Annotated in this window: 53 protein-coding genes (1 of these 53 running past the window's edge); 33 read left to right on the top strand and 20 right to left on the bottom strand. The window is 71.8% G+C overall.

Annotation, left to right across the window (positions count from 1 at the left end; translation table 11 throughout):
* Window positions 1-94: 94 nt before the first annotated feature.
* Window positions 95-1420, bottom strand: a complete 1326-nt coding sequence (locus ACWC0C_RS36340; protein ID WP_450868531.1) for a DUF2252 domain-containing protein — start codon at window positions 1418-1420, stop codon at window positions 95-97.
* Between the two features lie 201 nt (window positions 1421-1621).
* Here ACWC0C_RS36340 and dnaE point away from each other — a divergent pair, with 201 nt between their 5' ends.
* On the top strand, window positions 1622-5161 hold the full coding sequence (dnaE, locus tag ACWC0C_RS36335; RefSeq protein WP_449196046.1) for a DNA polymerase III subunit alpha: 3540 nt from the start codon (window positions 1622-1624) through the stop codon (window positions 5159-5161).
* 71 nt (window positions 5162-5232) lie between these two features.
* Here dnaE and ACWC0C_RS36330 read toward each other — a convergent pair whose 3' ends face one another.
* Window positions 5233-5409: a hypothetical protein gene (locus tag ACWC0C_RS36330; RefSeq protein WP_450868529.1), complete on the bottom strand. Its 177-nt coding sequence runs from the start codon at window positions 5407-5409 to the stop codon at window positions 5233-5235.
* Window positions 5410-5634: 225 nt separating this feature from the next.
* On the opposite strand from ACWC0C_RS36330, the gene ACWC0C_RS36325 reads away from it, so the two are divergent.
* From ACWC0C_RS36325 to ACWC0C_RS36310, 4 genes are all read left to right on the top strand, one after another.
* Window positions 5635-6849, top strand: a complete 1215-nt coding sequence (locus ACWC0C_RS36325) for an NYN domain-containing protein (protein WP_450868527.1) — start codon at window positions 5635-5637, stop codon at window positions 6847-6849.
* 88 nt (window positions 6850-6937) lie between these two features.
* A complete protein-coding gene (locus ACWC0C_RS36320; RefSeq protein ID WP_450868526.1) occupies window positions 6938-7951 on the top strand; it encodes an ABC transporter ATP-binding protein in 1014 nt (337 codons plus the stop codon).
* Window positions 7952-8015: 64 nt separating this feature from the next.
* The gene (locus ACWC0C_RS36315; RefSeq protein WP_449196042.1) at window positions 8016-8837 is read left to right on the top strand and encodes an ABC transporter permease; all 822 of its coding nucleotides are present in this window, start codon (window positions 8016-8018) and stop codon (window positions 8835-8837) included.
* Window positions 8838-8871: 34 nt separating this feature from the next.
* Window positions 8872-9510, top strand: coding sequence for an AAA family ATPase (locus ACWC0C_RS36310; RefSeq protein WP_449196041.1), 639 nt, complete (start codon window positions 8872-8874; stop codon window positions 9508-9510).
* Window positions 9511-9562: 52 nt separating this feature from the next.
* On the opposite strand, the gene ybaK is transcribed toward ACWC0C_RS36310, so the two are convergent.
* The 4 genes from ybaK to ACWC0C_RS36290 all read right to left on the bottom strand — a co-directional run bounded on the left by ybaK (window position 9563) and on the right by ACWC0C_RS36290 (window position 13715).
* Window positions 9563-10066 carry a Cys-tRNA(Pro) deacylase gene (ybaK, locus tag ACWC0C_RS36305; protein ID WP_449196040.1) on the bottom strand — a complete coding sequence of 168 codons (504 nt, stop codon included), beginning with the start codon at window positions 10064-10066 and terminating at the stop codon, window positions 9563-9565.
* Between the two features lie 74 nt (window positions 10067-10140).
* Entirely contained in the window at window positions 10141-10881 is a 741-nt protein-coding gene (locus tag ACWC0C_RS36300) for an LON peptidase substrate-binding domain-containing protein (protein ID WP_449196039.1), read from the bottom strand.
* 11 nt (window positions 10882-10892) lie between these two features.
* On the bottom strand, window positions 10893-11978 hold the full coding sequence (locus ACWC0C_RS36295; RefSeq protein WP_450868524.1) for a hypothetical protein: 1086 nt from the start codon (window positions 11976-11978) through the stop codon (window positions 10893-10895).
* Window positions 11979-12137: 159 nt separating this feature from the next.
* A complete protein-coding gene (locus ACWC0C_RS36290) occupies window positions 12138-13715 on the bottom strand; it encodes an oxidoreductase (protein ID WP_449196037.1) in 1578 nt (525 codons plus the stop codon).
* 173 nt (window positions 13716-13888) lie between these two features.
* On the opposite strand from ACWC0C_RS36290, the gene hisD reads away from it, so the two are divergent.
* From hisD to ACWC0C_RS36240, 10 genes are all read left to right on the top strand, one after another.
* Entirely contained in the window at window positions 13889-15214 is a 1326-nt protein-coding gene (hisD, locus tag ACWC0C_RS36285) for a histidinol dehydrogenase (protein WP_449196036.1), read from the top strand.
* Window positions 15211-16323: a histidinol-phosphate transaminase gene (locus ACWC0C_RS36280; protein WP_450868522.1), complete on the top strand. Its 1113-nt coding sequence runs from the start codon at window positions 15211-15213 to the stop codon at window positions 16321-16323. Before hisD ends, ACWC0C_RS36280 begins: the two co-directional genes overlap by 4 nt.
* Window positions 16320-16913, top strand: a complete 594-nt coding sequence (gene hisB / locus ACWC0C_RS36275) for an imidazoleglycerol-phosphate dehydratase HisB (RefSeq protein ID WP_031166423.1) — start codon at window positions 16320-16322, stop codon at window positions 16911-16913. The genes ACWC0C_RS36280 and hisB overlap by 4 nt, the downstream gene beginning before the upstream one ends.
* A 3-nt stretch (window positions 16914-16916) precedes the next feature.
* Entirely contained in the window at window positions 16917-17081 is a 165-nt protein-coding gene (locus tag ACWC0C_RS36270; protein ID WP_030605407.1) for a hypothetical protein, read from the top strand.
* Window positions 17072-17731: an imidazole glycerol phosphate synthase subunit HisH gene (gene hisH / locus ACWC0C_RS36265; protein ID WP_449196034.1), complete on the top strand. Its 660-nt coding sequence runs from the start codon at window positions 17072-17074 to the stop codon at window positions 17729-17731. Before ACWC0C_RS36270 ends, hisH begins: the two co-directional genes overlap by 10 nt.
* Before the next feature lie 3 nt (window positions 17732-17734).
* Window positions 17735-18460, top strand: coding sequence for a bifunctional 1-(5-phosphoribosyl)-5-((5-phosphoribosylamino)methylideneamino)imidazole-4-carboxamide isomerase/phosphoribosylanthranilate isomerase PriA (priA, locus tag ACWC0C_RS36260; protein ID WP_450868521.1), 726 nt, complete (start codon window positions 17735-17737; stop codon window positions 18458-18460).
* A complete protein-coding gene (locus tag ACWC0C_RS36255; RefSeq protein WP_449196032.1) occupies window positions 18457-18849 on the top strand; it encodes a RidA family protein in 393 nt (130 codons plus the stop codon). Before priA ends, ACWC0C_RS36255 begins: the two co-directional genes overlap by 4 nt.
* A 6-nt stretch (window positions 18850-18855) precedes the next feature.
* The gene (hisF, locus tag ACWC0C_RS36250) at window positions 18856-19611 is read left to right on the top strand and encodes an imidazole glycerol phosphate synthase subunit HisF (protein ID WP_450868519.1); all 756 of its coding nucleotides are present in this window, start codon (window positions 18856-18858) and stop codon (window positions 19609-19611) included.
* 92 nt (window positions 19612-19703) lie between these two features.
* The gene (locus tag ACWC0C_RS36245) at window positions 19704-20294 is read left to right on the top strand and encodes an ArsR/SmtB family transcription factor (RefSeq protein ID WP_450868518.1); all 591 of its coding nucleotides are present in this window, start codon (window positions 19704-19706) and stop codon (window positions 20292-20294) included.
* 15 nt (window positions 20295-20309) lie between these two features.
* On the top strand, window positions 20310-21548 hold the full coding sequence (locus ACWC0C_RS36240) for an MFS transporter (RefSeq protein ID WP_450868516.1): 1239 nt from the start codon (window positions 20310-20312) through the stop codon (window positions 21546-21548).
* Window positions 21549-21550: 2 nt separating this feature from the next.
* On the opposite strand, the gene ACWC0C_RS36235 is transcribed toward ACWC0C_RS36240, so the two are convergent.
* Together ACWC0C_RS36235 and ACWC0C_RS36230 are read right to left on the bottom strand one after the other, a co-directional pair.
* Window positions 21551-21949 (bottom strand): VOC family protein, encoded by a 399-nt coding sequence (locus ACWC0C_RS36235; protein ID WP_449196029.1) that lies wholly within the window; start codon window positions 21947-21949, stop codon window positions 21551-21553.
* Between the two features lie 14 nt (window positions 21950-21963).
* The gene (locus tag ACWC0C_RS36230; protein ID WP_450868514.1) at window positions 21964-22599 is read right to left on the bottom strand and encodes a TIGR03085 family metal-binding protein; all 636 of its coding nucleotides are present in this window, start codon (window positions 22597-22599) and stop codon (window positions 21964-21966) included.
* Between the two features lie 83 nt (window positions 22600-22682).
* On the opposite strand from ACWC0C_RS36230, the gene hisI reads away from it, so the two are divergent.
* The 11 genes from hisI to lgt all read left to right on the top strand — a co-directional run bounded on the left by hisI (window position 22683) and on the right by lgt (window position 31573).
* Entirely contained in the window at window positions 22683-23084 is a 402-nt protein-coding gene (gene hisI, locus ACWC0C_RS36225) for a phosphoribosyl-AMP cyclohydrolase (RefSeq protein WP_450868513.1), read from the top strand.
* A 7-nt stretch (window positions 23085-23091) separates the two neighbouring features.
* A complete protein-coding gene (locus ACWC0C_RS36220) occupies window positions 23092-24570 on the top strand; it encodes an anthranilate synthase component I (RefSeq protein ID WP_450868511.1) in 1479 nt (492 codons plus the stop codon).
* A gap of 71 nt (window positions 24571-24641) precedes the next feature.
* Complete coding sequence (locus ACWC0C_RS36215; RefSeq protein ID WP_449196025.1) at window positions 24642-25280, top strand: TIGR02234 family membrane protein; 639 nt, start codon at window positions 24642-24644, stop codon at window positions 25278-25280.
* Window positions 25281-25458: 178 nt separating this feature from the next.
* Window positions 25459-25719, top strand: coding sequence for an HGxxPAAW family protein (locus ACWC0C_RS36210; protein WP_449196024.1), 261 nt, complete (start codon window positions 25459-25461; stop codon window positions 25717-25719).
* Between the two features lie 134 nt (window positions 25720-25853).
* Window positions 25854-26297 (top strand): DUF2752 domain-containing protein, encoded by a 444-nt coding sequence (locus ACWC0C_RS36205; RefSeq protein ID WP_450868509.1) that lies wholly within the window; start codon window positions 25854-25856, stop codon window positions 26295-26297.
* Between the two features lie 134 nt (window positions 26298-26431).
* On the top strand, window positions 26432-27241 hold the full coding sequence (gene trpC / locus ACWC0C_RS36200; RefSeq protein ID WP_449196022.1) for an indole-3-glycerol phosphate synthase TrpC: 810 nt from the start codon (window positions 26432-26434) through the stop codon (window positions 27239-27241).
* A gap of 21 nt (window positions 27242-27262) precedes the next feature.
* A complete protein-coding gene (gene trpM, locus ACWC0C_RS36195; protein WP_372478048.1) occupies window positions 27263-27469 on the top strand; it encodes a tryptophan biosynthesis modulator TrpM in 207 nt (68 codons plus the stop codon).
* A 68-nt stretch (window positions 27470-27537) separates the two neighbouring features.
* Window positions 27538-28821 (top strand): tryptophan synthase subunit beta, encoded by a 1284-nt coding sequence (gene trpB, locus ACWC0C_RS36190; protein WP_450868507.1) that lies wholly within the window; start codon window positions 27538-27540, stop codon window positions 28819-28821.
* A complete protein-coding gene (gene trpA / locus ACWC0C_RS36185) occupies window positions 28818-29636 on the top strand; it encodes a tryptophan synthase subunit alpha (protein ID WP_449196019.1) in 819 nt (272 codons plus the stop codon). Before trpB ends, trpA begins: the two co-directional genes overlap by 4 nt.
* Window positions 29637-29725: 89 nt before the next feature.
* Window positions 29726-30499, top strand: a complete 774-nt coding sequence (locus ACWC0C_RS36180) for a DsbA family protein (RefSeq protein ID WP_450868505.1) — start codon at window positions 29726-29728, stop codon at window positions 30497-30499.
* Between the two features lie 102 nt (window positions 30500-30601).
* Window positions 30602-31573, top strand: a complete 972-nt coding sequence (lgt, locus tag ACWC0C_RS36175) for a prolipoprotein diacylglyceryl transferase (protein ID WP_450868504.1) — start codon at window positions 30602-30604, stop codon at window positions 31571-31573.
* A 62-nt stretch (window positions 31574-31635) separates the two neighbouring features.
* Here the strand turns inward: lgt and ACWC0C_RS36170 are convergent, their stop codons facing one another.
* The 7 genes from ACWC0C_RS36170 to ACWC0C_RS36140 are packed head-to-tail and all read right to left on the bottom strand — an operon-like array spanning window position 31636 to window position 39625.
* A complete protein-coding gene (locus tag ACWC0C_RS36170) occupies window positions 31636-32448 on the bottom strand; it encodes an HpcH/HpaI aldolase/citrate lyase family protein (protein WP_450868502.1) in 813 nt (270 codons plus the stop codon).
* Window positions 32445-33644: a CaiB/BaiF CoA transferase family protein gene (locus ACWC0C_RS36165; RefSeq protein WP_450868501.1), complete on the bottom strand. Its 1200-nt coding sequence runs from the start codon at window positions 33642-33644 to the stop codon at window positions 32445-32447. The genes ACWC0C_RS36170 and ACWC0C_RS36165 overlap by 4 nt, the downstream gene beginning before the upstream one ends.
* 24 nt (window positions 33645-33668) lie before the next feature.
* A complete protein-coding gene (gene rbsK, locus ACWC0C_RS36160) occupies window positions 33669-34562 on the bottom strand; it encodes a ribokinase (protein WP_450868499.1) in 894 nt (297 codons plus the stop codon).
* Entirely contained in the window at window positions 34559-36136 is a 1578-nt protein-coding gene (locus tag ACWC0C_RS36155; RefSeq protein WP_450868498.1) for an ADP-ribosylglycohydrolase family protein, read from the bottom strand. Before ACWC0C_RS36155 ends, rbsK begins: the two co-directional genes overlap by 4 nt.
* The gene (locus ACWC0C_RS36150; RefSeq protein ID WP_450868496.1) at window positions 36124-37350 is read right to left on the bottom strand and encodes an ADP-ribosylglycohydrolase family protein; all 1227 of its coding nucleotides are present in this window, start codon (window positions 37348-37350) and stop codon (window positions 36124-36126) included. Before ACWC0C_RS36150 ends, ACWC0C_RS36155 begins: the two co-directional genes overlap by 13 nt.
* An 8-nt stretch (window positions 37351-37358) precedes the next feature.
* Window positions 37359-38477 carry an ADP-ribosylglycohydrolase family protein gene (locus tag ACWC0C_RS36145; protein ID WP_449196011.1) on the bottom strand — a complete coding sequence of 373 codons (1119 nt, stop codon included), beginning with the start codon at window positions 38475-38477 and terminating at the stop codon, window positions 37359-37361.
* A complete protein-coding gene (locus ACWC0C_RS36140) occupies window positions 38474-39625 on the bottom strand; it encodes an ADP-ribosylglycohydrolase family protein (RefSeq protein WP_450868494.1) in 1152 nt (383 codons plus the stop codon). The genes ACWC0C_RS36145 and ACWC0C_RS36140 overlap by 4 nt, the downstream gene beginning before the upstream one ends.
* A 261-nt stretch (window positions 39626-39886) precedes the next feature.
* Between ACWC0C_RS36140 and ACWC0C_RS36135 the strand changes: the two genes are divergently transcribed.
* The 3 genes from ACWC0C_RS36135 to ACWC0C_RS36125 all read left to right on the top strand — a co-directional run bounded on the left by ACWC0C_RS36135 (window position 39887) and on the right by ACWC0C_RS36125 (window position 47170).
* Complete coding sequence (locus ACWC0C_RS36135; protein WP_449196009.1) at window positions 39887-40618, top strand: VIT1/CCC1 transporter family protein; 732 nt, start codon at window positions 39887-39889, stop codon at window positions 40616-40618.
* A 479-nt stretch (window positions 40619-41097) separates the two neighbouring features.
* Window positions 41098-45714 carry a glutamate synthase large subunit gene (gene gltB, locus ACWC0C_RS36130; RefSeq protein ID WP_450868493.1) on the top strand — a complete coding sequence of 1539 codons (4617 nt, stop codon included), beginning with the start codon at window positions 41098-41100 and terminating at the stop codon, window positions 45712-45714.
* On the top strand, window positions 45707-47170 hold the full coding sequence (locus ACWC0C_RS36125) for a glutamate synthase subunit beta (protein ID WP_449196007.1): 1464 nt from the start codon (window positions 45707-45709) through the stop codon (window positions 47168-47170). Before gltB ends, ACWC0C_RS36125 begins: the two co-directional genes overlap by 8 nt.
* A gap of 165 nt (window positions 47171-47335) precedes the next feature.
* On the opposite strand, the gene ACWC0C_RS36120 is transcribed toward ACWC0C_RS36125, so the two are convergent.
* Together ACWC0C_RS36120 and ACWC0C_RS36115 are read right to left on the bottom strand one after the other, a co-directional pair.
* Window positions 47336-47509, bottom strand: a complete 174-nt coding sequence (locus tag ACWC0C_RS36120) for a hypothetical protein (protein ID WP_450868491.1) — start codon at window positions 47507-47509, stop codon at window positions 47336-47338.
* A gap of 56 nt (window positions 47510-47565) precedes the next feature.
* Complete coding sequence (locus tag ACWC0C_RS36115; protein ID WP_450868490.1) at window positions 47566-48432, bottom strand: rhomboid family intramembrane serine protease; 867 nt, start codon at window positions 48430-48432, stop codon at window positions 47566-47568.
* 142 nt (window positions 48433-48574) lie between these two features.
* On the opposite strand from ACWC0C_RS36115, the gene ACWC0C_RS36110 reads away from it, so the two are divergent.
* Complete coding sequence (locus ACWC0C_RS36110; RefSeq protein WP_450868488.1) at window positions 48575-49300, top strand: VWA domain-containing protein; 726 nt, start codon at window positions 48575-48577, stop codon at window positions 49298-49300.
* Window positions 49301-49367: 67 nt separating this feature from the next.
* Here ACWC0C_RS36110 and ACWC0C_RS36105 read toward each other — a convergent pair whose 3' ends face one another.
* Both ACWC0C_RS36105 and ACWC0C_RS36100 read right to left on the bottom strand, forming a co-directional pair.
* Window positions 49368-50504, bottom strand: a complete 1137-nt coding sequence (locus tag ACWC0C_RS36105; RefSeq protein ID WP_450868487.1) for an acyl-CoA dehydrogenase family protein — start codon at window positions 50502-50504, stop codon at window positions 49368-49370.
* Window positions 50504-51643, bottom strand: coding sequence for an acyl-CoA dehydrogenase family protein (locus ACWC0C_RS36100; RefSeq protein ID WP_450868486.1), 1140 nt, complete (start codon window positions 51641-51643; stop codon window positions 50504-50506). Before ACWC0C_RS36100 ends, ACWC0C_RS36105 begins: the two co-directional genes overlap by 1 nt.
* A gap of 73 nt (window positions 51644-51716) precedes the next feature.
* On the opposite strand from ACWC0C_RS36100, the gene ACWC0C_RS36095 reads away from it, so the two are divergent.
* Genes ACWC0C_RS36095 through ACWC0C_RS36085 form a run of 3 tightly spaced genes read left to right on the top strand, consistent with a single transcriptional unit; the run spans window position 51717 to window position 54336 of the window.
* Window positions 51717-52502, top strand: a complete 786-nt coding sequence (locus ACWC0C_RS36095; protein WP_450868485.1) for an SDR family oxidoreductase — start codon at window positions 51717-51719, stop codon at window positions 52500-52502.
* Between the two features lie 24 nt (window positions 52503-52526).
* A complete protein-coding gene (locus ACWC0C_RS36090) occupies window positions 52527-53138 on the top strand; it encodes a TetR/AcrR family transcriptional regulator (RefSeq protein WP_450868483.1) in 612 nt (203 codons plus the stop codon).
* Window positions 53139-53178: 40 nt separating this feature from the next.
* Window positions 53179-54336 (top strand): acetyl-CoA C-acetyltransferase, encoded by a 1158-nt coding sequence (locus ACWC0C_RS36085; RefSeq protein ID WP_450868482.1) that lies wholly within the window; start codon window positions 53179-53181, stop codon window positions 54334-54336.
* On the opposite strand, the gene ACWC0C_RS36080 is transcribed toward ACWC0C_RS36085, so the two are convergent.
* Window positions 54320-54861, bottom strand: partial view of an NAD(P)H-dependent flavin oxidoreductase gene (locus ACWC0C_RS36080; RefSeq protein ID WP_450868481.1) — the 3' portion only. 520 nt of this gene lie beyond the right edge of the window; only the last 542 of its 1062 coding nucleotides appear in the window; the start codon falls outside the window, past its right edge — the gene reads right to left on this strand; the stop codon is at window positions 54320-54322. The two genes, ACWC0C_RS36085 and ACWC0C_RS36080, sit on opposite strands and share 17 nt — an antisense overlap.

Genomic DNA, 54861 nt, shown 5'->3' with positions numbered 1-54861 from the left:
TCCGCCACGATCAACTCGCGTGCCCCAACCCCCATCATGCCCAGTTCAACGAGTAACCCGGGCGCCGAGCCACGGCCAACCGTGCACGAGGTCGTTACAGCCCCGGAATCCGGCCGTTGCGGAACAGGTCGACGAAGATCTGGTGGTCGGCACGCGCGCGTGCGCCGTAGCTGTGCGCGAAGTCCACCAGGAGGGGCGCGAAGCCCTCCTCGTCGGCCGCGATGGCCGCGTCGATGGCCCGCTCGGTGGAGAACGGCACCAGGGACTCGCCCGAGGTGTCGTCCGCCGCCGAGTGCATCGAGGCCGTGGCCCGGCCCAGGTCGGCGACGACCTGCGCGATCTCCTCCGGGTCGTCGATGTCGCCCCAGTCCAGGTCGACGGCGTACGGCGAGACCTCGGCCACCAGCTGGCCCGCGCCGTCCAGCTCGGTCCAGCCCAGCCACGGGTCGGCGTGCGCCTGCAGGGCGCGCTGGGAGATCACCGTGCGGTGACCCTCGTGCTGGAAGTAGCCGGCGATGGCCGGATCCGTGATGTGCCGGGAGACGGCCGGGGTCTGGGCCTGCTTGATGTAGATCACGACGTCGTTCTCCAGGGCGTCGCTGTGCCCCTCCAGGAGGATGTTGTACGACGGCAGGCCGGCCGAGCCGATGCCGATGCCGCGGCGGCCGACGACGTCCTTCACGCGGTAGGAGTCCGGGCGGGCCAGCGAGGAGTCCGGCAGCGTCTCCAGATAGCCGTCGAAGGCCGCCAGCACCTTGTAGCGGGTGGCCGCGTCCAGCTCGATGGAGCCGCCGCCCGGCGCGAAGCGGCGCTCGAAGTCGCGGATCTCGGTCATCGAGTCCAGCAGCTCGAAGCGGGTCAGCGAACGGGCGGCCCGCAGGGCGCCCAGCAGGGGGCCCTCGGCGGTGTCCAGGGTGAACGGCGGCACCTCGTCGCTCTTCGCGCCCGTGGCCAGGGCGTGGATGCGCTCGCGGTACGCGCCCGCGTAGACGCGCACCAGCTCGGTGATCTGCTCGTCACTGAACGCCTTCGCGTACCCGATGAGGGCGATCGACGCCGAGAAGCGCTTCAGGTCCCAGGTGAAGGGGCCGACGTAGGCCTCGTCGAAGTCGTTGACGTTGAAGACCAGGCGGCCGTTGGAGTCCATGTACGTGCCGAAGTTCTCCGCGTGCAGATCGCCGTGGATCCACACGCGCGAGGTGCGGTCGTCCAGGAATGGACCACCGCGCCTCTCCGCGTCGAGGTCGTGGTAGAAGAGGCACGCCGTGCCCCGGTAGAACGCGAAGGCCGAGGCCGCCATCTTCCGGAACTTCACCCGGAACGCGGCCGGGTCGGCGGCCAGGAGCCGGCCGAAGGCGGTGTCGAAGACGGCGAGGATGTCCTCGCCGCGCTGCTCGTCGCTGAGCTGGGGTGCCGACATCGCTGGGTGCCTCCTGGTGCATTACCTGTACGACAGCGTTTCTGCCGTCTCCAACGGGCGACGCCACGCGGGAGTGCCCGGTTCCCGCATGAAGGTACGCGGGGATCCCCCGCGAGTGTCAGTGCCGGGGCATAGACTTCGACGCTGACCCCCAGAACCGTCCCCCGCCCGCCGCCCAGTGTTTCCGTTGGAGGCCATACCGTGTCAAAGCCGCCCTTCACGCACCTGCACGTCCACACCCAGTACTCGCTGCTGGACGGTGCCGCGCGGCTCAAGGACATGTTCAACGCCTGCAACGAGATGGGCATGACGCACATCGCCATGTCCGACCACGGCAACCTGCACGGGGCGTACGACTTCTTCCACTCCGCGAAGAAAGCCGGAGTCACCCCGATCATCGGGATCGAGGCATATGTCGCCCCGGAGTCCCGGCGCAACAAGCGCAAGATCCTCTGGGGCCAGCCGCACCAGAAGCGGGACGACATCTCCGGTTCGGGTGGTTACACCCACAAAACGATGTGGGCGGTGAACAAGACCGGCCTGCACAACCTCTTCCGCCTCTCCTCCGACGCCTACGCCGAGGGCTGGCTGCAGAAGTGGCCCCGGATGGACAAGGAGACCATCGCCCAGTGGTCCGAGGGCATCGTCGCCTCCACCGGCTGCCCCTCGGGCGAGGTGCAGACCCGGCTGCGCCTCGGCCACTTCGACGAGGCCCTGAAGGCCGCCGCCGACTACCAGGACATCTTCGGCAAGGACCGGTACTTCCTGGAGCTGATGGACCACGGCATCGAGATCGAGCGCCGGGTCCGTGACGGCCTGCTGGAGATCGGCAAGAAGCTCGGCATCCCCCCGCTGGTCACCAACGACTCGCACTACACGTACGCGCACGAGGCCGGCGCCCACGACGCCCTGCTGTGCATCCAGACCGGCAAGAACCTCTCCGACCCGGACCGCTTCAAGTTCGACGGCACCGGCTACTACCTGAAGTCCACGGACGAGATGTACGCCATCGACTCCTCGGACGCCTGGCAGGAGGGCTGCGCCAACACGCTCCTCGTCGCCGAGATGGTCGACACCGACGGCATGTTCGAGAAGCGCGACCTCATGCCGAAGTTCGACATCCCCGAGGGCTACACCGAGGTCACCTGGTTCAAGGAGGAGGTCCGCCGCGGCATGGAGCGCCGCTTCCCCGGCGGCATCCCCGAGGACCGCCAGAAGCAGGCCGACTATGAGATGGACGTCATCATCTCGATGGGCTTCCCCGGCTACTTCCTCGTCGTCGCCGACTTCATCATGTGGGCCAAGAACAACGGCATCGCGGTCGGCCCCGGCCGAGGCTCCGCGGCCGGCTCGATCGTCGCCTACGCCATGGGCATCACCGACCTCGACCCGATCCCGCACGGTCTGATCTTCGAGCGGTTCCTCAACCCCGAGCGCATCTCGATGCCCGATGTCGACATCGACTTCGACGAGCGCCGGCGCGTCGAGGTGATCCGGTACGTGACCGAGAAGTACGGCGCCGACAAGGTCGCCATGATCGGCACCTACGGCACCATCAAGGCCAAGAACGCGATCAAGGACTCCGCGCGCGTGCTGGGCTACCCGTACGCGATGGGCGACCGCATCACCAAGGCCATGCCCGCCGACGTCCTCGGCAAGGGCATCCCGCTGTCCGGCATCACCGACCCCAGCCACCCGCGCTACAGCGAGGCCGGCGAGGTCCGCGGGATGTACGAGAACGAGCCGGACGTGAAGAAGGTCATCGACACCGCGCGCGGTGTGGAGGGCCTGGTGCGGCAGATGGGCGTGCACGCGGCCGGCGTGATCATGTCCAGCGAGACCATCACCGAGCACGTCCCGGTCTGGGTCAGGCACACCGACGGCGTGACCATCACCCAGTGGGACTACCCCAGCTGTGAGTCGCTCGGTCTGCTGAAGATGGACTTCCTGGGCCTGCGCAACCTCACGATCATGGACGACGCGGTCAAGATGGTGAAGGCCAACAAGGGGGTCGAAATCGACCTCCTGGGCCTCCCGCTCGACGACCCGACGACCTTCGAACTCCTCCAGCGCGGCGACACCCTCGGCGTCTTCCAGTTCGACGGCGGCCCCATGCGGTCCCTGCTCCGGCTGATGAAGCCCGACAACTTCGAAGACATCTCCGCCGTGTCGGCCCTGTACCGCCCGGGCCCGATGGGCATGAACTCCCACACGAACTACGCGCTGCGCAAGAACAAGCAGCAGGAGATCACGCCGATCCACAAGGAGCTGGAGGAGCCCCTCGAAGAGGTCCTCGCGGTCACCTACGGCCTGATCGTCTACCAGGAGCAGGTGCAGAAGGCCGCCCAGATCATCGCCGGCTACTCGCTCGGCGAGGCCGACATCCTCCGCCGCGTGATGGGCAAGAAGAAGCCCGACGAACTGGCGAAGAACTTCACCATCTTCCAGGCCGGCGCCCGCAAGAACGGCTACAGCGACGAGGCCATCCAGGCCCTGTGGGACGTGCTGGTCCCCTTCGCCGGCTACGCCTTCAACAAGGCCCACTCGGCCGCGTACGGCCTGGTGTCGTACTGGACCGCGTACCTCAAGGCGAACTACCCCGCCGAGTACATGGCCGCGCTCCTGACCTCCGTCAAGGACGACAAGGACAAGTCGGCGATCTACCTCAACGAGTGCCGCCGCATGGGCATCCGGGTGCTCCCGCCGAACGTGAACGAGTCCGAGGCCAACTTCGCCGCCCAGGGCGACGACGTGATCCTCTTCGGCCTCTCCGCCGTCCGCAACGTCGGCACCAACGTGGTCGAGTCGATCATCAAGTGCCGCAAGGCCAAGGGGAAGTACGCCTCCTTCCCCGACTACCTCGACAAGGTCGACGCGGTGGTCTGCAACAAGCGCACCACCGAATCGCTGATCAAGGCCGGCGCCTTCGACGAGATGGGCCACACCCGCAAGGGGCTCACGGCGCAGTACGAGCCGATGATCGACAACGTGGTCGCGGTCAAGCGCAAGGAGGCCGAGGGCCAGTTCGACCTCTTCGGCGGCATGGGCGAGGAGACCAGCAGCGAGCCCGGCTTCGGACTCGACGTGCAGTTCACCGACGAGGAGTGGGACAAGACCTATCTGCTCGCCCAGGAGCGGGAGATGCTCGGTCTGTACGTCTCCGACCACCCGCTCTTCGGCCTGGAGCACGTGCTGTCCGACAAGGCGGACGCGGGCATCGCCCAGCTCACCGGAGGTGAGCACGCGGACGGCGCGGTCGTCACCATCGGCGGCATCATCTCGGGCCTGCAGCGCAAGATGACCAAGCAGGGCAACGCCTGGGCGATCGCCACCGTCGAGGACCTCGCCGGCTCCATCGAGTGCATGTTCTTCCCGGCGACCTACCAGCTGGTGTCGACCCAACTCGTCGAGGACGCCGTGGTGTTCGTCAAGGGACGCCTCGACAAGCGCGAGGACGTGCCCCGGCTCGTCGCCATGGAGCTGATGGTCCCGGACCTGTCCAACGCGGGCACCAACGCGCCGGTGATCCTCACCATCCCGGCCACCAGGGTCACTCCGCCCATGGTCAGCCGCCTCGGCGAGATCCTCAGCCACCACAAGGGCGACAGCGAGGTCCGCATCAAGCTCCAGGGCCCGCGCAAGACCACCGTGCTGCGCCTGGACCGGCACCGGGTCAAGCCCGACCCGGCGCTCTTCGGCGACCTGAAGGTGCTGCTCGGCCCGTCCTGTCTGGCGGGCTGAGACCGAGAAGCGCGAAGGGGCGCACCCGATACGGGTGCGCCCCTCCTGTGTGCCTGGGCTTCAACTGCCCTTTAGTTGTGGCCGAAGCTCTTCTGCTTCTTGCGAGCAACATCCGCGGGGCTGCCCTGGATGTGCGACACCGGCGAGTCGTGCGCGTCCGACTGCCGCTGCGCCTGCTCGTGGGCCGGCTCGGCCTGCGAGGAGCGGTTCTGTGGGCCGCCCTGCTTGCGGTTCTTGTTCTTGGCCATGGTGATCTGCCTCCTGTGGGGGATCTAGGGGCCAGGGCCGGGACCAGATTCACATACGCCGACATCGAGTGCATGTCGGATAATTACCCTGTGTGACAGGGCGGGTTGGCGAGCGGGATCCGCAAACGCCACGCCGAAGATCGAGTTCCGGCCGTTAACCTCTGCGCCGTCGGGCAGACTCGAAGGAAGCCCGAAGCAAAACCTCCCGGGAAGAGGGTGAGTCGCGTGGACCGCTGCATCGTCCTGGTGGACGCCGGGTACCTGCTGGGAGCCGCCGCCAGCCTCCTCGCCGGTGAGCCCTCGCGGTCCCGGATCACCGTCGACCACACCGCGCTGATCCAGGCCCTGCGCGAACGTGCCGAGTCGGAGACCGAGCGCCCGCTGCTGCGCATCTACTGGTTCGACGGCGCCCCCGACCGCGTCCCCCAACCGGAGCACCGGCGACTACGCGTGATGCCCCGGGTCACCGTCCGGCTCGGCGCCCTCACCCGCAGCGACGGACGCTGGGCGCAGAAGGGCGTCGACGCCGCCATGCACGCCGAGCTGACCGAGCTGGCCCGCAACCGCGCCTGCTCCGACATCGTCCTCGTCACCGGCGACGGCGATCTGCTGCCCGGCATGATGGCCGCCAAGGAACACGGCGTCGCCGTCCACCTGTGGGCCGTACAGGCCGCCGACGGCGACTACAACCAGTCCGAGGACCTGGTCGCCGAGGCCGACGAGCGGCGCGTGCTGGACCGCGCCTGGATCACCCAGGCCGTCCGCGCCAAGGAACTGACCGGGGTCTGCGCCCCGCCGCCCGTGCCCCGGCCCGAGATCGCCGCGATCCTCTCCGCGCCGCTGCCCGAGTCCGCGCTCGCCGCGGCGGCCGAACGGCCGGCCGAGCAGGGCGCTCCCCAGCCGGCCGCGGCGGCGGAGAACGGCACCCAGGAGCGGGTCACCGCCCACAAGGGCGTACCCACCCCCAAGGACCTCGCCGCCCTGCGCGCCCCCGGCACCCAGCCCGTTCAGCACCCCGCGACCGCCACCCTGCGCTGGTCCTCCGACAAGGGCTGGGTGGACCGGCCGGGCGCCGTCACCGAGCCGCCCGAGGTCGCCTCCATGCCGACGCTCGCCCAGCTCACCACGGCCGAGCAGCGGTGGGCCGACCGCGAGGAGGACATCACCACCGTCGGCGGCGACCCGTACGAGGTGGGGCAGGTCTTCGCCCGCCGCTGGATCTCCCGGCTCGGCGAACAGGGCCATCTGCAGAAGCTGTCGCAGCTGTACCCGCGCATCCCGCACCGCATCGACGGGGAGCTGCTGCGGTACGCCGCGCGGTTCGGGCTGCTCGCGCACAAGGACGACCAGATCGACGAGCACGACCGTTACGCCATTCGGGCGGGGTTCTGGCGGGAGATCGACGTGCCTGCCGCGGCGGAGAGCGTAACGGGGGAGTGAGCCGTCGCGGCGGCGTTTCCTTACCGGTTGCGTACGGAAGTGGCCCCAAAGACGAGTAAAGCGTCACTACCCCGTACTCTCGTCCCTTGTGAGTACGCGCGCGGCACAGGCACTTCGGCATGACGAGGTCGTCCGCGTGCGCGGGCTCGCCAAGACCTATCCGGCCGTGAAGGGACGTCGGGGCGCGCCCGGCACCCCCGAGGTACGGGCCACCGACGGGGTCGAGCTGGACGTGCGGCGCGGCGAGGTGTTCGGGCTGCTCGGGCCGAACGGCGCCGGCAAGTCCACGCTCGTACGACAGCTCACCGGGCTGCTCCGGCCGGACACCGGCAGCATCGAGATCCTCGGGCACGACATCGTCCGGCACCCCGAGCGGGCCGCGCGCATCCTCGCCTACCTCGGCCAGGAGTCCTCCGCACTGGACGAGCTGACCGTCTCCCTCGCCGCCGAGACCACCGCACGCCTGCGCGGCCTGGACGCGGGGCGGGCCCGGGCCGAGCGGGACGCCGTCCTGGAGGAGCTGGGGCTCACGCCGATCGCCGGGCGGGCGCTGAAGAAGCTGTCCGGCGGACAGCGGCGGCTCGCCTGCTTCGCCTCCGCCCTCGTCGGCGAACGTCCGCTGCTCGTGCTGGACGAGCCGACCACCGGCATGGACCCGGTGGCCCGGCGCGCCGTCTGGGCGGCCGTCGACCGGCGGCGCGCCGAGCGCGGTACGACCGTGCTGCTGGTCACCCACAACGTCATCGAGGCCGAGACCGTCCTCGACCGGGTCGCCGTCATCGACCAGGGCCGGCTCATCGCCTGCGACACCCCGGCCGGGCTGAAGGAACGGGTCGCCGGCGAGGTGCGGGTCGAGCTGGTGTGGCGGGAGCGGCCGCCGCTGGAGGTGCCCGAGGTCGCCGTGCTGAGCGAGCGCGCGGTGGAGTCCGGACGGCGCTGGACGCTGCGGCTCGCGCCCGAGGAGGCCCGCGCCGCCGTCGCCACCGTGACCGGCGGGGCCGCCTTCGCCGCCCTGGACGACTTCACGCTCGCCACGCCCAGCCTGGAGGATGTCTACCTGGCGCTGGGCGGCGCGGCCCGGCAGGGGCTGGTGAAGGCGTGAGCGCGCGGGCCGCGGCATACGTATGCGTGTGCGCGACTGCCGTACGGAAGAGGAGCAGCTCGTCGTGAGTGTCGTACCCGCGGAGGTTCTCCCGGGCGGGACCCGGGCCGTGCCGGAGACGGCGCGCGGCGCGGCCGAACTCGGCCCGGCCGCTCGGCTGTGGCCGTCGCTCGTGGCCGTCTACCGGGCCCAGCTGTCCCGGGCCCGGGTGGCGCGGATCCCGCTGCTGTTCGTGGCCACCTTCCAGTCCATCGGCATCACCGTGATGATGCGGGGCGTCGTCGACAGCGGCAGTGAGGCCGAGTCCGTGGTGGCGGGCTCGTCCGTGCTGGTCGTCGCCTACGTGGCCCTGAATCTGCTCTCGCAGTACTTCGGGCAGCTGCGGGCGAGTGGCGGGCTCGATCACTACGCCACCCTGCCGGTGCCGCCCGCCGCGGTGGTGCTGGGCGCGGCGGCGGCGTACGCCTCCTTCACGGTGCCGGGGACTTTGGTGACCGCCGTCTTCGGGTGCGTCCTGTTCGGGCTGCCGCTGGGCAATCTGTGGATTCTCCTGGCCGTGATCCCGCTCGCCGGGGCCGCGCTGTCCGGGCTCGGCGCCGCCTGCGGGCTGCTCGCGCCGCGGCCCGAGCTGGCCACGCTGCTCGGGCAGCTGGGCATGTCGGCGGCGCTGCTGCTGGGTGTGCTGCCGGCCGACCGGATGCCGGAGCTCGTACGGCTGGCGCGGGATCTGCTGCCGTCGACCTACGGCGTGGAGGCGTACGCCCGGACCTTCGGGGCCCGCCCGGACTGGGCCCTGGTCCTCGTCGACCTGGGGGTGTGCGCGGGTGTCGGGGTGGTCTCGCTGGCCGTGGCGACCTGGGCGTATCGCAAGGCCGCCGTCCGGTGACGCGGGGCCCAGCGCGACCTGGCACGATGTCAGGGTGACCGCACCGTTGACTCCGCCTACGCCGCCGCACAACCAGTCCTCGAACGATGTCTGGCAGGCGCCGCCGCCCGCCGGGGTGTCCGGGGGCGTGTACGAACAGGACGGCCCCGGGATGAAGACCGAACTGCGGGATGCCGCCGTGATCACGGTGGCCATGGCGCTGGGCGGGGTGCTGCTGGGGCTGCTGTGGTGGTGGCTGGCGCCGCATGTGCCGCTGGTGGGCGACGTGGTCGACAAGAGCTGGGTCGTCTATCTCAAGGACAGCGAGGGCGAGCAGGCGGCCGGGGTGGACGGTACGTTCACCCTGCTGGGGCTGGGCTTCGGGCTCGTCAGCGCGGTGGTGGTGTTCCTGCTGCGGCGGCGTGGGGGTGTGCCGCTCGTGGTGGCACTGGGCCTCGGGGCGCTGCTCGGGTCTTTGCTGGCGTGGCGGCTGGGGGTGTGGCTGGGACCCCCGTCCGACGTGCTGGCGCATGCCAAGGCCGCGGGGAAGGGGGTCACCTTCTCGGCGCCGTTGAAGCTGGGGGCGAAGGGGGCGCTGCTGGCTTGGCCGTTGGGGGCGTTGCTGGTCCACCTCGGGCTTACCGCGTTGTTCGGGCCGCGTGATCCCGAGCTGCCGTATCCGCACCAGCCGTAGCCAGGAGGCTCCGCCCCCTGGACCCCGGGTCTCGTTTCCCCTGCGCCGTTCGTCAGCCCCGCCCGATCGGCGCCAGTACCGCTCCTGTCAGCTTTGCCAGGTCTCCCGGGGACAGTTCCACCTCCAGGCCCCGGCGGCCCGCCGAGACGCAGATCGTCTCGTGGGCGTCCGCCGAGTCGTCCAGGACCGTCGGGAGCCGTTTGCGCTGGCCGAGTGGTGAGATGCCGCCCCGTACGTAGCCGGTCGTCCGCTCGGCGAGGGTGGGGTCGGCCATCGTCGCTCGTTTGCCGCCCACCGCGGCCGCCAGGGCCTTGAGGTCCAGGGAGCCGGAGACCGGGACCACCGCCACGGTCAGGGCGCCGTCGACGTCCGCCACCAGGGTCTTGAAGACGCGGTCGGGGGAGACGCCCATCGCCTCCGCGGCCTCCTCGCCGTACGACGGGTGGGAGGGGTCGTGGTCGTAGGAGTGGACCGTGAAGTCCACGCCGGCCGACGACAGGGCGACCGTCGCGGGCGTGCCCGCGGACTGCTGCTGCTTCTTCGACTTCTTCGCCATCCGTCTTCCTCAGCCGTCTTCCTCAGCTGTCTTCCCCAGCCGGCCTGCTCAGCCGTCCCGCTCAGCCGTCCCGCTCAGTTCATGCTCGTCGGCGCCCGCGTCAGCTCGAACGCGGGCAGCGACGGAAGACTACGGATGATCGCCGTCTCGGAGCGAAGGAGTTTCAGCTCGTCGCGGAGCCGGGAGGCCGTGTCGGGCGCCTGGAGCAGCCGCTGCTTGGTCGGCGTGTCGTGCACCATCGCGGCGGCCACCAGGTACGACACCACGCCGGGGTCGTCCGGCAGCTCGGCACCGGTGGACAGCGAGCGCTCGCGGGCGCCCGCCAGCCGCTTCTGGTACTGGCGGAAGGAGCGCAGCACCCCCTCGGCCAGCGCGCCCGCCTCGTCGCCGGGCTCCTCCGGCAGCTCCTCCAGCTCCGCCGTCAGGAACGGCCCCGACGCGTCGACGGAGAGCAGCCGCACCCGGGTCGTCCCCGTCGCCAGCACCTCGAACGTGCCGTCGGTCCGCTCCCGGATGGTCGCCGCGTCCGCCACACAGCCCACCCCGTGGAAGGACTTGAGGGGTTCCGGGCCGAAGCCCGCGGCCGGTCCCCGGTCGGGCTGTGCCGTGGGGTCCGGCATGCCGGGGGCGCTCGGCGCCACCTCGTGGCCGTCGCGGATGGCCACGACGGCGAACCGGCGCGGCTCGTCCTCCGGTGTCTTGAGCAACTCGCGCATCATCGCGCGGTAGCGCTCCTCGAAGACGTTCAGCGGCAGCACGAGCCCCGGGAACAGCACCGTGTTCAGCGGGAAGAGCGGGAGTCGGACGGTGGTCACGACGCCTCAGCCTAGTGGTCACCGGCGTCGGCGTGTCCGCCGTGCTCGCCGAGCGGGGCCGGGGGCCAGGTCAGCAGCCCCGCGGGGACGGGCCGGGGCCCCGGTGTCAGCAGGTGCTCGCGCAGCCGCAGGAAGTGGCCGAGCGGGTCGCCGGAGAACCGGTCCCAGGGGAAGGACGTGGCGTACGGGCCGATCAGGCGCAGCTGGGCGCGGGCGTCCTCCCAGCGCTCGAGGCACATCAGGACGTACAGGAGCTTGTTGCGGACCTGGGCGGGCCATGGGTCGGCCGCCGGGAAGCGGCCGGAGAGCGTGAGCGCCCGGTCGGCCGCGGCGTCCAGCCGGGCGCGCGGGATCTCGGGTCCGCAGGCGTCGGTGAGGTAGCCGAAGGCGGCCCGGGCCGGGAGGGCCTGGACGAGCGAGTCGGCCGGGGCGTCCTGCGCGGCCCGGTCGGCGAAGTCGAAGCACTCGCGGTGCGAGGCGCGGGGGGTGTGCGGGGTGTCGCCCCACAGGACGCAGCAGGAGGCGGCCAGGTAGCGCAGTGCGGCCACATGGCAGCCGTAGTGGTGCGGGGCGCGCCGCACGGCCGCCTCCCACAGCTCCTCGAAGTACCGGTGGCCCGCCCGTGAGCCGCGCGCGTGGTCCAGCGCGATCCGCCAGGGCACCGGATCGCGGTCGTCGGCGCGGGCGGCGGCGGTGATCCGCGGGCTCACCTCGCGCAGCAGCTCGGCGCGGGCCGGCGAGGGCCAGACGCGGTCCACCGCGAGCTGGGCTCCGACCAGGAGGGCGCCGGGGTCCTCGGGGTTGGCCGCGTGCCAGGCCTCGAACCACTCGGGGCGCGATCGGGCGAAGCCGGCCAGGCGCCGTACGTAGCGGTCGTGGTTCTCCCAGGCCGCCGTGGCGCGGGTGGCTGCCAGCAGGCCGGCCGCGGCGGCGTACTCGCCCCGGCCGGCCGCGACCAGCGCGGGCGAGAGCCGGTCGTCGGGCGCGTCGAGCATGGCCTCGTCCCCGGCCGGAGGCCGGTCGGCCGGGCGCGCGAAGCGTTTGGTCATCCGGGTCTGACGGATGAACGAGGGCAGCAGAGCCATGGTGTCGACCATTGAAAGTCCGCAGGTGGGCAGCGCGCCAGAGGCTTGGGGCAAGTCCCGGAAAGTTGTATGGCGGACGGTCAAGGACCGGTAAAGGTGATTCTTCGGTCTTTGCGCCGTCTGTGGCTTCTGCCCCACTGGACGCACACGGACCAGCCCCGGCCGGCCCTCTCACCCCCGCCGCAGCAGCCGGGTAGCCCCCGCCGCCACCGTCGTCGCCAGGACCCAGCCGATCAGGATCATCGCGGCCGACAACCACTGCCAGCCGCCGCGCAGCTGCCACTCGCCGACCTGGCCGAGGTCGATCACCGGGAGGAGGAGGTCCAGGGTGAACAGGGCCGGGCTCCAGTAGGGATGCTCGTCGTGGTTCACCGGCGGGTGGTCGGCGTGTGCGAACACCAGCGTGCCCGCCGCCCACAGGACCGCCATCCACACCGCGGCCCGGCCCGGCCGGTAGCCGTAGGCGACCGTCCAGTCCTGGACGTAGCCCCAGGACTTGGCGGCCAGCGGCAGCGTCTCGCGGCGGCGGCGCTGCTTGGCGAGCAGCACCTCGCGTGCGTCCTCGTCCTCCCCGGCCGCCCGCAGCACCGCCGCCAGGCGCTCGTACGGCTCCGGGCCGTACTCGGCGGTGGCCGCCGCCACCCAGTCCAGCCGGCCGGCCAGCGGGAACGGGCCGCGCGGCACGAGGTTCTCGTACACGAAGCCGCCCATCTGCAGATTGCCCGGGCCCGGCCAGCTCGCCGCCCGGTCCACCAGGCTGACGGTCCGCGCGCCGGACAGCACCACCTTGCCGCGCTGCGGCCGGTCCCCGAGGAAGCGCAGCTCCGAGGCGTGCACCCGGCGCAGCGACAGCTCCTGGTCGTCCGTGAGGGTGAACCTCGCCCGCTCGAAGTCGACCGCGTCCCCGAACCGCCCGTCGTCCAGGCGGATCCCGCCCCGGCACTCGAAGCGCTGGATCCGCGTCCCGCGCGCCGGTGTCGTGCCGCTCAGCAGCGGGCTGCCGACGCCCGCCGGGGTCAGATACAGGGTCCGCTCGACGGTGAGCTGGGGGGCGTTCAGGGCGTAGCGGGAGTACGGGTTGTCCAGCACCGCGCCGCGCAGGCTGAGCGACACGCCGACCTTGGCGCCGCGCAGCCGCAGCTCGCCGTGCGACTCCAGCATCTCCGCCTGAAGGTCCTGGCCGACGCTCACCCCGTCCCCGGAGATCGACCGGCCGCTGCGGTCGCGGTACACCACCGCCTGGTTGAGCAGCAGGTCCGTGCCGATGTGCGCGTCCGTCAGCCGCACCCCGTTCTGGAAGCGGCAGCGCGGCAGATGCAGATCGCCCTCGGTGTGCAGCCGGGCCGCCTCCAGCCGGGGCACCGCGCAGTTCACCATGCGCAGGGTCGTGAACCGGGCCTCCGGCAGCAGTACCTCGTCGTCGAAGCGGCAGCCGCGCAGCTCGACGTACGGCCGTACGGTGCCGCCGGAGAGGTCCAGCGTGCCGGTGATCCGCACGCCGGTCAGCTTCAGCGAGGACACCCGGCCCGCGAGCGCGGGCGGGCCGTCCAGCAGCAGCCAGGCGACCATCCGCGCCCGTACCGTGCGCTCCGGGCCCCACGGATGCCCGCCGTGCGGATCGTCCACGGCGGCGTCCCCGCTGCCCAGGTCGTACACACTGCCGTTGCGGAAGGCCTGCCACATCCCGGCCTCGGCCGCGGTCAGCTCGTCCGGCAGGTCCCCGGCGACGAAGCCGGCCCCCTCGGTCACCTCGCTCCTCTCCTGGTCCAGTGATGTTCAGTGCTTTCGTACAGCCGTTCATGCCCGCTCAGTGACTGCCGGAACACTAGAGGTGAAGGCGATCTTCCGAGTTCGGCCACGTTCTGTATCAGCCATTGATACGCGCCCACGTCCGGCGACGGCGGTCTGAGAGAATTGGGACTGTGATTTCCCGAATCGATCTGCGCGGCGACGCCCTTCCCGAGGGCCCCGCCCTGCGCGACCTGCTGCCCCGAGCCGACTTCGACGTTCAGGCCGCACTGGAGAAGGTGCGTCCGATCTGCGAGGCCGTGCATCATCGTGGCGACGCGGCGCTGATCGACTTCGCCGAGAAGTTCGACGGAGTACGGCTGGAATCCGTCCGTGTCCCGGCCCAGGCGCTCACCGACGCGCTGGCGGCCCTCGACCCGGCCGTGCGCGCCGCGCTGGAGGAGTCCATCCGCCGCGCCCGCCTGGTCCACCGCGAGCAGCGCCGCAGCACGCACACCACCCAGGTCGTGCCCGGCGGCTCCGTCACCGAGAAGTGGGTGCCGGTCGAGCGCGTCGGTCTGTACGCGCCGGGCGGCCGCTCCGTCTACCCCTCGTCCGTGATCATGAACGCCGTACCGGCCCAGGAGGCCGGCGTCGCGTCGATCGCGCTCGCCTCCCCGCCGCAGGCCGACTTCGGAGGCCTCCCGCACCCGACGATCCTCGCCGCCTGCGCCCTGCTCGGCGTGGACGAGGTCTACGCGGCCGGCGGCGCCACCGCCGTCGCGATGTTCGCCTACGGCACCGAGTCCTGCCCGCCCGCCAACATGGTCACCGGCCCCGGCAACATCTGGGTCGCCGCGGCCAAGCGCTTCTTCACCGGCAAGATCGGCATCGACGCCGAGGCCGGCCCGACCGAGATCGCGATCCTCGCCGACGACACCGCCGACCCGGTGCACGTCGCCTCGGACCTGATCAGCCAGGCCGAGCACGACCCGCTGGCGGCGGCCGTGCTGGTCACCGACTCCGTGGAGCTGGCGGAGGCGGTGGAGAAGGAGCTGGAGCCGCAGGTCGCGGCCACCAAGCACATCGAGGACCGGATCGTGCCCGCGCTCAAGGGCCGGCAGTCCGCGATCGTCCTCGTGGACGGTCTGGAGGAGGGCCTCAGGGTCGTCGACGCGTACGGCGCCGAGCACCTGGAGATCCAGACCGCTCAGGCCTCCGAGGTCGCCGATCGCGTCAAGAACGCGGGCGCGATCTTCATCGGCCCCTGGGCCCCGGTCTCGCTCGGCGACTACGCGGCCGGCTCCAACCACGTCCTGCCCACCGGCGGCTGCGCCTGCCACTCCTCGGGCCTGTCCGTCCAGTCCTTCCTGCGCGGCATCCACATCGTCGACTACACGAAGGACGCGCTCGCCGACGTCGCCCACCACGTGGTGACGCTGGCGGAGGCGGAGGACCTGCCGGCGCACGGCGCGGCGATCAAGGCCCGGTTCGGCTGGAAGGTACCCGAGAGCAAGTGAGCGACGTGAGGATCGACGATCTTCCCGTACGGGACGAGCTGCGCGGCAAGTCCCCCTACGGCGCGCCCCAGTTGGACGTCCCCGTACGGCTGAACACCAACGAGAACCCCTACCCGCTGCCCGAGCCGCTGGTCGAGCGGATCGCGGAGCGGGTCCGGGAGGCCGCCCGCGACCTGAACCGCTACCCCGACCGGGACGCGGTCCAGCTGCGCACCGAGCTGGCCAAGTACCTGACGAAGACCGGCAAGTACCCCCTCGGCATCGAGAACGTGTGGGCCGCCAACGGCTCCAACGAGGTCATCCAGCAGCTGCTGCAGACCTTCGGCGGACCGGGCCGTACGGCCATCGGCTTCGAGCCGTCGTACTCGATGCACGCGCTCATCGCGCGCGGCACGGGCACGGGCTGGATCTCGGGTCCGCGCAACGAGGACTTCACGATCGACGTCGCGGCGGCCGTCGAGGCGATCGCCGAGCACAAGCCGGACGTCGTCTTCATTACCACCCCCAACAACCCCACGGGCAACGCGGTCCCGACCGAGACCGTCCTCGCGCTGTTCGAGGCGGCGCAGGCGGCCAAGCCGTCGATGGTGATCGTGGACGAGGCGTACATCGAGTTCAGCCACGGCAACTCGCTGCTGCCGCTGCTCGAGGGCCGCCCGAACCTGGTCGTCTCGCGCACGATGTCGAAGGCGTTCGGCGCGGCGGGCCTGCGCCTCGGCTATCTCGCCGCCGACCCGGCGGTCGTGGACGCCGTCCAGCTCGTACGGCTGCCGTATCACCTCTCGGCGATCACCCAGGCGACCGCCCTGGCCGCCCTGGAGCACACCGACACCCTGCTGGGGTACGTCGAGCAGCTGAAGGCGGAGCGGGACCGGCTGGTCGCCGAGCTGCGCGCGATCGGCTACGAGGTCACCGAGTCCGACGCGAACTTCGTGCAGTTCGGCCGGTTCGCCGACGCCCACGAGGTCTGGCAGAAGATCCTCGACCGGGGCGTGCTGGTCCGGGACAACGGCGTACCGGGGTGGCTGCGGGTGTCCGCCGGCACCCCGGAGGAGAACGACGCGTTCCTCGACGCGGTCCGTGAGTTGAAGAAGGAGCTTGAGGCATGAACCGCGTAGGACGCGTGGAGCGCACGACCAAGGAGACCTCCGTCCTGGTCGAGATCGACCTCGACGGCACCGGCAGAACCGACATCGCCACCGGCGTCGGCTTCTACGACCACATGCTCGACCAGCTCGGCCGGCACGGTCTGTTCGACCTGACCGTGAAGACCGACGGCGATCTGCACATCGACTCCCACCACACCATCGAGGACACCGCCCTCGCGCTGGGCGCCGCCTTCAAGCAGGCGCTCGGCGACAAGGTGGGGATTTATCGATTCGGCAACTGCACGGTCCCGCTGGACGAGTCCCTCGCCCAGGTCACCGTCGATCTGTCCGGCCGCCCGTACCTCGTGCACACCGAGCCCGAGAACATGGCGCCGATGATCGGCGAGTACGACACCACGATGACCCGGCACATCCTGGAGTCCTTCGTCGCCCAGGCGCAGATCGCGCTGCACGTGCACGTGCCCTATGGGCGCAACGCGCACCACATCGTGGAGTGCCAGTTCAAGGCGCTGGCCCGGGCGCTGCGTTACGCCTCCGAGCGTGACCCGCGCGCGGCCGGCATCCTCCCCTCGACGAAGGGCGCGCTGTAAGCCATGACCGGTCTGTCGACCCTGCTGATCGTCGTCGGCCTCTTCCTGGTCGGCGGCATCATCTCCTTCGTCAAGCAGAAGATGCCCACGAGCCTCATCGTGCTGCTCTCCATCGGCGCGGCGCTGTGCCTCGTCGCGGGCGTCATGCGGCTGGAGGTGTGGAATTGAGCGCTGCCCAGACGAAGCAGAAGAAGGTCGTCGTCTTCGACTACGGCTTCGGCAACGTCCGTTCCGCCGAGCGTGCCCTCGCGCGCGTGGGCGCCGACGTCGAGATCACCCGCGACTTCGACAAGGCCATGAACGCCGACGGCCTGCTCGTGCCGGGCGTCGGCGCCTTCGCCGCCTGCATGCAGGGCCTGCGCGCCGCCCGCGGTGACTGGGTGGTGGACCGCCGGCTGTCCGGCGGACGGCCCGTGATGGGCATCTGCGTCGGCATGCAGATCCTGTTCGCCCGCGGCATCGAGCACGGTGTGGAGGCCGAGGGGCTGGACGAGTGGCCGGGCACGGTCGCGCCGCTCCAGGCCGACGTCGTGCCCCACATGGGCTGGAACACCGTCCAGGCCCCGGCCGACTCGGAGCTGTTCGCCGGCCTGGACGCCGACGCCCGCTTCTATTTCGTGCACTCCTACGCCGTCCACGACTGGCAGCTGGAGTCGCACAACCCGGTGATCGCGGCCCCCAAGGTCACCTGGTCGACGCACGGCAAGCCGTTCGTGGCCGCCGTGGAGAACGGCGCCCTGTGGGCCACCCAGTTCCACCCCGAGAAGTCCGGCGACGCCGGCGCCCAGCTCCTCACCAACTGGATCGGAACCCTGTAGACCATGGCCAAGCTCGAACTCCTCCCCGCCGTCGACGTCCGCGACGGCCAGGCCGTCCGCCTCGTGCACGGCGAGTCCGGGACCGAGACCTCCTACGGCTCCCCGCTGGAGGCCGCCCTCGCCTGGCAGCGCTCCGGCGCCGAGTGGCTGCACCTGGTCGACCTGGACGCGGCCTTCGGCACCGGCGACAACCGCGAGCTGATCGCCGAGGTCGCGAAGGCGATGGACATCAAGGTGGAGCTGTCCGGCGGTATCCGCGACGACGCCTCGCTGGCCGCCGCCCTGGCCACCGGCTGCACCCGGGTGAACCTCGGCACCGCCGCCCTGGAGACCCCCGAGTGGGTCGCCAAGGTCATCGCCGAGCACGGCGACAAGATCGCGGTGGGCCTGGACGTACGGGGCACCACGCTCCGCGGCCGCGGCTGGACCCGGGACGGCGGCGACCTCTACGAGACGCTGGCGCGCCTCGACAAGGAGGGCTGCGCCCGCTACGTCGTCACCGACATCGCCAAGGACGGCACGCTCCAGGGCCCGAACCTGGAGCTGCTGAGGAACGTCTGCGCGGCGACGGACCGCCCGGTCGTGGCCTCCGGCGGCGTGTCGTCCCTGGACGACCTCCGCGCCATCGCCGAGCTGGTACCCCTCGGTGTCGAGGGCGCCATCGTCGGGAAGGCCCTGTACGCGAAGGCGTTCACACTGGAAGAGGCCTTGGAGGCTGTGTCGTCATGACCGATGCCGTACGGCGCGTGCAGAGCGGAAGCCCCTGGGAAGAGAGTTTCGGTTTCGCGCGCGCCGTCGCGGCGGGCGACCGGGTGTCCGTCGGGGGCACCACGTCCTTCAAGGGCACGGTGCTGTACGGCGAGGGCGACCCGTACGAGCAGACCAAGGTCGCCTTCGGCAACGCCCTCGAAGCGCTGAAGGAGTTCGGGCTCGGTGTCGAGTCCGTGATCCGTACCCGTATGTATCTGAGCCATGTGCGCGACGTCGACGAGGCGGGGCGGGCCCACAAGGAGCTGTTCGACTCCGTGCGCCCGTGTACGACCCTTCTCGTGGTCGAGGGCTTCGTCGATCCGCGCATCCTGGTCGAAGTAGAGCTCGAAGCATTCAGAGGAGTCTGAGCGGTCATGACCCTGGCGGTCCGAGTCATCCCCTGCCTGGACGTGGACAACGGCCGGGTCGTCAAGGGCGTCAACTTCCAGAACCTGCGCGACGCGGGCGACCCCGTCGAGATGGCCAAGGTGTACGACGCCGAGGGCGCCGACGAGCTGACGTTCCTGGACATCACCGCGTCCTCGGGCAACCGGGAGACGACGTACGACGTGGTGCGCCGCACCGCGGAGCAGGTGTTCATCCCGCTGACCGTCGGCGGCGGCGTCCGTACGGCCGAGGACGTGGACAAGCTGCTGCGGGCGGGCGCCGACAAGGTGGGCGTGAACACCGCCGCGATCGCCCGCCCCGACCTGATCCGCGAGATCGCCGAGCGCTTCGGCCGCCAGGTCCTGGTCCTGTCGGTCGACGCGCGCCGCACCGAGTCGGGCTCCTTCGAGGTGACGACCCACGGCGGCCGTAAGGGCACCGGCATCGACGCCGTCGAGTGGGCGCACCGGGCGGCCGAACTGGGCGCCGGCGAGATCCTCCTGAACTCCATGGACGCGGACGGCACCAAGGACGGCTACGACCTGGAGATGATCGCGGCCGTCCGCAAGCACGTGACCGTCCCCGTGATCGCCTCCGGCGGCGCCGGCAAGCTGGCCGACTTCCCGCCGGCGATCGCGGCGGGCGCGGACGCCGTGCTGGCCGCGTCCGTCTTCCACTTCGGCGACCTGCGGATCGGCGAGGTGAAGGAGACCCTGCGGGCGGCGGGACACCCCGTGCGCTGATGCGCTGACACCGCGCCGGGCTTCGGAAGGTGTGAAAGGGAAGTTGCGCAAAAACTATTGTGCAACTTTTCTTTCGTATCTAGCGTGGAGGTATGCCAGACAGGGAGAGAGACCGCCGGATCAAGGACCTGGGCACGCTGAAGGCGCTCGCGCACCCGCTGCGGTCGCAGCTGTACCGCCTGCTCATCATCAGCCGGGCCGCGACGGCCTCACAGCTCGCCGAACAGGTGGACGAGGCCGTCTCCCTGGTCAGCTACCACCTGCGCAAGCTGGCCGAGCACGGGCTGATCGAAGAGGCCGAGCCGCGGAGCGGGGACGGCCGGGAGCGCTGGTGGCAGCCGGCCTCCGACGGTGTGAGCATCCGCGACGAGGACTTCCGGGACGCTCCGGAGAAGGCGGCCGCGCACACCGCGGCCAGCCGGCTGTTCTTCGAGCAGCGAGCCGACATGTACCGGCGCTATCTGGACGAGCGCGCCCACTGGGGCGACGCGTGGACGACGGCGTCCGGCTCCGACGAGTGGCTGCTGAAACTCACGCCGGACGAACTGGCCGAACTGTCCCGCAAGATGTACGACCTCGTCCGCTCGTACGAGGAGTCGGGCCGGGCCGCCGAGGCCGCCGGCGACACCGAGGGCCGCGAGAACGTCGCCGTGCACACGTACGGCTTCCCGTTCCGGACCTGAGGGGACCCGCCGCACGTGACCGTCACACTGACCCCGGCGGCCACCACGCCCGCCCACCGCGACGCCAACGTCCGGCGCTGGCTCGCCGCCTACACGTCCTCGATGCTGGGCGACAACGTCTACTACATAGCCCTGTCCTGGGCCGTCGTCCGGTCCGGGACCCCGGCGCAGGTCGGGCTCGTGATGTCGGCGAGCGCGCTGCCGAGGGCGGTACTGATGCTGGGCGGGGGAGTCGTCGCCGACCGGTTCGGGCCGCGCCGGGTCGTCATCGGCAGCGACATCGTGCGCTGCGCGGCCGTCCTCGCCGTGGCCGCCCTGCTGTTCCTCACCAGCCCCGGGCTGTGGCCGCTCGCCCTGCTGGCGCTGGTCTTCGGCGCGGTCGACGCCGTCTTCGTGCCCGCTGTGGGTGCTCTTCCGCCCCGGCTCACCGGGAAGGCCCAGCTCGGCCGGGTCCAGGGCATGCGGGGCCTCGCCATCCGCGTCGCCGCCGTCGTCGGCGCCCCGCTCGGCGGCCTCGGGGTGGCGGTGGGAGGTGCCCCGGCCGCGTTCGCCGTCGCCGGACTGCTCATCGCCGTATCCGTGCCGTTGCTGGTCTCCGTACGGGTACGGGACCTGCCGCGGGACGACACGCCCAGGGCGCCCGGGACCGCGTGGAGCGATCTGAAGGCCGGACTGCGCCACATCCGCGGTCACCGCGTCCTGGGCCCGCTCATGCTGGCCATCGCCCTCGGCGACCTCGGCTTCGTCGGCCCGCTGAACGTCGGCCTGACCCTGCTGGCCGACCGGCGCGGCTGGGGCGCCTCCGGCATGGGCTGGGTGCTCGCCGGGTTCGGCGTCGGCGCGGGCGCCGCCTCCCTGCTGCTCGCCGTGCGGGGGCGGCTGCCCCGCGCGGGACTTGTCGCCGGGGGCACGATCACTGTCGGCTCGGTGGCCGTCGCCGCCCTGGCCTACGCCCCCACTCTCGCCGTGGCCGTCGGCACCGCCCTGCTCGTGGGTCTGCTCACCGGGCTCAGCGGCGCCCTGTGCGGGGCCCTGCTGCAGACCCAGGCAGACCCCGCCTTCCTGGGCCGGGTCACCGCGGTCTCCAGCCTGGTCAGCCTCGGTCTCACCCCGCTGAGCATGCCCTTGGCGGCCGCCGCGATCGGCACCTGGGGGCCGGGACCGGTCTACGTCGTCAGCGCCACCGTGTGCGGTCTCGGCGGGGTCGTCGCCCTCGTCGTACCGGCGCTGCGCCGCGCCGAACTCCCCCGCTGAATTCACCCCTTCGGCTGAACCAGCTGCACCAGATTCCCGCAGGTGTCGTCGAACACCGCCGCCAGCACCGGCCCCTGCTCCTGCGGCTCGTGCGTGAACCGGACACCCCGGCCGGTCAGCCGCGCGTACTCCGCCCCGAGGTCCTCCACGGAGAAGACGATGCACGGGATGCCCGCCTCGTACAGCGCCCGCCGGTACGGCTCGGCGACGGGGCCCTGGCCGGGCTCCAGCAGCAGCTGGAGATCGGGCTGGGCGCCCTGAGGGGCCCCGACCGTGACGAACAGCGTGCCGCCGCCCAGATCCCTGTGCGTGCGGGTCTCGAAGCCGAGCACGTCCGTGTAGAAGGCGTGCGCCGCCGCCACGTCGTCCACGTACACACCGGTCATCGCGACCTTGATCATGGCGGCGGCCCCTCTCAGATGCCCAGCTGCCTGGACTCGTGCAGCCTGGTGATCGCGTCCGCCTCGCCGTCCACCTCCACCTTGGCCGCGTCCTGCCGGCCGAACGCGAACATCAGCAGCTCCGACGGCTCGCCGGTCACCGTCACCACCGGCGCACCCCGGTGCGCCACCGCCGTCTGCCCGTCCGGGCGGCGCAGCACCAGACCCGTCGGCACCCCCCGGGCCACCAGCCGCGCCGAGCGCTCCAGCCGGGACCACAAGGCGTCCTGGAAGACCGGGTCCAGCTCGCGCGGGCTCCAGTCCGGCTGGGCGCGGCGGACGTCCTCGGTGTGGACGTAGAACTCGACGATGTTGGCCGCCTCGTCGACCTGCTTGAGCTGGAACGGCGAAAAGCGTGGCGGGCCGGTACGGATCAGCTGGATCAGCTCCTCGTACGGCTTCGCGGTGTACTCGGCCATCACCTTCTCCAGGCGCGGCACGAGCTGCTTGATCAGCGTGCCCCCGGCCGCGTCCGGGCGGCGCTCCCGCACGATCACATGCGCGGCCAGGTCCCGGGTCCGCCAGCCCTCGCAGAGGGTCTCCGCGTCCGGACCGACGGTTTCCAAGAGGTCGGCGAGCAACAGCCGTTCACGCTTGGCGAAGGTCGACATGGAGTCAGCCTACGACCAGCCGCCGAGTCCGCGCAGTGGACACGGCACCGGCACTGTCGCACCCGCGCGGCACAATGGCATCCATGACCAGTCCGACCGGCATGCCCCGGCCCAGCAGCCTCGACCCGGAGATCGCCGCCCGCCTCAAGCGCAGCGCCGACGGTCTCCTGCCCGCCATCGCCCAGCAGTACGACACCGGCGAGGTGCTCATGCTCGGCTGGATGGACGACGAGGCGCTTAACCGCACGCTGACCACCGGCCGCTGTACCTACTGGTCGCGCAGCCGCAAGGAGTACTGGGTCAAGGGCGACACCTCGGGTCACCTCCAGTGGGTGAAGTCGGTCGCGCTGGACTGCGACGCCGACACCGTCCTGGTCAAGGTCGACCAGGTGGGCGCGGCCTGTCACACCGGCGCGCGCACCTGTTTCGACGAGGATGTGCTTCTCAAGGACGCCGATGCCGTCGCCCAGGCATCCGATCAGTAAGGCCGACATGGACCTCGAGACCTTCCGCAAGCTCGCCACCGACCGGCGCGTCATACCCGTCACGCGCAAGCTCCTCGCCGACGGCGACACCCCGGTCGCGCTCTACCGCAAGCTGGCCGCCGAGCGCCCCGGCACCTTCCTGCTGGAGTCCGCGGAGAACGGCCGCTCCTGGTCCCGGTACTCGTTCGTGGGCGTGCGCTCGGCCGCCACGCTGACCACGCGGGACGGCCAGGCCCACTGGCTCGGCGCCCCGCCCGTCGGCGTCCCGGTCGACGGCGACCCGCTCGCCGCCCTGCGCGCGACGATCGAGACCCTGCACACCCCGCACCAGGAGGACCTGCCGCCCTTCACCGGCGGCATGGTCGGCTACCTGGGCTACGACATCGTCCGCCGCCTGGAGAAGATCGGCCCCGGCGAGCGCGACGACCTGCGCCTCCCCGAGCTGACCATGCTCCTGACCAGCGACCTCGCCGTCATGGACCACTGGGAGGGCTCGGTCCTGCTGATCGCCAACGCGATCAACCACAACGACCTCGACACCGGCGTGGACGAGGCCTACGCGGACGCCGTGGCCCGTCTCGACGCCATGGAGGCCGACCTCACGCGCGCGGTCGCCCAGCCCCCGGCCGTGCTGCCGCCCTCCGAACTGCCCGAGTACACCGCGCTGTGGGGCGGCCCGGACTTCCAGGTGGCCGTCGAGGACATCAAGGAGCGCATCCGCGCGGGCGAGGCCTTCCAGGTCGTGCCCTCCCAGCGCTTCGAGACCCCCTGCACGGCGAGCGCCCTGGACGTCTACCGGGTCCTCAGGGCCACGAACCCGTCGCCGTACATGTACCTGTTCCGCTTCGACGGATTCGACGTCGTCGGATCCTCCCCCGAGGCCCTGGTGAAGGTCGAGGACGGGCGGGCCATGGTCCACCCCATCGCCGGCACCCGCCCCCGCGGCGCCACCCCGCAGGAGGACCAGGCCCTCGCCGAGGAACTGTTCGCCGACCCCAAGGAACGCGCCGAGCACCTCATGCTCGTCGACCTCGGCCGCAACGACCTCGGCCGGGTCTGCGAGCCCGGCTCGGTCGAGGTGGTCGACTTCATGTCCATCGAGCGCTACTCGCACGTGATGCACATCGTCTCGACCGTCACCGGCAAGGTGGCCGAGGGCCGTACGGCCTTCGACGTGCTCACCGCCTGCTTCCCGGCGGGCACCCTCTCCGGCGCCCCCAAGCCCCGCGCGATGCAGATCATCGACGAACTGGAGCCGTCCCGGCGCGGTCTGTACGGCGGCTGCGTCGGCTACCTGGACTTCGCCGGCGACTCCGACACCGCGATCGCCATCCGCACGGCCCTGCTCCGGGGCGGCACGGCGTACGTCCAGGCGGGCGCGGGCATCGTCGCCGACTCGAACCCGGTCGCCGAGGACCAGGAGTGCCGCAACAAGGCGGCGGCGGTGCTCCGGGCGGTGCACACGGCCAACCGGCTGGGCAAGTAGGGCGCTTCTCGCCAAGTGGGGTGCTTCTCATACGAACCCCGGGTGACGGTTCGCCCGGGGTTCAGGCGATAGTGGAGTACATGACTGCAGTACCTCACCCTCGCTCGGAAGCGGCCGGACCCGCCCGGTCCGGCCGCCGCAGCCTCGCCGTGGCCCTCCTGTGCGGTGCGCTCGGCGCGGCCGTGGCGCTGCTCGCGACCCGCCAGCGCTGGGCGGAGGGCACCGCGACGGTGGCCGGCGGCGCGTTCCCGCTCACCGTCAAGGGCAGCGACGTCACGGGCGTACCCGCGGCACTCGCCATAGTGGGCCTCGCCGCGCTCGTCGCCGTCTTCGCCGTCCGCAGGGCCGGCCGGATCGTCGTCGCCGGGCTGCTCGCGCTGTCCGGCGCCGGGATCGTGGCCGCCGCGCTCGTGGCCGCCACCGACGACTCCGCGCTGGACGGCAAGGCCGCCCAGGCGAGCGGCGACACCTCCGCCACCGTCGCCGCGCTCAGCCACACCGGCTGGCCCTACGTCGCGGCCGCAGGCGGCGCGCTGATCCTGCTGGCCGGCCTGCTGGCGCTGCGCTTCGGCAGCCGGTGGCCCGCCATGTCCGGCCGCTACGAGCGCGGCGGCGACCGCCCGCGCCGCAAGGCCCGGCCCGTCGATCCCGAGCGGCCCGAGGAGATCTGGAAGGCCCTGGACCGCGGCGAGGACCCGACCGGGGCGTGAGCCCGCCGCGCCCGGCGGGGATGTGGTGAATCAGACGTCACCCCCGCGTCCGGCACGCGCGCGCGTACGGGACAATGGACGACGAGCGTCCGGCTCGGACAGTGACGGGCGGGCTCGGAGCCGTACGACACGTACGCCGCTCTCCTGGGACACGTACACAGCAACGAGGAGCACAGACATGGCGGGCAGCAGCCACGGCCACGGTCACACCCCGGCCGCCTGGACCGGTGTCATCATTTCCTTCATCGGTTTCTGCGTCGCGGGCGCCTTCATGGTGATGGCCCAGCCCGTCGGCTTCTGGGCCGGCATGGTGCTCATCCTCGGCGGCGCGGTGGTCGGCGGCATCATGAAGGCCATGGGCTTCGGCGCGGACCCGAAGCCCCTCGCGATGAGCGGCGCGCCCGTCGCGACCCGCGAGCCGGTCGCGGCGGAGAGCTGACCACACAGGCTTCCCACGAGGGGCGGCCCGGCACCTGCTGAAGGGTGCGGGCCGCCCCTCGTGGTGTCCCGGGAATCTCCCCGGCAGCCGCGGACCGGCGCGCGTGGCGCCGAGTCGGAGGGGACAATGATCGGGTGAACGTCGACAGCGGTGCGGTCCCGCACCGGGCCGTGCCTCCCACGCCCGTGTGGCGCCGGCTTACGGTCCCGGCCGGACTCCTCGCGGCCGTCGCCGGATCCTCGGCCTACGTCGGCGCCGTCGACCCGAACGAACCGGGTCACTACCCCGTCTGCCCGCTGTACCGGCTCACCGGCCTGTACTGCCCCGGCTGCGGCGGACTGCGCAGCGCGCATGCCTTCGTCCACGGCGATCTCCTCACCGCCCTGCACGACAACGCGCTGGGTGTGGCCGCCTACCTGGGCTTCGCGGGGCTGTGGACCGTATGGACGGCCCGTACGGTGCGCGGCCGGCCGATGCGGATGAGGCCGGGGCCGGTGCACCTGTGGGCGGCCGGAGCGCTGCTGCTGGTGTTCACCGCCGTCCGGAACCTGCCGTCGGGGGGCTGGCTGCGTCCTTGATCGAGCGGTGGGCGTCCAGGTAGTGGGACCGGCATCCACCGGATGCGAAGGCTCCGCGCTCCTGCGGATACCATCGCAATGACCACGGGTTTTCAAAACCTGAAGGAACCACCGTCTGAAAGGGGGCCGCTCGCGTGAGTGTGCTCGACGAGATCATCGACGGAGTCCGTGCCGACCTCGCAGAGCGGCAGGCACGCGTCACCCTCGACGAGCTCAAGGAGCGCGCGGCCAAGGCTCCCGCCGCAAAGGACGGGGTGGCCGCGCTCAAGGGCGACGGCGTCAAGGTGATCTGCGAGGTCAAGCGCTCCAGCCCCTCCAAGGGCGCGTTGGCGGCGATCGCCGACCCGGCCGGGCTCGCCGCGGACTACGAGGCGGGTGGCGCGGCCGTCATCTCCGTCCTCACCGAACAGCGCCGCTTCGGCGGCTCGCTGGCCGACCTGGAGGCCGTCCGCGCGCGCGTGGACATCCCGGTGCTCCGCAAGGACTTCATCGTCACGTCGTACCAGCTGTGGGAGGCCCGGGCGTACGGCGCCGACCTCGCGCTGCTGATCGTGGCCGCCCTGGACCAGCCGGCCCTGGAGTCGCTGATCGAGCGCGCGGTGTCGATCGGTCTGACCCCGCTCGTCGAGGTGCACGACGAGGACGAGGTCGAGCGGGCCGTGGACGCGGGTGCCAAGGTCATCGGCGTCAACGCGCGCAACCTGAAGACGCTCGAGGTCGACCGCGGCACGTTCGAGCGGGTCGCCCCGGAGATCCCGGACCACATCGTCAAGGTCGCCGAGTCCGGTGTCCGCGGCCCGCACGACCTGATCGCGTACGCCAACGCCGGCGCCGACGCGGTCCTGGTCGGCGAGTCCCTGGTCACCGGCCGAGACCCGAAGACCGCCGTCGCCGACCTGGTCGCCGCGGGCGAACATCCCGCACTGCGGCACGGCCGGAGCTGATCCCCCGATAGGCTGACACCGATGACTCCCACCGTGACGACCGTCGACCGGTACGCGCGCCTGGCCCGCGGCTGCCGCCCGCGGGGCTGCCGTGCGCCGGCGAGGCGCGTCCACGGTCGCAGGGTCCGGTACGTCATCGGTGACGAACCTGGGCAGGTAAACGGACGTCGATGGCAGCGCGCCCCAAAGGGGCGCGGGGAACTGCGCGACCAGCCACACACGGCCTGAGGTCGTACGACAAACTCCGCCCCCACGGCGATTAGTGTTTTTTCACGCACTCACCGTGAGGTTTCGGCATGCCCAGCAACTTCTTCTTCCCTGACCCGGAGGGTCAAGTCCCCACCGCCGAAGGCTACTTCGGCGTGTTCGGCGGCAAGTTCATCCCGGAGGCCCTCGTCGCCGCCGTGGACGAGGTCGCCGTCGAGTACGACAAGGCCAAGGCCGACCCCGAGTTCGCCCGCGAGCTCGACGACCTGCTGGTGAACTACACCGGCCGCCCCAGCTCCCTCACCGAGGTCCCCCGTTTCGCCGAACACGCCGGTGGCGCCCGGGTGTTCCTCAAGCGGGAGGACCTCAACCACACCGGCTCGCACAAGATCAACAACGTGCTCGGCCAGGCCCTGCTCACCAAGCGCATGGGCAAGACCCGCGTGATCGCGGAGACCGGCGCCGGTCAGCACGGCGTCGCCACCGCCACCGCCTGCGCCCTCTTCGGCCTCGACTGCACCATCTACATGGGCGAGGTCGACACCAAGCGCCAGGCCCTGAACGTGGCCCGGATGCGCATGCTCGGTGCCGAGGTCGTCGCCGTGAAGTCCGGCAGCCGCACCCTGAAGGACGCCATCAACGAGGCGTTCCGCGACTGGGTGGCCAACGTCGACCACACCCACTACCTCTTCGGTACGGTGGCCGGTCCGCACCCCTTCCCGGCGATGGTCCGCGACTTCCACCGGGTCATCGGTGTCGAGGCCCGCCGCCAGCTCCTGGAGCGCGCCGGGCGCCTCCCCGACGCCGCCGTCGCCTGCGTCGGCGGCGGCTCCAACGCCATCGGCCTCTTCCACGCCTTCATCCCCGACGCGGGCGTCCGGCTGATCGGCTGCGAACCGGCCGGCCACGGCATCGAGACCGGCGAGCACGCGGCCACGCTGACCGCGGGCGAGCCGGGCATCCTGCACGGCTCCCGGTCGTACGTCCTGCAGGACGACGAGGGCCAGATCACCGAGCCGTACTCGATCTCGGCGGGTCTGGACTACCCGGGCATCGGGCCCGAGCACTCCTACCTGAAGGACTCCGGCCGCGGTGAGTACCGCGCGATCACCGACGACGCGGCCATGCAGGCCCTGCGCCTGCTGTCCCGTACCGAGGGCATCATCCCGGCCATCGAGAGCGCCCACGCCCTCGCCGGCGCCCTGGAGGTCGGCAGGGAGCTGGGCAAGGACGGCCTGATCGTCGTCAACCTCTCCGGCCGCGGTGACAAGGACATGGACACCGCCGCCCGCTACTTCGGCCTCTACGACACCGACGCCGAGGTGGCCGCCGACGAAGCCGCCACCGCCGAGATCGAAGGGGACGCCAAGTGAGCGGGAACATCCAGCTGTTGAGCGACACCCTCGCCGGCGCGAAGGCCGAGGGGCGCTCCGCCCTCATCGCCTACCTCCCGGCCGGATTCCCCACCGTGGACGGCGGCATCGAGGCGATCAAGGCCGTCTTCGACGGGGGGGCCGATGTCGTGGAGGTCGGCCTGCCGCACAGCGACCCCGTCCTCGACGGCCCGGTCATCCAGACCGCCGACGACATCGCCCTGCGCGGCGGGGTCAGGATCGCCGACGTCATGCGTACGGTCCGGGAGGCGCACGCGGCGACCGGGAAGCCCGTGCTCGTGATGACGTACTGGAACCCCATCGACCGCTACGGCGTCGAGCGCTTCACCGCCGAGCTGGCCGAGGCGGGCGGCGCGGGCTGCATCCTGCCCGACCTGCCGGTCCAGGAGTCGGCGCTGTGGCGGGAGCACGCCGAGAAGCACGGTCTCGCGACCGTCTTCGTGGTGGCGCCGAGCAGCAAGGACGAGCGGCTCGCCAAGATCACCGCGGCGGGCAGCGGCTTCGTCTACGCGGCCTCGCTCATGGGCGTCACCGGCACCCGCGAATCCGTCGGCGCGCAGGCCCAGAACCTGGTCGAGCGCACCCGCGCCACCGGCACCGGACTGCCCGTCTGCGTCGGACTCGGTGTCTCCAACGGTGCTCAGGCCGCCGAGGTCGCCGGCTTCGCCGACGGCGTCATCGTCGGCTCGGCCTTCGTGAAGCGGATGCTGGACGCCCCCGACCACGCCTCGGGTCTCGCGGCGGCCCGCGAGCTGGCCGAGGAACTGGCGAAGGGCGTGCGCGGACAGGCGTAACCGTCAGTAATGCGGAAGATTCGGTCACTCGAACGAGTGGACCTGGGACCGGGGAGGCGCGCTGCGCCTCCCCGGTTCGTTCTGGGGGTGTGAGCGAGAAGAACCGTGACGGAAAGCGCACCGCCCGGGAGCGGCTGGCGGTCGAGCGTGAGAAGCAGAAGGCCACGGAGAAGCGACGGCGCAATCTGATCGTGGGCGCGAGCGTCGTCTGCGTCCTGGGCCTTGCGACGGTGATCGGCGTGGTCGCCGCCAACTCGGGCAAGAAGGGCAGCGAGAAGGCGGGCCCGGTCGTCGCGCCCTCGGGTGCGCAGGGCAAGGACAGCCTCGCGATCCCGGTCGGCAAGGACGGCGCCAAGTCGACGCTCACCATCTGGGAGGACGTCCGCTGCCCCGCCTGCCAGGCCTTCGAGGTCGCCTACCGCCCGACGCTCCACGAACTGGTCGACTCCGGCAAGCTCAGAATCGAGTACCACCTGGTCCGGCTGATCGACGGCAACCTCGGCGGCACCGGCTCCCTGCGCGGCGCCAACGCCCTGGCCTGCGCCCAGGACACCGGAAAGTTCCGCGACTACCACGACGTGCTGTACGCGAACCAGCCCAAGGAGACCGACGACGCGTACGCCGACGACGCCAAGCTGATCAAGCTGTCCGGCAAGGTCGGCGGCCTGGACTCGGCCGCATTCCAGAAGTGCGTCAAGGACGGCACCCACGACAGCTGGGTGAACAAGTCCCACAAGGCCTTCCAGTCCGGCGGCTTCTCCGGCACGCCGACGGTCCTGCTCGGCGGGAAGAACATCTACCAGGACCAGACCATGACCCCGGCCAAGCTCAAGCAGATGGTGGAGGCGGCCAACCGCGGGTAAGGATCTTCGTCCCGCCCGTCCTTTTTCTCACGCCCCCGTTATGGACCCGTAGCCGGGCTGCTTGCCGTCCCCACGGCCCGGCACGGTAGCGTCGGACTTGCCATGGAACTTTCCTACATTCCCAGCCCGTCGCGCGGGGTGCTGTACCTCGGCCCCATCCCGCTGCGCGGCTACGCCTTCTGCATCATCATCGGCGTCTTCGTCGCCGTCTGGCTCGGCAACAAGCGCTGGATCGCCCGTGGCGGGCGGGCCGGCACGGTCGCCGACATCGCGGTCTGGGCGGTGCCGTTCGGTCTGGTCGGTGGCCGGCTGTACCACGTGATCACGGACTACGAGCTGTACTTCAGCCCGGGCCGTGACTGGGTGGACGCCTTCAAGGTGTGGCAGGGCGGCCTGGGCATCTGGGGCGCGATCGCGCTCGGCGCGCTCGGTGCGTGGATCGGTGCGCGGCGCCGGGGCATCCCGATGCCCGCGTACGCCGACGCCGTCGCCCCCGGCATCGCCTTCGCGCAGGCCATCGGCCGCTGGGGCAACTGGTTCAACCAGGAGCTGTACGGCCGTGAGACGCACGTTCCATGGGCCCTGCACATCACCTCCTCCGAGGGCGGCCGGGTGCCGGGCTACTACCACCCGACCTTCCTCTACGAGTCCCTGTGGTGCGTCGGCGTGGGCCTCCTGGTCATCTGGGCCGACCGCCGCTTCAAGCTCGGCCATGGCCGCGCGTTCGCCCTGTACGTCGCGTCCTACTGCGTGGGCCGCGGCTGGATCGAGTACATGCGCGTGGACGACGCGCACCACATCCTGGGGCTCCGCCTGAACGACTGGACCGCGATCATCGTGTTCCTGCTGGCGGTGGCGTACATCGTGGTGTCGTCGAAGGTGCGGCCGGGCAGGGAGGCCGTGGTCGAGCCGGGTGTCTCCGACGGTTCGGCCGACGGTACGGAAGGTGCTGACGAAGCCGAGGCCGAGGTCGAGGACAAGACCGAGGCCAAGGTCGAGGACAAGGCTGAGCCGGAGGCCGTGGAGGCCGTGGAGGCGAAGGACGAGGCCGAGTCGGCGACCAAGAAGAGCTGACGGATGGTTTCACCGCACCGAGGGCGCCCGGAGTCCGTGTTCCGGGCGCCCTCGGCGCGCATCTAGTTCCTGTACGCCAGCGACAGCGTTCGCTGCGCCAGTGTCACCGCCGCCGCGTCGATGAAGCGGCCGTCGGGGAGAGCCTGGGCGCCTGCTTGGGTGGCTGCTGCCTTCAGGACCGTTTCGGCGTGTTCGATCTCCGCCGGGGTGGGCAGGTAGGCCCGTTCGATCACCGGCAGCTGCCGGGGGTGGATCGCGGCGCGGCCCAGGAAACCGAGGGTGCGGCCGTGGGCGCAGGAGGCGGCGAGGCCGTCCAGGTCGCGGATGTCGGGGTGGACCGACTGCGGCGGTGGGGCGAGGCCGGCCGCACGGGCGGCGGTGATCACCCGGGAGCGCGGCCAGTCGAGGCCCGCGTCGGCCCGTACGCCCAGGTCGGCCCGCAGGTCCGCCTCGCCGAGGGCGATGCCCCGCAGGGCGGGGTGGGCGGTGGCGATGGCGTAGGCGTGCTCGATACCGAGAGCCGTCTCCAGCAGGGCGTACAGCGGGACGGGAGTGGCCGTGGCGACCCGAATGATCTCGGCTGGGGCCGTCACCTTCGGGAGCCGTAGCCCCGAGAGGCCGGGCAGCGTCCCCAGAGCGTCCAGGTCCGCCGCGGCCCACGGGCTGTCCGGGACGTTGACGCGGACGTGGACCGGGACCGGCTGGGGGTCGGCGAGGAGGGCGGCCGTGGCCGTGCGGGCGTACTCCTTGCGGTCCGGGGCGACCGCGTCCTCCAGGTCGATCACCACCACGTCCGCGCCCGCGGCGAGCGCCTTGGTCACCACGCGCGGGCGGTCGCCGGGGACGTAGAGCCAGGTGAGCGGGGGCCGGGTCACAGGGCTCCCCCCGTGCGCAGGGCGGCGATGTCGGCCGGGGTGAGGCCCAGCTCGGTGAGCACGGCCTCGGTGTCGGCGCCGTGCGGGCGGCCGGCCCAGCGGATCGCGCCGGGGGTCGAGGAGAGCCGGAAGAGGACGTTCTGCATGCGCAGCGGGCCCAGTTCGGGGTCGTCGACGGTGGTGACCGTGTTCAGGGCCTGGTACTGGGGGTCGGCCAGCACGTCCCGGACGTCCTGGACCGGGGCCGCCGCGGCCTCCGCCTTCTCGAAGGCCGCGAGGACCTCGGCGCGGGTGCGGGCGGCGATCCAGGAGCCGACCGCCTCGTCCAGGACGTCGGTATGGGCGGCGCGGTCCGCGCCGGTGGCGAACCACGGCTCCTCGATCAGCTCCGGGCGGCCCACCAGGCGCATCACCCGCTCCGCGACGGACTGTGCGGAGGTGGAGACGGCGACCCAGAGGCCGTCGGCGGTGCGGTAGGTGTTGCGCGGGGCATTGTTCGCGGAGCGGTTGCCGGTGCGTTCCTGGACGTAGCCGAGCTGGTCGTACCAGGTCAGGTGCGGGCCGAGGACCGACAGGATCGGCTCGATGATCGCCATGTCGACGACCTGCCCGGCGCCGGTGCGCTCCCGTGCGGCCAGCGCGGTGAGCACGGCGTAGGCGGTCGCGAGGCCCGCGACCGAGTCCGCGAGCCCGAAGGGCGGCAGCGTGGGCGGTGAGTCGGGCTCGCCGGTGATCGCGGCGAAGCCGCTCATCGCCTCGGCGAGGGTGCCGAAGCCGGGGCGGTGTGCGTACGGCCCGAACTGGCCGAAGGCCGTCACCCGGGCGAGGACCAGCCGGGGGTTGGCGGCGGCCAGCTCCGCCCAGCCCAGCTCCCACCTCTCCAGGGTCCCCGGGCGGAAGTTCTCGATCACCACGTCGGTGGTGGCGGCGAGCCGGAGCAGGGTGGCACGGCCGCCGGGCGTGGACAGGTCCAGGGTGATGGTCCGCTTGTTGCGGCCGAGCACCTTCCACCACAGGCCGATGCCGTGCTTGGCCGGGCCGTGCCCGCGGGAGGGGTCCGGCCGGTCCGGATGCTCGACCTTGATCACCTCGGCGCCGAAGTCGCCGAGCAGCGTGGCGGCCAGCGGGCCGGCGAACAGGGTCGCGAGGTCCAGCACCCGCAGACCGGTGAGGGGCGGTGGAGTCGTCGTACTCATGCGTCGTACCTCATACAGGGCTCCTCATGCGGTGAACTGGACGTCGATCTCCTGGCGGTACGGCATCGACACCGAGGCCCCGGCCCGCTGGACGGAGATCGCCGCGGCCGCCGCCGCCCAGGACAGGGCCTCCCGCACCGGTTTCTCCTCGGCGAGGGCCACCGCGAGCGCGCCGACGAAGGTGTCGCCGGCGCCCGTGGAGTCGACGGCGGTCACCTTCGGCGCCGGGATCACCAGCGGCTCGGTGCCCCGGGCCAGGTAGAGGCTGCCCGTCGCGCCGAGGGTGACGACGACCTCCGGCACCAGGTCCAGCAGGGCGGCGGCGGCCTCGCGCGGGTCGGTGCGGCCGGTGAGGGTGACCGCCTCGTACTCGTTCGGCACCAACAGGTCGGTCGCGGCGAGGAGTTCGGGCGGCAGCGGCTGGGCGGGCGACGGGGTGAGGACCGTACGGACCCCGTGCCGGCGCGCCGCCTGAGCGCCCGCGACGACCGCGGCCAGCGGGATCTCCAGTTGCAGCAGCAGGGCGTCGGCGGAGGCGAGCAGGCCCTCGTCGCCGGGGGAGAGATGGTCGACGGTGCCGTTGGCGCCGGGGATGACGACGATGGAGTTGGCGCCCTCGTCGTCCACCACGATGTGCGCGGTGCCGGACGGGCCCTCGACCGTACGCAGGAAGTCGGTGTCCACGCCGGAGTGTTCGAGGGTGTCGCGCAGCCGCACGCCGAAGGTGTCGTTGCCGACGGCGCCGATCATCGAGACGGTGGCGCCGGCGCGGGCCGCGGCGATCGCCTGGTTGGATCCCTTGCCGCCGGGGATCGTGCGGAACTCCCGTCCGGTCACGGTCTCGCCGCGCTGCGGAGCCTTGGCGACATAGGTGACGAGGTCCATGTTCGTGCTGCCGAGGACGACGATGTGGGTCATGAGCGGGTCGTCTCCAGGTGGGTGAGGTGGGCGAGGGTGTCGAAGCCGGTGCCGTCGAAGTCGGCGACCGTGGTGGCGAGGCGGTTCTTCAGCGGGGCCCGCCAGCGGTCGGGGAGGGCGGCGGGTTCGCCCGCGAGCAGGCCCGCGATGCTGCCGGCCGTGGCGCCGCCCGAGTCCGTGTCCAGGCCGCCCGACACCGCACGGCAGATGGAGCCGGTGAAGTCGCCGTCCGCGTGGGTGAGGGCGGCGGCGAGCAGGGCGGTGTTGGGGATGGCGTGGACCCAGTGGTGGGTGGGGGAGTAGCGGGCGTGGAGTTCGTCCACGACGTCGTCGAAGTCCTCGTGGGACCCGGCCAGCCGGACGGCGTGGTCGATCGCCCGCGCCAGCCGGGAGCGGGGCGGGACCACCCGTCGGCCGGTACGCAGGCAGGCGTGGATGTCATGGGCGCCGGTGGCGGCGGTGGCGATGACGGCGGCCGTGAACATCGCCGCGTAGACGCCGTTGGCGGTGTGGGTGAGGACCGCGTCGCGGTGGGCCTGCTCGGCCGCGGCGGCCGGATCGCCGGGGTTGGTCCAGCCGTGCACGTCGGCGCGGATCAGGGCGCCGATCCACTCGCGGAAGGGGTTGCGGTGGCGGGCCGTGTGCGGGGGGTCGATGCCGCTGAGGAGGTTGCGGTAGGCGATGCGCTCGGCGGTGAAGGTGCGGCCGGGCGGGAGTTCGTCCAGCCAGAGCCGTGCGACGTCCGCCGTGGTGAAGGTCTTTCCGTGCCGCTGGAGGAGAAGGAGGTTCAGCAGGGGGTAGTTGAGGTCGTCGTCCTCGGGCATGCCGTCGATGTTCTCGGCGAGGGAGGTGGCGGCCGAGCGGCGGTTCCAGGGGTGCGCGGCGAGGAGGTCCTCCGGGACGCCGTGGGCCGTGAAGTAGGTGGTGAGGGGCCAGTTTCCGGCGGCTTGGGCGAGGGCGCGGATGGCGGCGAGGGGGAGCTTTTCGACGGGTTTGCCGAGGAGGCACCCGATGGCTCGGCCGAGCCAGGCGGCTTCCAAGGCGGCCGGGGTTGGGGCCGGCGCGGGGGGTGGGTCGCTGGCCCGCGCTTGCGGGGTGCCGCTGTCTGCGGGACGGGCGCCGCCCCCGGCGGCACGACTGCCCGCAGCGGCGGCGGTGCCCCGAAGCCGGCGGTACCGCAGCTCCCCAGGGGCGCGGGGCTCTGTTCGATATGCGGCTGCCGCCGCGCGGGCGCGATCAGCCCCCACCGGCCCGCAGTCGAACGACGGTGGTCGCAGGCAGTTCGGCGGCGTCGGCCAGTCCGGGCACAGGGACTTGATGCGGGCCAGGTCCGTCGGCTCGTCGTCGGACAGACGGCTGGGCAGGTCGGCCAGTTCGTCCAGTAGGTCCTCCGCCAGGAGGCGCAGGTAGCGGGAGGCCCGGTGGGTGGACGCGCCTGCGCGCAGCGGTGCGTCCATGCCGCCCGCCGCTCGCCAGCGCGCCTCGACCGCCGCCGGTTCCCGTCCGTCCAGGCGCGCCTGGCGGAGTTCGTGGCCCAGCAGATCCTCCGGCTGGACCCAGGTCAGTCGGAGCATCCGGTGCCTCCGAGTGCCGTGAACGCCCGCTCGTGCGCGCGGCGCCGGAGTACGTCCCGGTCGAAGATCTCCCGCGTGACCTCGGTCAGCGTGCGGGCCGGCTCCCACAGGTCCAGTCGGCTGGCCTCCGCGACCGTCTTCGCCCAGTCCTCCGGGACGGGCGAGCCGAGGGCGCCCGCCAGGGCACCGGCCATCGTGGCGATCGAGTCGCAGTCGCGGCCGTAGTTGACCGCGCCGAGGACCGCGTGCCGGTAGTCGCCGCCGGAGACCAGCAACATGCCCAGGGCGATGGGCAGTTCCTCGATGGCGTGCAGCCGGGAGGGGCGGCGGGCGGCCAGGGAGGGGGAGCGGTAGTCCGGGCCGACGGTGTCGTACGGGGCCACCGCCGCGCGCAGGGGTCGTAGCGCCGACTCGAAGTCACGGTGATCACGGGCCACTTCGCAGACCTTCTCGATCGCCTCGCGCGTGCCGTCCTTCGCCAGGGACAGACAGGCGGTGACGACCGAGTCCGGGGTCGCGCCGGGCGTCGTGGCGGCGGCGACGGCCGCGGCGAGGACACCGGCCGCCTCACGGCCGTACGACGACTGGTGCGCGCCGGTGATGTCCAGCGCCTCGGCGTAGGCGGCGGCCGGGTTGGCCGCGTTGACCAGGCCGACGGGGGCCATGTACATCGCCGCGCCGCAGTTGACGATATTGCCGACGCCCGCCTCCCGGGGGTCTGCGTGGCCGTAGGCCAGCCGGGCCACGAGCCACTTCTCGGCGAGGAAGAGGCGCTGCAGGGGCAGGGCCTCGGTCTCCAGCTCCGGGATCCAGCGCGGGTTCGTCATCAGGTCCGGGACCAGGTGGTCGGCGATCGCGTACGCGTCGAGGTGGTCGCGGACGCGCGCGTACACCCGGATCAGCGCGTGGGTCATCAGGGTGTCGTCGGTGACGTGGCCGTCGCCCTTGTGGTATGGGGCGATGGGGCGGGCGGTGCGCCAGGCGTCGCCGTGCCAGGGGCCGACGATGCCGTGGACGCGGCCGCCGTGGCGCTCGGCGATGCGGTCGGGGTCGTAGCCCTCGACGGGACCGCCGAGGGCGTCGCCGACGGCGGCTCCGACGAGGGCGCCGGTGATCCGCTCGTGGAGCGTGTGCGGGGGGCTGTGTGGGGGGCTGTGTGGAGGTGATCCGCTGTTTTCTTCGTCTTCGAGTCCTTTGGACTCCTTGGGCGTCATGCCCCGAATCATCCTCCTGGGCGGGCCGGTTGTGCGGCTTCCAGGAGTCCGGCGAGTTCCACCAGGTCGGTGCCGGTGAGGCGGGGCAGGGCGCAGCCGGACAGGGTGCGGCAGGCGTCCCGCCAGGTCTGCGGGACGGCCGCGCCGCCGCCGAGGGCTCCGGTGAGGGCGCCGACGAGGGCGGGGGCGGAGTCGGCGACCCGGGAGAGGCAGGCCGCGGCGGGTACGGCCTCGGCGATACGGCCGTGGGCGGCGAGGGTGAGGGCGAGGGCGACCGGAACGGTCTCGGCGGCGGCGATGCCGTAGCTGTAGACGTGGTCGACGATCTGGTGCTCCAGGAGCGGGACGACGGCGAAGGCGGACTCGCCGTCCTCGACGAGGGCGAGCGCGTGGCGGGCGTTGCGGCCGATCTCCGTGCCGGCCGGGAGTTCGGCGAGCGCGGCGGTCACACAGGTGGCGGCGTCGGCGTCGGCGAGGGCGAGCGCGAGCGCCGCGGCCATGGCGCGGGCGCCGTGCACGCCGTCGCCGTCCTGGGTGTAGCGGGCGTCGAACTCGGCGAGGTCGGCGGCGCGTTCGGGGTCGCCGGGGTGGGCGACGGCGAGGACGCAGGCGCGGACGCAGGCGGCGTCGTCGAAGTAGTGCGGGTTGTCGTGGCCGGTGGCGGGCGGGCGCAGGCCGGTGGCGAGGTTGCCGAGGCCGGCGCGGACGGAGATGCGGGCGCGCAGGGGGAGTACGGCGGACTCGATCTCGGGCGCGCGGTCCGCCGCGGCGGCGACTTCCGCGGCGACGGCGGTCCAGGTGAGGTCGATGGCGGCGCGGGTACGGCGCTCTCGGCTGAGGTCGCCGAGGACGTCGTCGTCGCCGGCCCGCAGCACCGCCTCCGCGGCGAAGGCCGCCCACTCGGCGTCGTCGGAGGGGCCGAGGCGCAGGGGTTCGGGGGGTTGGTTGAGGGCGATCGGCACGGGGAGTGTGGTGGTCGCGTTCTGCTCGGCGAACGTGTCCAGTTCCCGGGTCAGTCGGCGGGTCCACTCCGGCATGCGGGCGGCGCGGTGCCTCGCGGCGGGCCAGCCGGCGGCGTCGCCTGCGGCGAGGCCGAGCAGGAGGCCCTCGATGCGGCGCGCCGTCATGACCGACCCTCGCGTTGCCGGGAGGGCCTCGCCTCCGGCACGGGTGATCCCCAGCTCACCTCCGGTACGTCCACCGGCACCTCTACCGGCACCTCCACCCGCACCCCCTCCGGCAGCACACCCGGAAGCACGACCCCCGCCCCCCACTTCCCGCCCTCCTCGGGGACCAGCAGCTCCGCCACGTCCAGGACGTGGTGGCCCGCCATGGCGGGCAGGCACCGTCCGCGCGCCGGTCCGATGGGCGAGGCCCAGGCGGCCGGGATCGCGCAGATGCCGTGGGTCGCGCCGGAGAGGGCGCCGGCCACCGCCGCCGTCGTGTCCGCGTCGCGGCCCATGTTGACGGCGGTCAGGACCGCCTCCTTGAAGTCACCGTCGGCCGCCGCGTACGCGCCGAAGGCGAGGGCGACCGCCTCGGGGGCCAGGTCGGTCCAGGGATAGCCGCCGATGACGACCGCGGAGCGGACCGCGCGTTCGCCCCGGTGGGCCACGGCCACCGCGCGGCGCAGGGACCGTGCCGTCCAGGAGTCCTCGGGGATCACCGCGAGGGCGGCGGCGATCACCACCGGAACGGGGGCGCCGGTCATCGCCGCCGCCACCCCGGCCGCGACCGCCTGTCCGCCGTAGATGCCCTCGCCCTCGTGGCTCACCGAGCCGTCGATCGCCACCAGGCGGGCCGCTTCGGCGGGGCGGCCGGCCGCGAAGACGCCGAAGGGCGCCGCCCGCATGGCGAGGCCGTCGCTCCAGGCGTGCCGGTGCTGGGCGGAGATGGGGGCGGCCAGGCCCCGGCGCAGGTTCTCCAGGGTGCCGCGTTCGCTGAAGCCCGCGCCGCGGAAGGGGCCCTCGGCGCGGTCGGCGATCCAGTCGTGCCAGGCCGCCTCCACATGCGCCGGAGTCAGTGCCGAGCCGTGCCGGGCGAGGAGCAGACCCGAGAAGATCGCGTACTCCGTGTCGTCCGTGCCGCTCGGCCTGTCGGTCACGTACCCGGTGATACGGCCCCAGCGGGCGCGGATCTCGGACGGTCTGAGGTTCTCCGCGGGCGCTCCCAGCGCGTCCCCCACGGCCAGGCCGAGCAGCGCGCCGCGGGCCCTGTCGCGGGCTCCGGCGTCGTCGGGCGCCGGGACCGGGGGAGTACAGGCGATCGATGCCATGGGGCGGCCTCCTTCAGCGGGACCACGAAGACGCTTTGCGGATGTGTGCCACTGCGCGCCGATGTGCGAGCAGGCGCAGGGTTCGCATCACCCTCTTGGCATCTGAGCATGATCATGCGCGGATGAGCATGCCTGGGTAAAAGTGCAGGTTAGCCCAGCCTTTCCTTGCTGGCGGGAGCGGCTGAATGAGCGTACGTTCGGGGTAGTCGAAAAGTAGAACTCGTCCAAAGTTAGCTTTGGCTAAGCTATCCGGGGGTCCCCATGGCCGTCATAGAAACCCAGGCCACGCTGCACGAGGCGCACCGCGACAACCACACGCACCGCGATGTGAACGGTGGCTGGCTGCGCCCCGCCGTGTTCGGCGCCATGGACGGCCTCGTCTCCAACCTCGCCCTGATGACCGGTGTGGCCGGTGGGGCCGTGAGCCAGCAGACCATTGTCATCACCGGGCTCGCGGGCCTCGCCGCCGGTGCCTTCTCCATGGCGGCCGGTGAGTACACCTCCGTCGCCTCCCAGCGGGAACTGGTCGAGGCCGAGCTCGATGTCGAGCGCCGCGAGCTGCGCAAGCACCCGCAGGACGAGGAGGAGGAGCTCGCCGCGCTGTATGTGGCGCGGGGTGTCGAGCCCGAGCTGGCCCGGGAGGTCGCGCGTCAGCTGTCCACGGATCCCGAGCAGGCCCTGGAGATCCACGCCCGCGAGGAGCTGGGCATCGACCCCGGTGATCTGCCGTCGCCGCTGGTCGCCGCCGTCTCCTCCTTCGGTTCCTTCGCCCTCGGCGCCCTGCTGCCCGTGCTGCCGTACCTGCTCGGTGCGACGGTGCTGTGGCCTGCCGTGCTGCTCGCCCTCGCCGGGCTCTTCGGGTGCGGTGCGGTCGTGGCCAGGGTGACCGCGCGCAGCTGGTGGTACAGCGGGCTCAGGCAGCTCGCACTGGGTGGTGCCGCCGCCGGTGTGACGTACGCCCTGGGCACCTTGTTCGGAACGGCCGTAGGATAGCGCCGCCGGCACTTATGCGTTGGGCCGCATAAATAGCCGCCAAAATCATTACTCGCTGGTTTCGACCGTGTGACCACCGGGCATGAGCCGTAAGCGCCGCAGGCAATGACGCCTGCCGCACCCCGTGGGGTGAGTGAAGACGCTCTCCCCGCCCCCCTTGGGCCGCCGGACGCCGATCCGATCGATCATGTCCGCAGCGGTCCCCTCCACGCGTTCGCCGCCACACGCGGCACCTGTCGCCATCGCGCGGCACCCCCCGCCGCCCCCGTGCGGCGCCCCCGCCGCCCCGTGCGGCACCCCGCCGTCACCGCGCGGCATCGACGCCACGGACCGCGTGGCGTCCGCATGTTGGAACGGAGTATCCGGTTCCCGAGAACCGCTCCATCATGTAACCTGCACGAAATTTAGCCACTTTCGCAGAGGGCCAACGTCGTCCCTCGGCACCTGCCACATGCCTGATGACGACGACGGGAGAGCCGATGCGTACGCCGCGCCAGCCGTCCCAGCACTCCGCGAATGGCCAGAACTGGTCGTTCATGGATGCTCGCCCTGCTGCGCAGGGTATGTACGACCCCCGCAACGAACACGACGCGTGCGGCGTCGGTTTCGTCGCCACCCTCACCGGCGAGGCGTCCCACACCCTGGTCGAGCAGGCGCTCACCGTCCTGCGCAACCTGGAGCACCGCGGTGCCACCGGCTCCGAGCCCGACTCGGGTGACGGCGCCGGCATCCTCTCCCAGGTGCCCGACGCCTTCTTCCGCGAGGTGGCCGGATTCGACCTTCCCGCGGCGGGCTCCTACGCGGTGGGCATCGCCTTCCTGCCGGAGGAGGGGACCGCTGACGCCGTCTCGAAGATCGAGACGATCGCGACCGAGGAAGGGCTGACCGTCCTCGGCTGGCGCGAGGTTCCCGTCGCCCCCGAGCTGCTCGGCGCCACCGCCCGCTCCACTATGCCGGTCTTCCGGCAGATCTTCGTGGCCGACGGCGCCAGCGAGGACATCGCGCTGGACCGCAAGGCCTTCGTGCTGCGCAAGCGCGCCGAGCGCGAGGTGGGCGTCTACTTCCCGTCCCTCTCCGCGCGCACGATCGTGTACAAGGGCATGCTGACCACCGGCCAGCTGGAGCCCTTCTTCCCGGACCTGTCCGACCGCCGCTTCGCCTCCGCGATCGCGCTCGTGCACTCCCGGTTCTCCACGAACACCTTCCCGTCGTGGCCGCTCGCGCACCCGTACCGGTTCGTCGCGCACAACGGTGAGATCAACACCGTCAAGGGCAACCGCAACTGGATGCGCGCCCGCGAGTCGCAGCTGGTCTCCGACCTGTTCGGCTCTGCCGACAATGGACACAGCGGCGACAAGGGCCTGGAGCGGATCTTCCCCATCTGCACGCCGGACGCCTCCGACTCCGCCTCCTTCGACGAGGTGCTGGAGCTGCTGCACCTGGGCGGCCGTTCGCTGCCGCACTCCGTGCTGATGATGATCCCGGAGGCGTGGGAGAACCACGACTCCATGGACCCGGCCCGGCGCGCCTTCTACGGCTTCCACTCCACGATGATGGAGCCCTGGGACGGTCCCGCCTGCGTCACCTTCACCGACGGCACCCAGGTCGGCGCCGTGCTCGACCGCAACGGTCTGCGCCCCGGCCGCTACTGGGTCACCGACGAGGGCCTGGTCGTCCTCGGCTCCGAGGTCGGCGTCCTCGACATCGACCCGGCCAGGGTCGTCCGCAAGGGCCGCCTGCAGCCCGGCAAGATGTTCCTCGTCGACACCGCCGAGCACCGCATCATCGAGGACGACGAGATCAAGGCGGCCCTCGCCGCCGAGCAGCCGTACGCCGAGTGGCTGGAGACCGGCGAGATCGAGCTGGGCGACCTGCCCGAGCGCGAGCACATCGTCCACACCCACGCCTCGGTCACCCGCCGTCAGCAGACCTTCGGCTACACCGAGGAGGAGCTGCGCGTCATCGTCGCCCCGATGGCCCGCACCGGCGCCGAGCCGATCGGCTCCATGGGCACGGACTCGCCGATCGCGGCCCTGTCCGAGCGCCCGCGGCTGCTCTTCGACTACTTCACCCAGCTGTTCGCGCAGGTCACCAACCCGCCGCTGGACGCGATCCGCGAGGAGCTGGTCACCTCCCTGCGCTCGTCGCTGGGCCCGCAGGGCAACCTGCTCGAGCCGAGCGCCGCCTCCTGCCGGTCCGTCGTCCTGCCCTTCCCGGTCATCGACAACGACGAGCTGGCCAAGCTCATCCACATCAACGCCGACGGCGACATGCCCGGCTTCAAGGCCGCGACCCTGTCGGGCCTGTACCGGGTCTCCGGCGGCGGTGACGCGCTCGCCGGGCGCATCGCGGAGATCTGCGCCGAGGCCGACGCGGCCATCGAGAACGGCGCCCGCCTGATCGTCCTGTCGGACCGGCACTCCGACGCCGAGCACGCGCCGATCCCGTCGCTGCTGCTCACCGCGGCCGTCCACCACCACCTCATCCGCACCAAGCAGCGCACCCACGTGGGCCTGCTGGTCGAGGCCGGCGACGTCCGCGAGGTCCACCACGTCGCCCTGCTGATCGGCTTCGGCGCCGCCGCCGTCAACCCGTACCTGGCGATGGAGTCGGTCGAGGACCTGCTGCGCGCCGGCACCTTCCTCAACGGCATCGAGCCGGAGCAGGCCATCAAGAACCTGATCTACGCCCTCGGCAAGGGCGTGCTGAAGGTCATGTCGAAGATGGGCATCTCCACCGTCGCCTCCTACCGCGGCGCCCAGGTCTTCGAGGCCGTCGGCCTGGACGCGGCCTTCGTGGAGAAGTACTTCGACGGCACCGCCACCAAGATCGGCGGCGTCGGCATCGACGTCATCGCCGAGGAGGTCGCCGCCCGCCACGCCAAGGCCTACCCGGCCTCCGGCATCGCCCCGGCGCACCGCGCGCTGGAGATCGGCGGCGAGTACCAGTGGCGCCGCGAGGGCGAGCCGCACCTGTTCGACCCGGAGACGGTCTTCCGCCTCCAGCACTCGACGCGCACGGGTCGCTACGACATCTTCAAGAAGTACACGTCCCGGGTGAACGAGCAGTCCGAGCGCCTGATGACGCTGCGCGGCCTGTTCGGCTTCAAGTCGGACCGGCAGCCGATCTCCATCGACGAGGTCCAGCCGGCGAGCGAGATCGTCAAGCGCTTCTCCACCGGCGCCATGTCGTACGGCTCCATCTCCAAGGAGGCGCACGAGACCCTCGCCATCGCCATGAACCAGCTGGGCGGCAAGTCCAACACCGGTGAGGGCGGCGAGGACCCGGACCGTCTGTACGACCCGGCGCGGCGCAGCGCCATCAAGCAGGTCGCCTCCGGCCGCTTCGGTGTGACGAGCGAGTACCTCGTCAACGCGGACGACATCCAGATCAAGATGGCCCAGGGCGCCAAGCCCGGCGAGGGCGGCCAGCTGCCCGGCCACAAGGTGTACCCGTGGGTGGCCAAGACCCGTCACTCGACGCCGGGTGTCGGCCTGATCTCCCCGCCGCCGCACCACGACATCTACTCCATCGAGGACCTGGCCCAGCTGATCCACGACCTCAAGAACGCCAACCCGGCCGCGCGTATCCACGTGAAGCTGGTGTCGGAGGTCGGCGTCGGCACGGTCGCGGCCGGTGTGTCCAAGGCGCACGCGGACGTGGTCCTGATCTCGGGTCACGACGGTGGTACGGGTGCCTCCCCGCTGACCTCGCTGAAGCACGCGGGCGGCCCCTGGGAGCTGGGCCTCGCCGAGACCCAGCAGACCCTGCTGCTCAACGGCCTGCGCGACCGGATCGTCGTCCAGACCGACGGCCAGCTGAAGACCGGCCGTGACGTGGTCATCGCCGCGCTGCTCGGCGCCGAGGAGTTCGGTTTCGCGACCGCGCCGCTCGTCGTCTCCGGCTGCGTGATGATGCGCGTCTGCCACCTGGACACCTGCCCGGTCGGCATCGCCACCCAGAACCCGACCCTGCGCGACCGCTTCGCCGGCAAGGCCGAGTACGTCGTGAACTTCTTCCAGTTCATCGCCGAGGAGGTCCGCGAGCTGCTGGCCGAGCTGGGCTTCCGCTCCATCGAGGAGGCCGTCGGCCACGCCGAGGTGCTGGACGTCGAGCGCGCGGTGGACCACTGGAAGGCGCAGGGCCTGGACCTGGAGCCGCTGTTCCACGTGCCCGACCTGCCCGAGGGCGCGGTGCGCCACCAGCTGATCGAGCAGGACCACGGCCTGGAGAAGGCACTGGACAACGAGCTGATCAAGCTCGCCGCCGACGCCCTCGCCGCGAACGACGCGACCGAGGCCCAGCCGGTGCGCGCCCAGGTCGCCATCCGCAACATCAACCGCACGGTCGGCACCATGCTCGGCCACGAGGTGACGAAGAAGTTCGGCGGTGCGGGTCTGCCCGACGACACCATCGACATCACCTTCACCGGCTCGGCCGGCCAGTCCTTCGGCGCGTTCCTGCCGCGCGGTGTCACGCTCCGCCTGGAGGGCGACGCCAACGACTACGTCGGCAAGGGCCTCTCCGGCGGCCGCGTCGTCGTCCGCCCGGACCGGGCCGCCGACCACCTCGCCGAGTACTCGACCATCGCGGGCAACACCATCGCCTACGGCGCCACCGGCGGCGAGCTGTTCCTGCGCGGCCGTACCGGTGAGCGGTTCTGCGTCCGCAACTCCGGCGCGCTGGTCGTCTCCGAGGGCGTGGGCGACCACGGCTGCGAGTACATGACCGGCGGTCACGCGGTCGTCCTCGGCCCGACCGGCCGCAACTTCGCGGCGGGCATGTCCGGCGGTATCGCCTACGTCATCGACCTCGACCGCGACAACGTCAACGTCGGCAACGTCGATGCGGTCGAGGCGCTGGACGAGGCGGACAAGCAGTGGCTGCACGACGTGGTGCGCCGCCACGCCGAGGAGACCGGCTCGACGGTCGCCGAGAAGCTGCTCGCCGACTGGGAAGCGGCCGTGGAGCGGTTCAGCAAGATCATCCCCAGCACGTACAAGGCAGTGCTCGCCGCCAAGGACGCCGCCGAGCGAGCCGGTCTGACCGAGACCGAGATCACCGAGAAGATGATGGAGGCGGCGATCAATGGCTGACCCGAAGGGCTTCCTGAACCACGGCCGTGAGGTCGCCAAGACCCGTCCCGTCGGTGAGCGCGTCAAGGACTGGAACGAGGTCTACGTCCCCGGCTCGCTGCTGCCGATCATCAGCAAGCAGGCCAGCCGGTGCATGGACTGCGGCATCCCGTTCTGCCACAACGGCTGTCCGCTCGGAAACCTGATCCCCGAGTGGAACGACTACGCCTACCGCGAGGACTGGGCCGCCGCCCAGGAGCGGCTGCACGCGACCAACAACTTCCCGGAGTTCACCGGTCGCCTCTGCCCGGCCCCTTGTGAGTCGGCGTGCGTGCTCGGCATCAACCAGCCGCCGGTCACCATCAAGAACGTCGAGGTCTCGATCATCGACAAGGCGTGGGAGACCGGGGACGTCGCCCCGCAGATCCCCGAGCGCCTGTCCGGCAAGACGGTCGCGGTCATCGGCTCGGGCCCGGCGGGCCTCGCCGCCGCCCAGCAGCTGACCCGGGCCGGCCACACGGTCGCCGTCTACGAGCGCGCGGACCGCGTCGGAGGCCTCCTCCGGTACGGCATCCCCGAGTTCAAGATGGAGAAGCGGCACATCAACCGCCGTATCGAGCAGATGCGCGCGGAGGGCACCCGCTTCCGTACCGGCATCGAGATCGGCCGCGACCTCAAGGCGACCGACCTGAAGAAGCGGTACGACGCGATCGTCATCGCCGCCGGTGCGACCACGGCCCGTGATCTCCCCGTCCCCGGCCGGGAACTCAAGGGCATCTACCAGGCGATGGAGTACCTGCCGCTGGCCAACAAGGTCCAGGAGGGCGACTACGTCACCGCCCCCATCTCGGCCGAGGGCAAGCACGTCGTGGTCATCGGCGGTGGCGACACCGGCGCCGACTGCGTGGGCACCGCCCACCGCCAGGGTGCGGCCTCCGTCACCCAGCTGGAGATCATGCCCCGCCCGAACGACGAGCGGCACGCGACCAACCAGCCCTGGCCGACCTTCCCGATGCTCTACAAGGTCACCTCGGCCCACGAGGAGGGCGGCGAGCGGGTCTACTCCGTCTCCACCACCCACTTCGAGGGCGACGAGGACGGCAACGTCCAGTGGCTGCACCTGGCCGAGGTGGAGTTCGTCGACGGCAAGCTGACCTCCAAGCCGGGCACCGAGCGCAAGATTCCGGCCCAGCTGGTCACCCTCGCCATGGGCTTCACCGGCACCGACCGGGAGAACGGCCTGGTGGAGCAGTTTGGTCTAGACCTCGATGAGCGCGGTAACATCGCCCGCGACGCCGACTTCCAGACCAACGTGCCGGGTGTGTTCGTCGCCGGTGACGCCGGCCGCGGCCAGTCCCTCATCGTGTGGGCGATCGCGGAGGGCCGCTCAGCCGCCCGCGGAGTCGACCGGTTCCTGACCGGTGCCAGCGACCTGCCGGCCCCGATCCGCCCGACCGACCGCGCCCTGGCGGTCTGACGGCACCCCTGTAGACGTCCCGTACAACGGCGTACGGGCGGGGTTTGCTGGGGGGACACCCCCCAGACCCCCCGCCGACGACGCCTGCCCAACTGTCCCCGACCGGACGCCCGGGCAGGCGTCGTCGCATGTCCGCGGCCCGTGGCTGCTCGCTACTCGTAGGCTTTACCGGTCGTCGTTCAGCCAGACGTGGAGCACGACGGGCTTGTCCAGCACCGCCCGGAACCACCGCGCCGACCGGTCGGCCGGCTCCCCGACGAGTCCCAGGCGTCCGGCCGCCGCAGCTCCCCGCCGACGCGGGCCTCGGCCCTGGATGACGAGCCAGGGGTGCTCAGGCATGGCCGGACGCGTGAGGTCGGCGCCGCAGGCCGGACACCTGGTGCTCCCGCCTCCGCTCAGCTCGTCAGGGACGTCACCTTCGCCCAGGTCAGGACCAGCAGCAGCGCCAGCAGAGCCACGCACGCCGCCGCCTGGACCAGCGTGCGCCGGCTGTCCCGGGGTGCGTACGCGTACGCCAGTGTGACCACTCCGCCCGCCAGCAGGCCGCCGAGGTGGCCCTGCCAGGAGGTCACCCAGGCGGAGATCACCAGCCACAGCAGCAGCCCGGCCATGTGCTGGTTGACGGCCCGCATGTCGTGGCCGAGGCGGCGGCCCATGACCCAGTAGGCGGCGCCCAGGCCGAAGATCGCGCCGGACGCGCCGACGGTGAAGACCGTGGGGGCGAGCAGCAGCACCAGTACCGAGCCGCCCAGCGCCGACAGCAGATACAGCGCGAGATAGCGCACCCGGCCCAGCTGTGCCTCGACCACCCGGCCGATGTTCCACAGCGCGAGCATGTTGAACAGGATGTGCGTGAGGCCGAACGTGCCCTCGCCGGGCGTCAGATGCAGGAACGCGCCGGTCAGCAGCCGGTACCACTCGCCGTGCGCGACGCCCTCCGGGAGGTACCCCGCGGGCACGGTGCCGAGCATGGCGAAGCGGTCCTCGACCGACGGACGGGCCAACTCGGCGAGATAGGCGAGCACGTTGAGCCCGAGAAGCACATACGTCACCAGTGGCACGGCGCTGATCCGGCCGCCGAACACGGTGCGCGCCTGCCGGATCGACCGCGCTCCCTCCTTCACGCACTCCACGCACTGATGACCGACGGCGGCCTCGCGCATGCAGGACGGGCAGATGTAGCGGTCGCAGCGGGTGCAGCGGACATGGGACTCCACCCGCGGATGACGGAAGCAGGTGGTGATGACGGGATCGGCGGCCACGGCCGGCTCCTCGGTGGGGAGAAGGGGACGGAATCAGCCGGTGGGGTCGGCGGCGAACAAAATAGCGAACGGATGTGACAGGAGCGACACCTGGGGCTGGTGATCACGTAGGCTCGGCCGCGCGGACAGCCGAGGGGGGACCATGGCCGCGATCAGCCTCAGCAAGATGGAACAGACCGCACCCGCGCTCGTCGGCGCCTACCAGTCGGCCGGAGTGTCGCTCACCAAGCACGGCCTGGACGGGCTGCGTGCCGCCGTCTACCTCGTGGTCGACTACTCCGGCTCGATGAAGCCGTACTACCAGGACGGCAGCGTGCAGACACTCGCCGACCGGGTGCTGGGCCTGTCCGCGCACCTCGACGACGACGGCCGGGTGCCGGTGGTGTTCTTCTCCACCGATGTCGACGCGGTCACCGACATCGCCCTCGACCGCCACGAGGGCAGCGTCGAGCGGATCGCGGCCGGGCTCGGGCACATGGGCCGGACCAGCTATCACCTGGCGATGGACGCCGTCATCGACCACTACCTGGACAGCGGCGCCACCGCCCCCGCCCTGGTCGTCTTCCAGACCGACGGCGGACCGATCAACAAGCTCGCCGCCGAACGCTATCTGTGCAAGGCGGCCAAGCTGCCGCTGTTCTGGCAGTTCGTCGGCTTCGGCGACCCGGGCAGCCGGCAGTTCGACTTCCTGCGGAAGCTGGACGAGCTGGCCGTACCGGACAAGCGGATCGTGGACAACGCCGGCTTCTTCCACGCCGGCCAGGATCCGCGACAGGTCTCCGACGCCGAACTGTACGACCGGCTCGTCGGCGAGTTCCCGAGCTGGCTCGCGGCCGCACGCGCCGCCGGCGTCGTCCGGCCGGACTGAGCCACGCCCCGGTGCCGATCCGCTGGAACGCAGCGCATCGCCCGTCCGGAGGGCGCCCGGACCTCGCTCACGCGTCCGCCGGTCTCTTGAGCGCGTCGTCGAGCACCAGCTCCCGGCACTCCTCGGGCGTGCCCCACGCCGTACGCAGGGCGCGGGCCTTGGTCAGCCACAGGGACAGGTCGTACTCCGCGGTGTAGCCGATCGCGCCGTGCAACTGCAGTGCCGCGCGGGCGGCGCCGTACGCCGCCTCGCACGCCTTGAGCTTGGCGGCGGCCACGTCCGCGGGGCGGAGCGACAGCGCCGCGCCGAGGACCAGCGGGCGGGCGAACTCCAGTGCCGTCCTCACGTCGGCGAGGCGGTGCTTGACCGCCTGGAAGGAGCCGATGGGCACGCCGAACTGGGTGCGCTGCTCGACGTACGCAACCGTGCGGTCGAGCAGGGCGAGTCCGACACCGAGGGCCTGGGCGGCCGTGGCCAGGCGAGCCCAGGTGAGGGCGTCGTCGCGTCGGGGATCAGGGGTGAGGAGTTCACCGTCCGGGGCGAGCGGGGTCAGTCGGCGGGCGGGGTCGAGGGAACGGCACACCGGGCCCGCGGCCGTGTGCGACAGATACAGGCCGTCGGCGGCGAGAGCGAGACGGAGGCCGGCCGCGTCTCCGTCGAGGGCGAGGCGGGGGATGGCTGTGGCGGTGCTGACGGTGAGGCGGGGGTGGGCTGTGGCGGCGTCGGGGGTGTGGTGGGGGTGGGCTGGATCGGCGTCGGGAGTGTGGTGGGGGTGGGCTGGATCGGCGTCGTGGGTGGGGCGGGGGGTGACCGGGGCGGTGTCGAGGGGGTGGCCGGTGGGGGCTGCGACGGTCGCCAGGTGCGTGCCCGCCGCGAGTCCCGGCAGGAAGCGCCCGGCCTGCGGTGGCGCACCGAGGAGTACGGCCGCCGCGACCGTCTCCACCAGCGGACCGGGTACCGCGTGCCGCCCCAACTCCACAAAGGCGAGGGCCAGTTCCGCCGGACGCGGCCCCAGCCCGCCGTACTCCTCCGGCACCGCGAGGCCGAACACCCCCGCCTCGGCGATCCGCGACCACAGCGCGCGCCCGCTCGCGTGGTCGCCGCGGCTCCAGTCCCGGATCACCGCCGGGGTGTCCGCGGCCGACAGCATCGCGTGCAGGGAGTCGGTGAAGGCGCGCTGTTCGGCGTCGAGGAGGAAGCGCATCAGCGGCGTCCCTTCGGCAGGCCGAGCAGCCGCTCGGCGACGATGTCCCGCTGGATCTCGTTGGTGCCCGCGTAGAGGGGCCCGGCGAGCGAGAAGACGTACCCCTCGGACCAAGAGGTGTCGGCCAACTCGCCCTCGTCCTCCAGCAGATCGAGCGCCGTCTCGTGCAGCGCGAGGTCCAGCTCGGACCAGAAGACCTTGTTCATGCTGGATTCCGGGCCCAGCTGCTCGCCCGCCAGGAAGCGGGAGGCGGCCGCATACGTGAACAGCTGGTAGGCGCGGGCGCCGATCAGGGCGTCGGCCACGCGGGCGCGGGCGTGCTCCGGGCAGCCGCGCGACCGCCACAGCTCGACCAGCCGGTGTGCCGCGGCGAGGAAACGGCCCGGCGAGCGCAGGGTGAGCCCGCGTTCGTTGCCCGCCGTGGACATCGCGATCCGCCAGCCCTGGCCGGGCTCGCCGATCACGTCCTCGTCCGGCACGAACACGTCGTCCAGGAACAGCTCCGCGAAGGCCGGCTTGCCGTCCAGGCGGCCGATCGGGCGGACCGTGACCCCCGGTGCCCCCAGGTCGAACATCAGGTACGTGAGCCCCTGGTGTGGTGTGGGCGCCCGTGGATCGCTGCGGAACAGACCGAAGGCCCGGTCGGCGAAGGCCGCCCGCGACGACCAGGTCTTCTGCCCCCGTAAGAGCCAGCCGCCGTCCGTCCGGACCGCCCTGGAGGTGAGCGAGGCCAGGTCGGAGCCCGCCTCCGGCTCGGACCAGGCCTGCGCCCAGACCACCGCGCCGGTGGCCATCGGCGGCAGCACACGCGCGCGTTGCTCCTCCGTGCCATGGTCGAAGAGGGTCGGCGCGAGCAGGCTGATGCCGTTCTGTCCGACCCGGCCCGGCGCACCCGCCGCCCAGTACTCCTCCTCGAAGACCAGCCACCGCAGCAGCCCGGCGCCCCGGCCGCCGTACCGCTCCGGCCACGACACCACCGACCAGCGGGCCGCGGCCAGTTCGGCTTCCCAGGCGCGGTGGGCCGCGAAACCCTCCGCCGTCTCCAGGGACGGCAGCGGCGTACGCGGCACATGCGCCGCCAGCCAGGCCCGGGCCTCGGCGCGGAACTCCTCGTCGGCCGGGGAGTGGGACAGATCCACCACTGGCCCCTTTCTTCCAGCGACTCTTCCACCGAGCTTCCCTAACAAGTGTTTGGTAGGTTAGCGTGCCCCTATGACAGGCGTCGAGAGCCCGGCCTACGTACCCGGGCACGGACTGCTCCGGGGCCGCACCGCCGTCATCACCGCGGCGGCCGGCGCCGGCATAGGCGGAGCGACCGCGCGCCGCTTCCTGGAGGAGGGCGCGCGCGTGATCGTCAGCGACGCGCACACACGCCGGCTGGAGGAGTGCGAGGCCGAACTGGGCCGTAAGTTCCCGGGCCGGGTGACGGCCGTGCCCTGCGACGTCACCGACGAGGACCAGGTGCGAGCCCTGTTCGAGGCGGCCGTGGCCGCGTACGGGCGGCTGGACGTCGTCGTCAACAACGCGGGCCTGGGCGGCACTTCGCACCTGGTCGACATGACCGACGAGCAGTGGTCCCGGGTCCTGGACGTCACCCTGAACGGCACCTTCCGGTGCACGCGCGCCGCCCTGCGCGCCATGCGGGAGACCGGGAGCGGCGTGATCGTCAACAACGCCTCCGTCGTCGGCTGGCGCGCCCAGGCCGGCCAGGCCCACTACGCCGCCGCCAAGGCCGGGGTGATGGCCCTGACCCGGTGCGCCGCGATCGAGGCCGCCGCGTACGGCGTCCGGGTCAACGCGGTGGCGCCCAGCCTCGCCATGCATCCGCACCTGGTGAAGGTCACCTCCGCCGAGCTGCTTCAGGAGCTGACCGAACGGGAGGCCTTCGGACGGTACGCGGAGCCCTGGGAAGTGGCCAACGTGATCGTGTTCCTGGCCTCCGGCTACTCCTCGTACCTGACCGGCGAGGTCGTCGCCGTCAGCAGCCAGCATCCCTGACGACGGACAGACCACAATGAGTGTGTGCCGACCAAGAAGAAGCCCCAGGTGACCGCGGCAGCCGCCCGGCGCGGCGAACTCCTCAGCACCGCTGCCGAGGTCTTCGCCGAGCACGGCTACAACGCCACCACCGTCCGCCGGATCGCCGACCACGCCGGGATGCTCGCGGGCAGCCTGTACTACCACTTCGACTCCAAGGAGTCGATGCTCGAGGAGATCCTGCGGACCTTCCTGAACGAGCTGTGGGACGGCTACGACACCGTCCTCGCCGCCGGACTCGGGCCCCGCGAGACGCTGGAGGCGCTCGTCACCGAGTCCTTCCGGGAGATCGACCGGCACCGCGCGGCCGTCGCGATCTACCAGAAGGAGAGCAAGCAGCTCGTCGCCCAGGACCGGTTCGCGTTCCTCGCCGACTCCCAGCGCCGGTTCGAGAAGGCCTGGCTCAGCACGCTGGAACGCGGCGTCGCCGAGCGCGTCTTCCGCGCCGACCTCGACGTCCGCCTCACCTACCGGTTCGTGCGCGACACCGTGTGGGTCGCCGCCTCCTGGTACCGGCCCGGCGGACAGCACAGCCCCGAGGAGATCGCCCGCCAGTATCTGTCGATGGTGCTGGACGGCATCGCCGTACGCGAGTGACACCTTTCGCATAACGCCCCTTTCCTTGGAGGGAGTTGTCATGGCCGAGGCCTATATCGTCGAAGCGGTCCGCACACCCGTCGGACGGCGCGGGGGAGGACTCAGCGCGGTCCACCCGGCCGACCTGGGCGCGCATGTGCTGAGGGCGTTGGTGGAGCGGGCCGGGGTCGATCCGGCCGCCGTGGAGGACGTGGTCTTCGGCTGTCTGGACGCGGTGGGGCCGCAGGCCGGGGACATCGCCCGCACCTGCTGGCTGGCCGCCGGACTCCCCGAGGAGGTCCCGGGCGTGACCGTCGACCGGCAGTGCGGCTCCTCGCAGCAGGCGGTGCACTTCGCCGCGCAGGCCGTGCTCTCCGGCACCCAGGACCTGGTGATCGCAGGCGGGGTGCAGAACATGTCGCAGATACCGATCGCCTTCGCCTCCCGGCAGGCCGCCGAACCCCTCGGCCTGACCGACGGCCCCTTCCTCGGCAGCACCGGCTGGCGCGACCGCTACGGCGACCGGCCCGTCAACCAGTTCGCCGGCGCCGAGATGATCGCCGCCAAGTGGGGCATCAGCCGCGAGGAGCAGGAGGAGTTCGCCCTGCGTTCGCACCGGCGGGCGATCCGGGCCATCGACGCCGGCCGCTTCGACCGCGAGACCGTCCCCTACGGCCAGGTCACCGTCGACGAGGGCCCGCGCCGGGACACCTCCCTAGAGAAGATGGCCGCCCTGAAACCCGTCCTCGACGACGGCACCATCACCGCGGCCTGCTCCTCCCAGGTCTCCGACGGCGCCGCGGCCATGCTGCTCGCCTCCGAGCGGGCCGTACACGACCACGGACTGCGCCCCCGCGCCCGCGTCCACCACCTCTCCGTACGCGGCGAGGACCCCATCCGTATGCTCTCCGCGCCGATCCCGGCCACCGCCCACGCCCTGAAGAGGACCGGCCTGACCATCGACGCCGTCGACCTCGTGGAGATCAACGAGGCCTTCGCCCCGGTCGTCCTCGCCTGGCTGCGGGAGACCGGCGCCGACCCCGACAAGGTCAATGTCAACGGCGGCGCGATCGCCCTCGGCCACCCCCTCGGCGCGACCGGCGTCCGCCTGATGACGACCCTGCTGCACGAACTGGAGCGCACCGACGGCCGGTTCGGCCTCCAGACCATGTGCGAGGGCGGCGGCCAGGCGAACGTGACCATCATCGAACGCCTCTGAGCCGCGCCAGTGCCGCCAGCACCTCCTCCGCCTCCTTCACGATCCGCTCCACCAGCTCCGCGCACGACGGCAGGTCGTCGATCACCCCGGCGACCTGCCCGGACGCCATCACCCCGAGGTCCGTACGGCCGTCCACCATCGCGGACTTCAGCAGCATCGGCGTGTTCGCGGCCAGCAGGACCTGGCTCCAGGACAGCTCCTTGCCCTGCTTGAGCGCGAGGCCGTCCCGGACCAGCTGCCGCCAGGTGAGCCCCGACAGTTGCCGGAAACCCGCCGCCCGCCGCACCGCGTGGACCAGGGCAGCTGTGCGGCCGGACCGCTCCAGCGTGTCCACCAGATCCGTACGCAGCATCCGGTGCGGCAGACCGTCCACCGCCCGGGTGACCGTGACGTCCCGGACCGCCGCCGCCAGATACCGGGCCTTCACCGCATCCGGCACGGTCGAGTCGGAGGTGAGCAGGAAGCGCGTGCCCATCGCCACTCCGGCCGCCCCGTACGCCAGCGCCGCCACCAGACCCCGCCCGT

Source organism: Streptomyces sp. NPDC001709 (assembly GCF_053596375.1).
This window is presented reverse-complemented; position numbering and strand designations above follow the sequence as displayed.

Coding starts and splice junctions, on each gene's coding strand:
- ACWC0C_RS36295 (WP_450868524.1), bottom strand. CDS start 11,978: ATGGTCGACACCATGGCTCTGCTGCCCTCGTTCATCCGTCAGACCCGG.
- ybaK (WP_449196040.1), bottom strand. CDS start 10,066: ATGGCGAAGAAGTCGAAGAAGCAGCAGCAGTCCGCGGGCACGCCCGCG.
- ACWC0C_RS36230 (WP_450868514.1), bottom strand. CDS start 22,599: ATGTCGACCTTCGCCAAGCGTGAACGGCTGTTGCTCGCCGACCTCTTG.
- ACWC0C_RS36255 (WP_449196032.1), top strand. CDS start 18,457: ATGACCGATGCCGTACGGCGCGTGCAGAGCGGAAGCCCCTGGGAAGAG.
- ACWC0C_RS36145 (WP_449196011.1), bottom strand. CDS start 38,477: ATGACGGCGCGCCGCATCGAGGGCCTCCTGCTCGGCCTCGCCGCAGGC.
- ACWC0C_RS36220 (WP_450868511.1), top strand. CDS start 23,092: ATGGACCTCGAGACCTTCCGCAAGCTCGCCACCGACCGGCGCGTCATA.
- ACWC0C_RS36245 (WP_450868518.1), top strand. CDS start 19,704: ATGCCAGACAGGGAGAGAGACCGCCGGATCAAGGACCTGGGCACGCTG.
- ACWC0C_RS36110 (WP_450868488.1), top strand. CDS start 48,575: ATGGCCGCGATCAGCCTCAGCAAGATGGAACAGACCGCACCCGCGCTC.
- ACWC0C_RS36125 (WP_449196007.1), top strand. CDS start 45,707: ATGGCTGACCCGAAGGGCTTCCTGAACCACGGCCGTGAGGTCGCCAAG.
- ACWC0C_RS36095 (WP_450868485.1), top strand. CDS start 51,717: ATGACAGGCGTCGAGAGCCCGGCCTACGTACCCGGGCACGGACTGCTC.
- ACWC0C_RS36135 (WP_449196009.1), top strand. CDS start 39,887: ATGGCCGTCATAGAAACCCAGGCCACGCTGCACGAGGCGCACCGCGAC.
- ACWC0C_RS36330 (WP_450868529.1), bottom strand. CDS start 5,409: ATGGCCAAGAACAAGAACCGCAAGCAGGGCGGCCCACAGAACCGCTCC.
- hisI (WP_450868513.1), top strand. CDS start 22,683: ATGACCAGTCCGACCGGCATGCCCCGGCCCAGCAGCCTCGACCCGGAG.
- ACWC0C_RS36150 (WP_450868496.1), bottom strand. CDS start 37,350: ATGACGCCCAAGGAGTCCAAAGGACTCGAAGACGAAGAAAACAGCGGA.
- ACWC0C_RS36085 (WP_450868482.1), top strand. CDS start 53,179: ATGGCCGAGGCCTATATCGTCGAAGCGGTCCGCACACCCGTCGGACGG.
- ACWC0C_RS36165 (WP_450868501.1), bottom strand. CDS start 33,644: ATGAGTACGACGACTCCACCGCCCCTCACCGGTCTGCGGGTGCTGGAC.
- priA (WP_450868521.1), top strand. CDS start 17,735: ATGGCCAAGCTCGAACTCCTCCCCGCCGTCGACGTCCGCGACGGCCAG.
- ACWC0C_RS36210 (WP_449196024.1), top strand. CDS start 25,459: ATGGCGGGCAGCAGCCACGGCCACGGTCACACCCCGGCCGCCTGGACC.
- trpM (WP_372478048.1), top strand. CDS start 27,263: ATGACTCCCACCGTGACGACCGTCGACCGGTACGCGCGCCTGGCCCGC.
- ACWC0C_RS36140 (WP_450868494.1), bottom strand. CDS start 39,625: ATGGCATCGATCGCCTGTACTCCCCCGGTCCCGGCGCCCGACGACGCC.
- gltB (WP_450868493.1), top strand. CDS start 41,098: ATGCGTACGCCGCGCCAGCCGTCCCAGCACTCCGCGAATGGCCAGAAC.
- ACWC0C_RS36120 (WP_450868491.1), bottom strand. CDS start 47,509: ATGCCTGAGCACCCCTGGCTCGTCATCCAGGGCCGAGGCCCGCGTCGG.
- hisB (WP_031166423.1), top strand. CDS start 16,320: ATGAACCGCGTAGGACGCGTGGAGCGCACGACCAAGGAGACCTCCGTC.
- lgt (WP_450868504.1), top strand. CDS start 30,602: ATGGAACTTTCCTACATTCCCAGCCCGTCGCGCGGGGTGCTGTACCTC.
- ACWC0C_RS36270 (WP_030605407.1), top strand. CDS start 16,917: ATGACCGGTCTGTCGACCCTGCTGATCGTCGTCGGCCTCTTCCTGGTC.
- ACWC0C_RS36235 (WP_449196029.1), bottom strand. CDS start 21,949: ATGATCAAGGTCGCGATGACCGGTGTGTACGTGGACGACGTGGCGGCG.
- ACWC0C_RS36340 (WP_450868531.1), bottom strand. CDS start 1,420: ATGTCGGCACCCCAGCTCAGCGACGAGCAGCGCGGCGAGGACATCCTC.
- rbsK (WP_450868499.1), bottom strand. CDS start 34,562: ATGACCCACATCGTCGTCCTCGGCAGCACGAACATGGACCTCGTCACC.
- ACWC0C_RS36155 (WP_450868498.1), bottom strand. CDS start 36,136: ATGCTCCGACTGACCTGGGTCCAGCCGGAGGATCTGCTGGGCCACGAA.
- trpB (WP_450868507.1), top strand. CDS start 27,538: ATGCCCAGCAACTTCTTCTTCCCTGACCCGGAGGGTCAAGTCCCCACC.
- ACWC0C_RS36105 (WP_450868487.1), bottom strand. CDS start 50,504: ATGCGCTTCCTCCTCGACGCCGAACAGCGCGCCTTCACCGACTCCCTG.
- hisF (WP_450868519.1), top strand. CDS start 18,856: ATGACCCTGGCGGTCCGAGTCATCCCCTGCCTGGACGTGGACAACGGC.